The organism is Ruegeria sp. HKCCD8929 (assembly GCF_013031405.1).
In the GTDB taxonomy this organism is placed as follows: Bacteria; Pseudomonadota; Alphaproteobacteria; order Rhodobacterales; family Rhodobacteraceae; genus Ruegeria.
Genome location: NZ_WPZY01000007.1, coordinates 57132 through 113958 on the forward strand (window position 1 = coordinate 57132; position 56827 = coordinate 113958).

Annotated in this window: 56 protein-coding genes (2 of these 56 only partly in view); 22 read left to right on the forward strand and 34 right to left on the reverse strand. The window is 64.9% G+C overall.

Annotation, left to right across the window (positions count from 1 at the left end; translation table 11 throughout):
- From GOX53_RS12665 to GOX53_RS12680, 4 genes are all read right to left on the reverse strand, one after another.
- Positions 1-718 carry the start of an FAD-dependent oxidoreductase gene (locus GOX53_RS12665; RefSeq protein ID WP_171176858.1) on the reverse strand. Its footprint begins 1685 nt before the window's first position, so the window shows 718 of its 2403 coding nt (coding positions 1-718); its start codon is at positions 716-718; the stop codon falls past the left edge of the window.
- Between the two features lie 120 nt (positions 719-838).
- On the reverse strand, positions 839-1468 hold the full coding sequence (locus GOX53_RS12670; RefSeq protein WP_171176861.1) for a glutathione S-transferase family protein: 630 nt from the start codon (positions 1466-1468) through the stop codon (positions 839-841).
- 96 nt (positions 1469-1564) lie between these two features.
- Positions 1565-2710, reverse strand: coding sequence for an acetate/propionate family kinase (locus GOX53_RS12675; protein ID WP_171176863.1), 1146 nt, complete (start codon positions 2708-2710; stop codon positions 1565-1567).
- Between the two features lie 150 nt (positions 2711-2860).
- A complete protein-coding gene (locus GOX53_RS12680) occupies positions 2861-3358 on the reverse strand; it encodes a class I SAM-dependent methyltransferase (protein ID WP_171176865.1) in 498 nt (165 codons plus the stop codon).
- A 230-nt stretch (positions 3359-3588) separates the two neighbouring features.
- On the opposite strand from GOX53_RS12680, the gene GOX53_RS12685 reads away from it, so the two are divergent.
- Genes GOX53_RS12685 through GOX53_RS12705 form a run of 5 tightly spaced genes read left to right on the forward strand, consistent with a single transcriptional unit; the run spans position 3589 to position 10815 of the window.
- Entirely contained in the window at positions 3589-5361 is a 1773-nt protein-coding gene (locus tag GOX53_RS12685; protein WP_171176866.1) for an ABC transporter ATP-binding protein, read from the forward strand.
- Complete coding sequence (locus GOX53_RS12690) at positions 5354-7270, forward strand: ABC transporter substrate-binding protein (RefSeq protein ID WP_171176868.1); 1917 nt, start codon at positions 5354-5356, stop codon at positions 7268-7270. The genes GOX53_RS12685 and GOX53_RS12690 overlap by 8 nt, the downstream gene beginning before the upstream one ends.
- A gap of 13 nt (positions 7271-7283) precedes the next feature.
- On the forward strand, positions 7284-8312 hold the full coding sequence (locus GOX53_RS12695) for an ABC transporter permease (protein WP_171176870.1): 1029 nt from the start codon (positions 7284-7286) through the stop codon (positions 8310-8312).
- On the forward strand, positions 8309-9463 hold the full coding sequence (locus GOX53_RS12700; protein WP_171176872.1) for an ABC transporter permease: 1155 nt from the start codon (positions 8309-8311) through the stop codon (positions 9461-9463). The genes GOX53_RS12695 and GOX53_RS12700 overlap by 4 nt, the downstream gene beginning before the upstream one ends.
- Positions 9460-10815, forward strand: coding sequence for a CoA transferase (locus tag GOX53_RS12705; RefSeq protein WP_171176874.1), 1356 nt, complete (start codon positions 9460-9462; stop codon positions 10813-10815). The genes GOX53_RS12700 and GOX53_RS12705 overlap by 4 nt, the downstream gene beginning before the upstream one ends.
- Before the next feature lie 83 nt (positions 10816-10898).
- Here the strand turns inward: GOX53_RS12705 and GOX53_RS12710 are convergent, their stop codons facing one another.
- Positions 10899-13283, reverse strand: a complete 2385-nt coding sequence (locus GOX53_RS12710; protein WP_171176876.1) for a mechanosensitive ion channel family protein — start codon at positions 13281-13283, stop codon at positions 10899-10901.
- Between the two features lie 465 nt (positions 13284-13748).
- Here GOX53_RS12710 and GOX53_RS12715 point away from each other — a divergent pair, with 465 nt between their 5' ends.
- The 7 genes from GOX53_RS12715 to GOX53_RS12745 are packed head-to-tail and all read left to right on the forward strand — an operon-like array spanning position 13749 to position 20244.
- A complete protein-coding gene (locus GOX53_RS12715; protein WP_171176878.1) occupies positions 13749-14963 on the forward strand; it encodes a glycosyltransferase family protein in 1215 nt (404 codons plus the stop codon).
- Positions 14960-16210: a glycosyltransferase family 4 protein gene (locus GOX53_RS12720; RefSeq protein WP_171176879.1), complete on the forward strand. Its 1251-nt coding sequence runs from the start codon at positions 14960-14962 to the stop codon at positions 16208-16210. The genes GOX53_RS12715 and GOX53_RS12720 overlap by 4 nt, the downstream gene beginning before the upstream one ends.
- The gene (locus tag GOX53_RS12725) at positions 16207-17283 is read left to right on the forward strand and encodes a glycosyltransferase family 4 protein (protein WP_171176882.1); all 1077 of its coding nucleotides are present in this window, start codon (positions 16207-16209) and stop codon (positions 17281-17283) included. The genes GOX53_RS12720 and GOX53_RS12725 overlap by 4 nt, the downstream gene beginning before the upstream one ends.
- Entirely contained in the window at positions 17280-17861 is a 582-nt protein-coding gene (locus GOX53_RS12730; RefSeq protein ID WP_171176883.1) for a histidine phosphatase family protein, read from the forward strand. The genes GOX53_RS12725 and GOX53_RS12730 overlap by 4 nt, the downstream gene beginning before the upstream one ends.
- Positions 17858-19000, forward strand: coding sequence for a glycosyltransferase (locus tag GOX53_RS12735; protein ID WP_171176885.1), 1143 nt, complete (start codon positions 17858-17860; stop codon positions 18998-19000). The genes GOX53_RS12730 and GOX53_RS12735 overlap by 4 nt, the downstream gene beginning before the upstream one ends.
- Positions 18997-19749: a polysaccharide deacetylase family protein gene (locus GOX53_RS12740; RefSeq protein ID WP_171176887.1), complete on the forward strand. Its 753-nt coding sequence runs from the start codon at positions 18997-18999 to the stop codon at positions 19747-19749. The genes GOX53_RS12735 and GOX53_RS12740 overlap by 4 nt, the downstream gene beginning before the upstream one ends.
- 18 nt (positions 19750-19767) lie before the next feature.
- The gene (locus GOX53_RS12745) at positions 19768-20244 is read left to right on the forward strand and encodes a class I SAM-dependent methyltransferase (protein WP_171176889.1); all 477 of its coding nucleotides are present in this window, start codon (positions 19768-19770) and stop codon (positions 20242-20244) included.
- Between the two features lie 106 nt (positions 20245-20350).
- Here GOX53_RS12745 and GOX53_RS12750 read toward each other — a convergent pair whose 3' ends face one another.
- Positions 20351-21493: an alpha-D-ribose 1-methylphosphonate 5-triphosphate diphosphatase gene (locus GOX53_RS12750; protein ID WP_171176891.1), complete on the reverse strand. Its 1143-nt coding sequence runs from the start codon at positions 21491-21493 to the stop codon at positions 20351-20353.
- Positions 21494-21546: 53 nt separating this feature from the next.
- Here GOX53_RS12750 and GOX53_RS12755 point away from each other — a divergent pair, with 53 nt between their 5' ends.
- On the forward strand, positions 21547-22230 hold the full coding sequence (locus GOX53_RS12755) for a DUF1045 domain-containing protein (RefSeq protein WP_171176893.1): 684 nt from the start codon (positions 21547-21549) through the stop codon (positions 22228-22230).
- Here the strand turns inward: GOX53_RS12755 and phnN are convergent.
- The 8 genes from phnN to phnG form a co-directional block, all read right to left on the reverse strand.
- Positions 22212-22757, reverse strand: a complete 546-nt coding sequence (gene phnN / locus GOX53_RS12760; protein ID WP_171176894.1) for a phosphonate metabolism protein/1,5-bisphosphokinase (PRPP-forming) PhnN — start codon at positions 22755-22757, stop codon at positions 22212-22214. The genes GOX53_RS12755 and phnN overlap by 19 nt on opposite strands.
- Positions 22754-23437, reverse strand: a complete 684-nt coding sequence (gene phnL, locus GOX53_RS12765; protein WP_171176896.1) for a phosphonate C-P lyase system protein PhnL — start codon at positions 23435-23437, stop codon at positions 22754-22756. Before phnL ends, phnN begins: the two co-directional genes overlap by 4 nt.
- Before the next feature lie 24 nt (positions 23438-23461).
- A complete protein-coding gene (phnK, locus tag GOX53_RS12770; RefSeq protein WP_171176898.1) occupies positions 23462-24232 on the reverse strand; it encodes a phosphonate C-P lyase system protein PhnK in 771 nt (256 codons plus the stop codon).
- Positions 24233-25090 (reverse strand): alpha-D-ribose 1-methylphosphonate 5-phosphate C-P-lyase PhnJ, encoded by an 858-nt coding sequence (locus GOX53_RS12775; RefSeq protein WP_171176900.1) that lies wholly within the window; start codon positions 25088-25090, stop codon positions 24233-24235.
- Positions 25087-25428, reverse strand: coding sequence for an endonuclease domain-containing protein (locus tag GOX53_RS12780; RefSeq protein ID WP_217351768.1), 342 nt, complete (start codon positions 25426-25428; stop codon positions 25087-25089). The genes GOX53_RS12775 and GOX53_RS12780 overlap by 4 nt, the downstream gene beginning before the upstream one ends.
- Before the next feature lie 67 nt (positions 25429-25495).
- Entirely contained in the window at positions 25496-26599 is a 1104-nt protein-coding gene (locus GOX53_RS12785; protein ID WP_171176902.1) for a carbon-phosphorus lyase complex subunit PhnI, read from the reverse strand.
- Between the two features lie 3 nt (positions 26600-26602).
- Positions 26603-27178, reverse strand: coding sequence for a phosphonate C-P lyase system protein PhnH (gene phnH / locus GOX53_RS12790; protein ID WP_171176904.1), 576 nt, complete (start codon positions 27176-27178; stop codon positions 26603-26605).
- On the reverse strand, positions 27178-27636 hold the full coding sequence (phnG, locus tag GOX53_RS12795; RefSeq protein ID WP_171176905.1) for a phosphonate C-P lyase system protein PhnG: 459 nt from the start codon (positions 27634-27636) through the stop codon (positions 27178-27180). The genes phnH and phnG overlap by 1 nt, the downstream gene beginning before the upstream one ends.
- A gap of 103 nt (positions 27637-27739) precedes the next feature.
- Here phnG and phnF point away from each other — a divergent pair, with 103 nt between their 5' ends.
- The gene (gene phnF / locus GOX53_RS12800) at positions 27740-28450 is read left to right on the forward strand and encodes a phosphonate metabolism transcriptional regulator PhnF (protein ID WP_171176907.1); all 711 of its coding nucleotides are present in this window, start codon (positions 27740-27742) and stop codon (positions 28448-28450) included.
- Positions 28451-28657: 207 nt separating this feature from the next.
- Here phnF and GOX53_RS12805 read toward each other — a convergent pair whose 3' ends face one another.
- The 5 genes from GOX53_RS12805 to phnC all read right to left on the reverse strand — a co-directional run bounded on the left by GOX53_RS12805 (position 28658) and on the right by phnC (position 33365).
- Positions 28658-29272 carry a chloramphenicol acetyltransferase gene (locus GOX53_RS12805; RefSeq protein ID WP_171176909.1) on the reverse strand — a complete coding sequence of 205 codons (615 nt, stop codon included), beginning with the start codon at positions 29270-29272 and terminating at the stop codon, positions 28658-28660.
- 21 nt (positions 29273-29293) lie between these two features.
- A complete protein-coding gene (gene phnE, locus GOX53_RS12810) occupies positions 29294-30661 on the reverse strand; it encodes a phosphonate ABC transporter, permease protein PhnE (protein ID WP_171176911.1) in 1368 nt (455 codons plus the stop codon).
- On the reverse strand, positions 30658-31527 hold the full coding sequence (gene phnE / locus GOX53_RS12815) for a phosphonate ABC transporter, permease protein PhnE (protein WP_171176913.1): 870 nt from the start codon (positions 31525-31527) through the stop codon (positions 30658-30660). Before phnE (GOX53_RS12815) ends, phnE (GOX53_RS12810) begins: the two co-directional genes overlap by 4 nt.
- Before the next feature lie 65 nt (positions 31528-31592).
- The gene (gene phnD, locus GOX53_RS12820; protein WP_171176915.1) at positions 31593-32495 is read right to left on the reverse strand and encodes a phosphonate ABC transporter substrate-binding protein; all 903 of its coding nucleotides are present in this window, start codon (positions 32493-32495) and stop codon (positions 31593-31595) included.
- A 66-nt stretch (positions 32496-32561) separates the two neighbouring features.
- Entirely contained in the window at positions 32562-33365 is an 804-nt protein-coding gene (gene phnC / locus GOX53_RS12825) for a phosphonate ABC transporter ATP-binding protein (protein ID WP_171176916.1), read from the reverse strand.
- 174 nt (positions 33366-33539) lie between these two features.
- Here phnC and rpe point away from each other — a divergent pair, with 174 nt between their 5' ends.
- Together rpe and GOX53_RS12835 are read left to right on the forward strand one after the other, a co-directional pair.
- Positions 33540-34229 carry a ribulose-phosphate 3-epimerase gene (gene rpe, locus GOX53_RS12830; protein WP_171176918.1) on the forward strand — a complete coding sequence of 230 codons (690 nt, stop codon included), beginning with the start codon at positions 33540-33542 and terminating at the stop codon, positions 34227-34229.
- 504 nt (positions 34230-34733) lie between these two features.
- Entirely contained in the window at positions 34734-35009 is a 276-nt protein-coding gene (locus tag GOX53_RS12835) for a hypothetical protein (protein WP_171176920.1), read from the forward strand.
- A 145-nt stretch (positions 35010-35154) separates the two neighbouring features.
- On the opposite strand, the gene GOX53_RS12840 is transcribed toward GOX53_RS12835, so the two are convergent.
- The 7 genes from GOX53_RS12840 to GOX53_RS12870 form a co-directional block, all read right to left on the reverse strand.
- Positions 35155-36645 carry a class I adenylate-forming enzyme family protein gene (locus GOX53_RS12840; protein ID WP_171176922.1) on the reverse strand — a complete coding sequence of 497 codons (1491 nt, stop codon included), beginning with the start codon at positions 36643-36645 and terminating at the stop codon, positions 35155-35157.
- Positions 36646-36669: 24 nt separating this feature from the next.
- A complete protein-coding gene (locus tag GOX53_RS12845) occupies positions 36670-37440 on the reverse strand; it encodes an oxepin-CoA hydrolase, alternative type (RefSeq protein WP_171176924.1) in 771 nt (256 codons plus the stop codon).
- The gene (locus GOX53_RS12850) at positions 37437-37862 is read right to left on the reverse strand and encodes a PaaI family thioesterase (protein WP_171176926.1); all 426 of its coding nucleotides are present in this window, start codon (positions 37860-37862) and stop codon (positions 37437-37439) included. The genes GOX53_RS12845 and GOX53_RS12850 overlap by 4 nt, the downstream gene beginning before the upstream one ends.
- Positions 37843-38970, reverse strand: a complete 1128-nt coding sequence (locus GOX53_RS12855) for an acyl-CoA dehydrogenase family protein (protein ID WP_171176928.1) — start codon at positions 38968-38970, stop codon at positions 37843-37845. Before GOX53_RS12855 ends, GOX53_RS12850 begins: the two co-directional genes overlap by 20 nt.
- A gap of 4 nt (positions 38971-38974) precedes the next feature.
- Positions 38975-40165, reverse strand: coding sequence for an acyl-CoA dehydrogenase family protein (locus tag GOX53_RS12860; RefSeq protein WP_171176930.1), 1191 nt, complete (start codon positions 40163-40165; stop codon positions 38975-38977).
- Between the two features lie 105 nt (positions 40166-40270).
- Positions 40271-41446 carry an acetyl-CoA C-acyltransferase gene (locus tag GOX53_RS12865; RefSeq protein WP_171177225.1) on the reverse strand — a complete coding sequence of 392 codons (1176 nt, stop codon included), beginning with the start codon at positions 41444-41446 and terminating at the stop codon, positions 40271-40273.
- On the reverse strand, positions 41446-43542 hold the full coding sequence (locus tag GOX53_RS12870) for a 3-hydroxyacyl-CoA dehydrogenase NAD-binding domain-containing protein (protein ID WP_171176932.1): 2097 nt from the start codon (positions 43540-43542) through the stop codon (positions 41446-41448). Before GOX53_RS12870 ends, GOX53_RS12865 begins: the two co-directional genes overlap by 1 nt.
- Positions 43543-43671: 129 nt before the next feature.
- On the opposite strand from GOX53_RS12870, the gene GOX53_RS12875 reads away from it, so the two are divergent.
- From GOX53_RS12875 to GOX53_RS12890, 4 genes are all read left to right on the forward strand, one after another.
- Positions 43672-44565 carry a type 1 glutamine amidotransferase gene (locus GOX53_RS12875; RefSeq protein ID WP_371810294.1) on the forward strand — a complete coding sequence of 298 codons (894 nt, stop codon included), beginning with the start codon at positions 43672-43674 and terminating at the stop codon, positions 44563-44565.
- A gap of 180 nt (positions 44566-44745) precedes the next feature.
- Entirely contained in the window at positions 44746-45564 is an 819-nt protein-coding gene (locus tag GOX53_RS12880; protein ID WP_171176934.1) for a cyclase family protein, read from the forward strand.
- A gap of 2 nt (positions 45565-45566) precedes the next feature.
- Positions 45567-45962: a carboxymuconolactone decarboxylase family protein gene (locus GOX53_RS12885; protein ID WP_171176936.1), complete on the forward strand. Its 396-nt coding sequence runs from the start codon at positions 45567-45569 to the stop codon at positions 45960-45962.
- Positions 45963-46145: 183 nt separating this feature from the next.
- Positions 46146-46364, forward strand: coding sequence for a DUF1127 domain-containing protein (locus tag GOX53_RS12890; protein ID WP_171176938.1), 219 nt, complete (start codon positions 46146-46148; stop codon positions 46362-46364).
- A 19-nt stretch (positions 46365-46383) separates the two neighbouring features.
- On the opposite strand, the gene GOX53_RS12895 is transcribed toward GOX53_RS12890, so the two are convergent.
- The 8 genes from GOX53_RS12895 to GOX53_RS12930 form a co-directional block, all read right to left on the reverse strand.
- On the reverse strand, positions 46384-47664 hold the full coding sequence (locus GOX53_RS12895) for an aspartate aminotransferase family protein (RefSeq protein ID WP_171176940.1): 1281 nt from the start codon (positions 47662-47664) through the stop codon (positions 46384-46386).
- A gap of 9 nt (positions 47665-47673) precedes the next feature.
- Positions 47674-48777, reverse strand: coding sequence for a mandelate racemase/muconate lactonizing enzyme family protein (locus GOX53_RS12900; protein ID WP_171176942.1), 1104 nt, complete (start codon positions 48775-48777; stop codon positions 47674-47676).
- 118 nt (positions 48778-48895) lie between these two features.
- Complete coding sequence (locus GOX53_RS12905) at positions 48896-50011, reverse strand: mandelate racemase/muconate lactonizing enzyme family protein (RefSeq protein ID WP_171176944.1); 1116 nt, start codon at positions 50009-50011, stop codon at positions 48896-48898.
- The gene (locus GOX53_RS12910; RefSeq protein WP_254446553.1) at positions 50008-50292 is read right to left on the reverse strand and encodes a cupin domain-containing protein; all 285 of its coding nucleotides are present in this window, start codon (positions 50290-50292) and stop codon (positions 50008-50010) included. The genes GOX53_RS12905 and GOX53_RS12910 overlap by 4 nt, the downstream gene beginning before the upstream one ends.
- On the reverse strand, positions 50289-51395 hold the full coding sequence (locus tag GOX53_RS12915; RefSeq protein ID WP_171176946.1) for a mandelate racemase/muconate lactonizing enzyme family protein: 1107 nt from the start codon (positions 51393-51395) through the stop codon (positions 50289-50291). The genes GOX53_RS12910 and GOX53_RS12915 overlap by 4 nt, the downstream gene beginning before the upstream one ends.
- A complete protein-coding gene (locus GOX53_RS12920) occupies positions 51392-51970 on the reverse strand; it encodes a dimethylsulfonioproprionate lyase family protein (RefSeq protein ID WP_171176948.1) in 579 nt (192 codons plus the stop codon). The genes GOX53_RS12915 and GOX53_RS12920 overlap by 4 nt, the downstream gene beginning before the upstream one ends.
- Positions 51967-53049, reverse strand: coding sequence for an alcohol dehydrogenase family protein (locus tag GOX53_RS12925; protein ID WP_217351769.1), 1083 nt, complete (start codon positions 53047-53049; stop codon positions 51967-51969). The genes GOX53_RS12920 and GOX53_RS12925 overlap by 4 nt, the downstream gene beginning before the upstream one ends.
- Before the next feature lie 94 nt (positions 53050-53143).
- Positions 53144-55597 carry an FAD-dependent oxidoreductase gene (locus GOX53_RS12930; RefSeq protein ID WP_171176950.1) on the reverse strand — a complete coding sequence of 818 codons (2454 nt, stop codon included), beginning with the start codon at positions 55595-55597 and terminating at the stop codon, positions 53144-53146.
- A gap of 68 nt (positions 55598-55665) precedes the next feature.
- Here GOX53_RS12930 and GOX53_RS12935 point away from each other — a divergent pair, with 68 nt between their 5' ends.
- Together GOX53_RS12935 and GOX53_RS12940 are read left to right on the forward strand one after the other, a co-directional pair.
- Positions 55666-56553: a MurR/RpiR family transcriptional regulator gene (locus GOX53_RS12935; RefSeq protein ID WP_171176952.1), complete on the forward strand. Its 888-nt coding sequence runs from the start codon at positions 55666-55668 to the stop codon at positions 56551-56553.
- Positions 56550-56827, forward strand: partial view of an aromatic ring-hydroxylating dioxygenase subunit alpha gene (locus tag GOX53_RS12940; protein ID WP_171176954.1) — the start only. The gene runs 814 nt beyond the window's last position; only the first 278 of its 1092 coding nucleotides appear in the window; the start codon lies at positions 56550-56552; its stop codon lies off the right edge, out of view. Before GOX53_RS12935 ends, GOX53_RS12940 begins: the two co-directional genes overlap by 4 nt.

The following is a 56827-nucleotide window of genomic DNA, read 5'->3' on the forward strand; positions in this document are numbered from 1 at the left end:
CCAGCGCCGCCACCTCGGGGATCGAGTCGGTGATCAGATAGTGGTGGTTGAGCGGTGAGACCGGCAATTCGACCCCCGCCATGCGCCCCACCTGCTTGGCCCAGAGACCGGCGGCATTAACCACATGCTCGCAGGTCACCGTGCCCTTCTCGGTCACCACCTGCCAGCCATCGGCGGTCTGGTTCAGTTCCAGAACGCGGTTATTCTCGACCACCGTGGCGCCGTGTTTCTTCGCCGCCCCGGCATAGGCCTGCACGGTGCCGGTGGTGTCGATATAGCCCTCGCGGTCGGCCCAGAGCCCACCCAAAATGCCATCGCCCGACATCACGGGGTTCAGCGCCACCGCCTCTTCCGGCGTGACCAGCCGGCAATCCTCGATCCCGATGGTCTGGAACACGCGATAGGCCGATTGCAGCCATTCCCAGCGCTCGGGCGTGCCCGCCAGCGTCAGGCCGCCGGTCATGTGCATGCCCACCGACTGGCCGCTTTCACGCTCGATCTCGCTGAGCAGGTCGATTGTATAGGCCTGAAGGGCGGCAATGTTGGGATCCGCGTTCAGCGCATGAAACCCGCCCGCCGCGTGCCAGGAGGACCCGGCGGTCAGCACCTTGCGCTCGATCAGGCAGACATCGGACCAGCCGAACTTGGCCAGATGGTAAAGAACCGAGGCGCCGACCACGCCGCCCCCGATGACCACCACGCGATAATGAGATTTCATCCGCCCCTCCCAAAGCTGCCACGGTCAGGACGCTAGCCGCACTGTTCACTTCTGTCTAGACATTTCTGTACAGTCCTGCCCATCGCAATGCGACGGCCAAGCAAACGACTTGTGAAACCGTCAGAGCTGCGCGCTGGGGCGGGACTGAATCGCGTCGTACCAGGCTTGTGTCGCGGTGTTCCCCTCAGGGATGCGCATCCGGATCACCCGGGCGAAATCCACGAACACGAAACTGGTGATGTCGGCCAGAGTGAAACGATCGCAGGCCACGAACGGGCTGTCCTGCAGCCGCTCTTCCAGCAGATCGAAGAAGCGTTTCGCCCGGTCTTTGCCCCGCTCGGCCAGCGCCGGGAGTTGCTCATAATTCACCGGCCCCGGAACGGCGCGGTCCTTGAAGAACGGGCTGGTGTTGCGCAGCGCCTCACCAATCGGCAACCCGCCCTGCTGCTCGGCAATGGCGTTCCACATCATCACCAGCCCCCGCTCGTCCGGCGTCCGGCCCATCAGCGGCGGCTCGGGGAACTGCGCCTCAAGATAGGCCGCGATACCGAGGTTTTCGGTCAGCACCGTGCCCTCATCCGTCACCAGCACCGGGATCGTCGCGCGCGGGTTCACCGCCTTGAACGCATCCTGCAACTGCTCGCCATCTGCAATCGAGATATTTCGGGTTTCGATCTCCAACCCCTTCTCCGCAATGAACATCCGCGCGCGGCGGGGATTGGGGGCGGTGGAGCAGTCATAAAACAGCATGGCGGGACCTTTCCGATCAGTGGCGCACCGGCACACGATAGGCAATGGCCGCGCCATACCGCCAGCCCCTGCCCCGCGTGACCCTGCGGCAAAGGCTTAGACCAGCGCGGCGCTCACCGCGCGGGCAATCACGCGCTCTTCATCGGTGGGGATCACCAGAACCGGCGTGTCACCTTGGGAAATCACCGTCGAGTTGCTGTCATTGGCCTCGGAGTTCACACGCAGGCCCAGAAACTCCATGCCTTCCAGCACCCGTTCCCGGATTGGCGCCGCGTTCTCACCAATGCCGCCGCAGAACGCCACCGCATCCAGCCCGCCCAGAATGGCCGCCATCGCGCCCAGCTCCCGTCGGATGCGGAACACGTAATAGTCGATGGCCTCCCCCGCGCGCGGATCGTCGCTAGCCAGCAGGGTGCGCATGTCGTGGCTGATCTCGCTGAGCCCCAAAAGTCCGCTTTTCTTGTAGAGGATATGGGTGATCGCCTCGACCCCGTGCCCCTGCTCCATCAGATAGAGCAGCACGCCCGGGTCCAGCTGCCCGCACCGGGTGCCCATCGGCAAGCCATCGAGCGCCGAGAAGCCCATCGTCGAGCCGATGCTCTGCCCATCCCGCACCGCGCACATCGACGCGCCGTTGCCCAGATGCGCGATCACCACGCGGCCCCGGGCAAGCTCGGGATAATCCTGCCGCAACCTGCCGGTGATGTAATCATAAGACAACCCGTGAAATCCGTATCGGCGCACGCCCTTCTCATAGAACCGGCGCGGCAAAGCGAAGGCATCGTTCACGAACGGATGGCCGAGATGGAAAGAGGTATCGAAACAGCCGACCTGAACCGCACCCGGAAACGCCGCGTGCGCAGCACGCATGGCGGCCAGGTTGTGAGGCTGATGCAGCGGAGCAAGCGGGATGAATGCCTCAAGCTGCGCCATCACTTCTTCGGTCAACTCCACCGGCCCGGCGAACCGCTTGCCGCCATGCACGATCCGGTGGCCGACCCCATCGACCTGTTGCCCGTCCAGCACCGGCGCGACCGTGTCAAGGATCGCGCGTACGCCCGCCGCGTGATCGGCGGGCCCGATCTCGATCAGCCCTTTCTGGGGCCACTGCAGTTCCATCTGCGCCACGGGCCCGAGGTTTTCCACCTGCCCCAGTTGCAGCAATTCCGGCTCGGCCCCGGCCTGATAGACCCCGAACTTGATCGAAGAACTGCCCGCGTTCAGTGTCAGGATCGCACTCATCTCACCTCTCCCGCTGTCACGCGCACCCTATTGGCCGCGCCGTGACAACGGCAATGGATGAGATGCCGCAGCGGTCAGGGCGAAGCCGCTTGCAAGCGGCTTCAAGCGGTTTCGAAACCGCTTAAGGCGTTTCCAAACGCCTTTCTCACCTCAGCGCCGGTAGATGAAACACCGCCCCTCGACCGCGCCCTCGGGCAGCGGCAGCTCGGTCAGCGTCTCGAAATACATCCGGTCGCTCGACACCATCAGCCCGCCCGGCACCAGCAGCGGCTCGATCAGGGGCGAAACGAACCGGGCAAACGCGTCGTTCTTTTCCCGGTTGTGCCCGCCCAGATCCGCATGGATCAGGCTGGCAACGGGGCCGAACCGCTCCAGCGACGCCGGCAGCGTCTCGCGCACGTCGCCCAGGATCAGCATGTCGTCGGGCGGTGTCGAATCCGGGTGCGAGGCCACAGCGCGTTCGAACACGTGGATGTCCCGCCCCGCCACCCGGTTGCGCATGTGGTGATAGGTGCGCCCGTTGCCCAGGCCCAGCTCGAACACCGGGCCCGGCATCAAGGCGGTCTCGGCAATGGCGAAATCCAAACAGGCGCGCTGCGACACCATGCGGTCGATGAACAGATCCAGGCGGCTTTGATCCTGCGTCACGTGCGCGGTCTCCTTCTCGACATCAGGCGCCGGGATCGCGCGCCAACCCGGCCCTCATGCCAAATCCTCAAGAAATTGTGTAGTCACAGTTGACACGTTTTCCCGATTTCCGCGACGTTGGGCAAAAGACGGGTTTGACGAGTCATGCCTGCGCGGGTGAGGATGCACCCAAAAAACAGGGAGTTGAAGAAGTCGATGTCGTTTCACGGCCAAGCGGGTGGAAAACCCGGATGACGCCATTGTTATCCGTCCGAGATCTGAGCATCGGCTTTGGTACAGCGGAAGCGGTTGTACGGGATGTCAATTTCGACGTGATGCCGGGCCAGACACTGGCGCTGGTGGGTGAGTCTGGCTCGGGCAAGACCATCTCGTGCCGCGCAGTCCTGCGCATTCTGCCCCGCACCGCGCAGATCCGGACCGGAACCGTCACCCTGAACGGCGGCAAGGCCCCGTTGATCCTGTCGCAGCTGGGTGAGCGCCAGATGCGCGATGTGCGCGGCGATCGGATCTCGATGATCTTTCAGGAACCTATGCGCTCCCTCTCGCCCCTGCACAAGATCGGCAATCAGGTGAGCGAGGTGTTGTGGCTGCATCGCGGCGCCTCCGAGAAAGAGGCCAAGCGCACCGTTCTGGCGAAATTCGACCGCGTGGGATTCCCGGACCCGGAACGCGCCTACAACTCCTATCCGTTCGAGATGTCGGGCGGCATGCGCCAGCGGGCGATGATCGCCATGGCGATGGTGTCCAAGCCAGACCTGCTGATCGCGGATGAGCCGACCACCGCGCTGGACGTGACCACGCAGGCGCAGGTGCTGGGGCTGATCAAGGAGTTGCAGCAGGAAACCGGCATGGCGCTGATCCTCGTCACCCACGATCTGGGCGTGGTGGCGAACATGGCCGAGCAGGTGGTGGTGATGCACAAGGGCCGGGTGATGGAATCCGGGCCCGCCGCACTGATCCTGGAAAAACCGGCGCATCCCTACACGCAACAGCTCTTCAACGCCGCCCCCGCCATCCCCGATCAGGAAACGGTGGGACTGCCCATGCCGCAAGAGGATCTGATCCTCGAAATGAAGGCGGTGTCCAAGACCTACACCATGCGCTCGGGCCGGGGGTGGAAGGCGGACAAGCTGATCCATGCCTGCCGGGGTGTCGACCTGAGGCTTGCCCGCGGCAAGACGCTGGCCATCGTCGGCGAAAGCGGGTCGGGCAAGACTACCGCGGCGCGGATCGCGCTTGGGGCGGAACTGCCCGATCCCGGCGGTCAGGTTCTGTTCCGCGCAACGCCCGACGGCGAGCCCATCACCGTGCATGAAATGTCACGCGCCCAGCGCACCGCGTTCCAGCGGCAGGCGCAGATGGTGTTTCAGGACCCCTACAGCTCGCTCAGCCCCCGGATGCGCATCCAGGACGCGATGACCGAGCCGCTGGAAATCCACCGTATCGGCACCCGCGCCGAACAGCGCGACAAGGCGGCCGAGATGCTGCAGCGGGTGGGGCTGAACGCGGACATGCTCAAACGCTATCCGCATGCGTTTTCCGGCGGACAGCGCCAGCGCCTGTCGGTGGCCCGCGCGATGATGCTGGACCCGTCGCTTATCGTCTGTGACGAACCGACCTCGGCACTGGACGTGTCCGTGCAGGAGCAGATCCTGACCCTGCTGGAAGACCTGCAGGACAGCCTGAAACTCTCCTACCTCTTCATCTCGCACGATCTGGCCGTGGTGGCCCGGATCGCCGATGAGGTTGCCGTGATGCGGCAGGGGCTGGTGGTGGAACAGGCCCCGCCCGACACATTGTTCTACAACCCTCAACACCCATACACGAAGGCACTGATCGCCGCTCAACCGGAACCCGACATCAACCGCCCGATCGACCTGAAACTGGTTGCTCAAGGCGCGGGATCGCCAGAGAGTTGGGCCGAAGCCTTCCGTTTCTCCGACGCCATGATACCCTCACTCGTGGAGATGGAGCCCGGCCATAAGGTACGTTGTCATGTTTAAGATCCCCCGCACATCCCTTGTCCTCGCCGCGTCTCTCACGCTGGCCGGCCTGATACCGGCCCGCGCCGAACCCATCCCGCCATTACAGGAAAGCGCCTTCTGGAAATCCGAGGTCGAGATGGGTGATCTGCCACCGGTCGAGGAACGCATCCCCGACGATCCGGTCATCGTCGACCTGGCTGCCAAGGGCCGCGAATTCGGTCATCAGGGCGGCACCCTCAGAACCATGGTCACCCGCTCTAAGGACATCCGCCAGATGGTGGTCTACGGCTATTCGCGGCTGGTGGGCTACAACGAGAAATACGAGCTGGTGCCGGATATCCTCGCCTCCTACGAAAACGCGGACAACCGCACGTTCACGCTGCACCTGCGCGAAGGCCACAAATGGTCCGACGGCGCCCCGTTCACCTCGGCGGATTTTGCCTATTGGTGGAACGATGTGGCGAATAACGAGTTGCTCAGCCCCTCGGGTCCGCCCGATTTCCTGAGGGTCGAGGGTGAGTTGCCGCAGGTCTCGTTCCCCGATGAGACCACCGTGGTTTTCGAATGGGCCGATCCGAACCCGAACTTCCTGCAATCGCTGGCGCAGGCGCGCCCGCCCTTCATCTACCGGCCCTCGCACTTCCTCAAACAATACCACGCCGATTACGCCGAAGCGGACGCGCTCGCCGCCGAGGTGGACGATGCCCGCGTCAAAAGCTGGGCCGCGCTGCACAACAAGCTCGACAACATGTACAAATACGATAACCACATGCTGCCGACATTGCAGCCGTGGCTGAACGCTAGCTCGGGCAAGAAGATCCGCCACAACTTCGTGCGCAATCCCTACTATCACCGCATCGACAGCAACGGGGTGCAACTGCCCTATATCGACGTGATCGAGATGGAGATCGTGGCCCCCGGGCTGGTCGCCGCCAAGGCCAACGCGGGCGAGACCGATCTGCAGGCGCGGGGCCTGGATTTCCGCGACGTGTCGATCCTGAAAAAGGGCGAGGCCGGGGGAAACTACAAGACCTATCTGTGGCAGACCGGCGTCGCCTCGCAGATCGCCATCTTCCCGAACCTGAACTATGCCGACGAGGGCTGGCGTGAGGTTCTGCGCGACGTCCGCGTGCGCCGCGCCCTGTCGCTGGCCATCGACCGCAAGACGATCAATCAGGCGCTTTATTTCAAGCTGGGCAAGCCCGGCGCCATGTCGGTGCTGCCAGCCTCGCCTTTCTTCGATGAAAAGAACCTGAAGGCCTGGGCCGACTACGACCCGGATCAGGCCAACACCTTGCTGGACGAGGCCGGGCTGGACAAACGCGACAGCAGCGGCACCCGGCTGTTGCCCGATGGCCGCCCGATGGAGCTGGTGGTCGAGACAGCGGGCGAGCGGCAGGAGGTCGAGAACGCCTTGCAGATCGTCACCGACACTTGGCGCGAGATCGGGGTGAAACTGGTGATGCGCCCGCTGGACCGCGATATCCTGCGCAACCGGGTGTTCGCGGGCAACACCATGGCCGCGGTCTGGTTCGGCTGGGACAACGGCATCCCGCAGGTGTACACCTCGCCCGCCTTTCTGGCCCCGACCGATCAGGTGTTCCTTGCCTGGCCCAAATGGGGGCAATATTACCAGACCAGCGGCGATGTGGGCGAAGCGCCCGACATGCCCGCCGCCCAGCGCCTGATGGAGCTGGCCCATGACTGGGACGTCGCCACCACCGATGAACAACGCGCCGCCGCCTGGAAGGAGATGCTCGGTATCCACGCCGATCAGGTCTATGGCATCGGTATTCTGGCCGGTGCCCCGCAGCCTGTCGTGGTCTCGAACACCCTGCGCAACGTCCCGGAAAAGGCGATGTGGGCCTGGGACCCCGGCGCGCATTTCGGCATCCACCGCGTGGACGAGTTCTTTTTCGCCCAATGACAAGGATCGCTGAATGACCATTCTGCGCTACGCGATCTATCGCTTTGGCACCATGCTGCTGACGCTGCTGGTGGTCTCGGCGCTGATTTTCATCATCATCAACCTGCCGCCGGGGGACTACCTCAGCAACCAGATCGCCGAGCTCCAGGCCTCGGGCCAGTCCGCCGGTGTCGCCAAGGCCGAGTTCCTGCGCAAGGAATACGCGCTCGACCGGCCCCTGTGGGAACAATACATGATCTGGATGGGCTTCATGCCCGGCCCGCACGGGTTCTCGGGCCTGATCCAGGGCAATTTCGGCTGGTCTTTCGAGTTCGACCGCCCGGTCTCCGAGATCGTCGGCGAAAGCCTGTGGCTTACCGTGCTGGTAAACGTGGCCGCGGTGCTCTTCGTCTATCTGGTGGCACTGCCGCTGGGCGTGCTGGCCGCGGCCCGGTCGCGGACATGGGTGGACTATACCTCGGCCTTCATCGGCTATCTGGGTCTTGCGACGCCCAACTTTCTGCTGGCGCTGATCCTGTTCTACTACGGGCACCGCTATTTCAACCTGCCTATCGGCGGCCTGATGGACCCCAGTTTCGAGGGTCAGCCGATGAGCTATGAAAAGATGAAGTCGATCCTCGTGCACCTGATCGTGCCAACCTTCGTGATCGGCACATCCGGCGCCTCGGCGATGATGCAGCGGCTGCGGGCGAACATGCTGGACGAGCTGGGCAAGCCTTATGTCGAAACCGCCATCGCCAAGGGCATGGCCCCGTCGCGGATGCTGACCAAATACCCGCTGCGGGTGGCCTTCAACCCGTTCGTGGCCGATATCGGCAACCTGCTGCCCTCGATGGTGTCCGGCTCGGTGCTGGTTTCGGTGGTGTTGGGCCTGCAAACCATCGGCCCCACCCTGCTGACCGCGCTCAAGACACAGGATCAGTTCCTGTCGGCCTTCGTGCTGATGTTCGTGGCCCTGCTGACGCTGATGGGCACGATGATTTCCGACGTGCTGCTGGTCCTGCTCGACCCGCGCATCCGCTATGAGGGGCGCGAAACATGACCCAGCTACCCGACGGTCGCTATGTCGACGACGCCCCCTACGATCCGCAGGCCTCGATCCAGCAGCTCGAACGCCGCGATCTGGACGCCCCCAACTGGGTGCTGATCTGGCGCAAGTTCAAGACCCACAAGCTGGGCCTGATCTCGGGCATCTTCCTGCTGATCGCCTATTTCCTGATCCCCTTCGCCGGGTTCATCGCGCCCTACGGCCCAAACGAGCGGTTCTCGGAACATCTCTATTCCCCGCCGCAGTCCATCAAGCTGTTCCACGAGGGCAAGTTCCTCGGCCCCTTCGTCTATCCGATGACATCCGAGGCCAATCTGGAAACCTTCCAGTGGGAGTTCAAACCCGACACCTCGCGCCCGCTCAAGCTCAAATTCTTCTGCGAGGGCAGCACCTATAATCTGGCCGGGTTCATCAAGAGCAACCGGCACCTGTTCTGCGCCACCGAAGAGGCGACGATCTTCATCATGGGTTCCGACCGCCTGGGCCGCGACATCTTCAGCCGCGTCTCCTACGGCGCGCAACTGTCGCTGACGGTCGGTCTGATCGGCATCACGGTCTCATTTGTGCTGGGCATCTTCTTCGGCAGCGTCGCGGGCTATTTCGGCGGCCGGATCGACTGGCTCATCAACCGGGTGATCGAGATCCTGCGCTCCCTGCCGGAACTGCCCCTGTGGCTGGCGCTCTCGGCGGCGGTCCCCTCGAACTGGAGCCCGGTGGCGGTGTTCTTCATCATCTCGGTGATCCTGGGCATCCTCGACTGGCCGGGCCTCGCCCGCGCCGTGCGGGCCAAGTTCCTGTCCCTGCGCGAAGAGGAATACGTGCGCGCCGCCGAGATGATGGGCGCCAGTTCGGGCCGGGTGATCCGCAAGCATCTGCTGCCCAATTTCATGAGCCACCTGATCGCCAGCGCCACCTTATCGATCCCGGCCATGATCCTGGGCGAAACCGCGCTGTCCTTCCTCGGACTCGGGCTCAGGGCGCCTGCGGTCAGTTGGGGCGTGATGCTGAACGACGCGCAGAACCTCGCCTCGATCGAGATCTACCCGTGGACTGCGATCCCGATGGTGCCGATCATCATAGTGGTGCTGGCATTCAACTTCCTCGGTGACGGGCTGCGCGACAGCCTCGACCCCTATCAGCAATGACCCAGCTCAGCGCGCTTCCGGCCCCCGACACCTACCGGGTGACCGGGTCAGGCCATCGCCCCAGCGCCTTTGCCGTCAGCGAGCTTGCCACCGCTTCGTTCGCGGCGGTCGGTGTGCAACTGGCGCGGCTGGTGGCGGCACTGAACCTTGAACCCTCGGCGCCCGAAATCACCGTCGACCACCGGCTGGCCTCGCTCTGGTACGGCTGGTCCTTCCGCCCCGACGGGTGGGAGATGCCCGACGCCTGGGACCCGATTGCCGGAGACTACGAAGCGGCAGACGGCTGGATCAGACTGCACACCAACCTGCCCCATCACCGGGCTGCCGCGCTTCGGGTGCTGGACTGCGCATCCAAGCGTGACGCGGTGAAAAGGACCGTGGCGGGCTGGCAGGCGGATGCGCTCGAAACCGCCATCGTGGCCCAGGGCGGCGTGGCCGCGGCGATGCGCAGCCGGGCGGATTGGGCGGCGCATCCGCAGGGCCGGGCCGTCGTTTCCAGTCCGTTGATCGTATGGGCCGGACCGCGCCGGGTCACCCTGCGCGACCGCCCCGAGGCCACCGCCAAACGCCCGCTCGCCGGGCTGCGCGTGCTCGACCTGACCCGGGTGCTGGCCGGTCCCGTATCGACCCGCACGCTGGCCGGCTTTGGCGCCGAGGTGCTGCGGATCGACCCGCCCGGATGGGACGAGCCGGGGGTGATCCCCGACGTCTCGCTGGGCAAACGCTGCGCCTATCTGGAGCTCAAACAGGCCGTCGATCTCGACCGGCTCAAGACGCTCATGGCCGATGCCGACGTGCTGATCCACGGCTACCGCCCCGGCGCGCTCAAGCGGCTGGGGCTGGACCGCGCAACCCGCGACCAAATCGCCCCGAACCGGATCGAGGTCACGCTCAACGCCTATGGCTGGCAGGGCCCATGGTCCACCCGGCGCGGCTTTGACAGTCTGGTTCAGATGAGTTCCGGACTCGCCGCCGCCGGGCGCGACTGGGCTGGAAACAAGAAACCCACGCCCCTGCCGGTGCAGGCGCTGGACCATGCCACCGGCTACCTGATGGCCGCCGCCGCCCTCTCGGCACTTGCCACCGCTGCCTCGGAAGAGGCCGTAACCGACGCGAAACTCTCACTGGCCCGCACGGCGGAGCTGCTGGCTGCACTCGCGAAAACCGCCGATGGCGCCGAAATCACCGCCGCCAAGACCAAGGATTTCACTCCCAAGGCTGAAGCTTCAGACTGGGGCCCGGGCCACCGCCTGCGTCCGGCTTTGAAAGTCGGACAGGTGCGCATGCACTGGCCCTTGCCCGCCTGCCGCCTCGGAACACATCCTCCCGCCTGGCAAGAGCGACCGTACTGACACCCCGCGCGGAACGCGCGGGCCGGGCTCAACCCCGAGAAGCCTCTCGCCAGAGAGGCGCCGAGGGGCGGGAGCGCCACCGCCTACCGGTCGTCACCGCCCGGGCCGATGTCGTCCAGATAATCCTCGTCGATGGCCGCCTGCACCGCGCCGGTCACCGCCTCGCGCTGTTTCGGCGTGAGATCCTCGGAGCTCTTGTCATCGGCCAGCCGCACCGTCACCTCACGATGCGCGAACCTGATCCCCTCGCGCGCGAACAGTTCGCGGATTTCCTGATAAACTTTTTTACGCACCAGCCACTGATCGCCCGGCTTGGTCATGAACTTGACCCGGATGATCATCGCCGAATCCTGCATCTCGATCACGCCCTGCGACTTCAGCGGCTGGATGAAGTTCTCGCCAATCACCGGATCGTCAAGCAGCTGAACCCCCAGCTTCTTGATCAGCTTGCGCACCTTTTCGACATCGGTGTCATAAGTCACCCGCAGCGGCAGTTTCATGATCACCCAGTCGCGCGAATAGTTGGTCAGAACCTTGATCTCGCCAAAGGGAATGGTGTTGAGCGCGCCCAGATGGTGGCGCAGCTGGAACGACCGGACCGAGATCTTTTCAACCGTCCCCTTCACATCCCCGATGTCGATATACTCGCCCTTGCGGAACGCATCGTCGATTAGAAAAAACGCGCCCGAGAAGATATCGCGCACCAATGTCTGCGCGCCAAAACCAACGGCCAGACCAACCACACCGGCGCCGGCAAACAGCGGACTGACATTGATCCCCAGCTCCATCAGCGCAATCAGCGCGATCGAGACCACGACCACCGCCAGAATAGCGCCCCGGAACAGCGGCAACAGCGTCGCCAGACGGCTCTGCCCGCCTTCGCCGCCTTCATCGCCCAACTCGGCCTCGGCCGAACCGTCATCGGCCTCTTCGGCGATCTTGCTGTCGATCCAGATGCGGAAGAAGTGAAACAGGATATAGCCGATGAACAGGATCACCATCAGATCCAGCGCCCGCTCGACCGGCAGGTCCTGGGTCCAGTCCGCGTCCGGGTACCAGATCACCACCAGTGCATAGGCGCCCACCACAAAGGCCAGAATACCCGCCACGCGCCGGGCTAGATCCTCATAGGTGGCAATCGGATGACGCTGCGGCTCGGACACCTCCATATCATCGGCATCCACATCGGCCTCGCTCCCGTCTTCGGCATCGGCGGCCTCGGCGTTCAGCTCGTCGATCTGGCGTGAGCGGTCGAAATACCGCTCAAGCAGATAGTTCATCGCCCCATAGGCAATAACCACCGACATGAAGATCGCATAGGTCCCCGCCACCAGCGGGATCGAGGCCGGGTTTTCCAGCACCAGATCCAGCGCCAGCTTGAACCAGCTGAAGGCGATATAGATTACCAGCACCGGCGCCCAGGCAAACGCCACAAGCTGCAAGATCCACGACACGTCCTCGGGTTTTCTGCCGCCGCGGATCGCATGAGAAATCGCCCGCGCGTTGAACAGAACCATCAGCACATTGCCAAGCGCGCCCACCAGCGTCAGGCAGCCATAGACCATGGCATAGACGTTGTAGTTCAGCCCGAAATCAGCGACCCAGGTCGCAAACATCACCACCGAGATATCGAACGTCGCCAGCGCCGAGGCCCAGATATACAGCCGCTTGGCATCGCGGTCGGAAAACGGCGGCAGCCGGTACTGGCTGAGGAATGGCGACAGCACCATGCGCCACAGGTCCGACACCGTGCGGGCCAGAAAGAACGTGACAAAGATGGTTGTCACCGTGAACTGAATCGAGATGTCCTTCTCCGTCCCGATGAAAAACAACTCGCCAACGATATAGGCCAGCAGCATTGCAAAAAGCGTCGCGCCGATCCCCATGAGAAAGCGAAAAACCAGAAACGGCATCTTTTCGCGAAAGCCGACCGGGTTTTTCTTGATCCGCGACACGACCAGATGCTTTGCAATCCGCTTGGCGTAGATCTCGATCGACAGCCAGCGTCCGATCATCAGGAACAGTACGGCCCATAACAGCACCTCGACATAGGTCATCATCCGCCCGTCGGGGCTGGTCTGGCGCAGGACGTACTGGACCTCGAATATCGAATAGGGCAGCGCCTCAAGCCGGGATTCCAGCGAGCTGCGGAATTCCGAGAACCGCTCCTGCGCCTTCATCAGCTGCGACCCTTCGGCCATGTGATCGCCGGCGTTCTCGGACGTGCCCGAGGCATCGCCCGCCTGCCCCGACGACACCAGCTTGCCGGTGCTGTCGATCACGATCACGCTGGCACCCGCCTCCGACGCCTCGCGGATCGCGGCGGCAAGATCGCCGTCGGTGGCGGCCGCATCGTCACCCGTTGGATACCCGGGAATCAGCGAGGTCTGCGCTTGCACCGCAGGAACGACCGTCAGAAAAGCGACCCAAAGCGTCAGGATCAGGCGGAGAAGAAACACTTGCGTCATCAGGTCTTGCGTCCAGTTTCTATTGCTCGCGCCAACTTACAGGAGCGGTTGCAGCTCTTCAAACAGCAACCTTGCCCATTCACCGGATCTCGCAGGGCCGTGCCCATCCGGCACCGCCGCGCCAGAAGGGTGTTTTCAAGTCCGCCGGATTTGAATATGACGATTCAGGTCACCTGTCGGGTTCCGCCCGGCATCAGGGGTGGAAAGCTAGACGGCGGCACTTGCGAAGGGCCGCGCATCAAAACGACAGGGGCGCAATAACTCCATGACGGGCTCAGCATCTGCCACTGCACGCGACGGCTGGCCCGGACGCCATGGCAGCAGGCGCGCGGCTGTTGCCCATTCGCAATGTTCCGGGCTCATCGGTGGGGGCCTGAGGGCGTTTGATAAGCCAAGCCCGCAAAACTGCGCTAACAGGTTCTTACGCGCGGGCCCAGCATCGCAACCGAAACCACGGGCACAGGCATGAGCCGACACAGTACCGCAACCCCCTCCGGCCGCACGCCGCGTATCATGTTCTACAGCCACGACACATTTGGGCTGGGGCATCTGCGGCGCTCACGCGCGCTGGCGGCGGCGATTACCGAAGCCGATCCAACCGCTTCGGCCCTGATCCTGACCGGATCGCCGGTTGCGGGCCGGTTCACCTTTCCGCGCCGCGTCGACCACGTGCGCCTTCCCGGCGTCACGAAACGGGCCGACGGGTCTTATGCCGCGCGCACAATCGGCATGGGGATCGAAGAAGTGACCGAGCTGCGCTCGAGCCTGATCCGCACGGCGGTCGAGCAGTATCACCCTGATGTGCTGATCGTCGACAAGGAACCCACCGGATTTCGTGGTGAGTTGCTGCCCTCGCTCGAAATGCTGGAACAGCAGGGCCAGGCCAAACTGGTTCTGGGCCTGCGCGACGTGCTGGACGAACCCGAAGTGCTGGCCGCCGAATGGGCCCGCAAAGAGGCAATCGCGGCGACCGAACGGTTCTATCATGAGATCTGGGTTTACGGCCTGCGCTCGATCTACGATCCCACCTCGGGCCTGCCACTGAACGCGCAGACCCAGGCCCGGATGCACTGGACCGGTTATCTACGCCGCGACCTCGGCCCGATCGGCGAGCCACCGGAACAGCCCTATATCCTGATCACACCCGGGGGTGGCGGCGACGGCAAGGCGATGGTCAATCAGGTTCTCTCGGCCTACGAAAAGGACCCCGATCTGCAACCCCGCGCCGTGCTGGTCTATGGCCCGTTCCTGTCGGGCGATCTGCGCGCCGAGTTCGAAACCCGCGTCGCTGCTCTGGGCGGGCGCGTCACCGCAGTAGGCTTTGAATCGCAGATCGAAACGCTCTTTGCCGGTGCGGCGGGCGTCGTCTGCATGGGCGGCTACAACACCTTTTGCGAGGTTCTCTCCTTCGACAAACGCGCGGTCATCGTGCCGCGCATGGTGCCTCGCCTCGAACAATGGATCCGCGCCTCGCGCGCCGAGGATCTGGGGCTGGTCCGGATGCTGGACGAAACCCGCGACGGGCTGTCGGCGGATGCGATGATCCAGGCGATCCGCGCCCTGCCACACCAGCCGATGCCGTCGCAGGCGATGACCAGCGGCCTGCTGAACGGGCTGGACTATGTCACCGCGCGGATCAGCGCGCTTTTGGGCGGGGCACAGGAACGGGCGGTGGGATGACACAAGGCACGGCCAATCTGGCGGTGCTGGTCAAGGGATGGCCACGCCTGTCCGAGACGTTCATCGCGCAAGAGCTTATGGCGCTGGAAGAGGCCGGGCACCGCTTCGACATCTGGTCCCTGCGCCACCCCACCGACACCAAACGCCACCCCCTGCATGACCGGCTGCACGCGCAGGTGCATTACCTGCCGGAATATCTCTATCAGGAGCCACAGCGCATCTGGCACGCCCGCGCCATCGCCCAGCGGCTGCCTGGCTATGCCGAAGCCTACACCGTCTGGCGCGCCGATCTGGCCCGCGACCGCACCCATAACCGCATCCGCCGCTTCGGGCAGGCCTGCGTGCTGGCCGCCGAACTCCCCGAAGGGGCCGAGGGGCTCTACGCCCATTTCATGCACACCCCATCCTCGGTCGCCCGCTACGCCGCGATCATGCGCGACCTGCCATGGAGCTTTTCGGCCCATGCCAAGGACATCTGGACCTCGCCGGAGTGGGAAAAACGCGAGAAGCTGCAAGCCGAAACCCACGGCGCCACCTTCGGCGCCACCTGCACCGCCTTTGGCGCGCAGCACCTCCGCGAACTGGCCGACGACCCGGACCGGATCGACCTTATCTATCACGGCCTTGACCTGTCCCGCTTTCCCGCTCCGCCTGAGCGGGCGCAACGGGCGGCAGACGATCCGCTGCACATGCTCTCGGTCGGACGTCTAGTCGAAAAGAAGGGCTTCGACCGGCTGATCGCTGCCTTCGCGCTGCTGCCGCCGGAGCTCGACTGGCACTGGACCCATATCGGCGGCGGCGGCTCGCGCGACCGGTTGCAGGCACAGGCCGAGGCCGCCGGAATCGCCCATCGCATCACCTGGCGCGGAGCCTGCGATCAGCCGGAGGTGGTCGAGGCGATGCGACAATCGGACCTGTTCGTGCTGCCCAGCCGAGTGGCGGCGGATGGCGACCGGGACGGGCTGCCGAACGTGCTGATGGAAGCGGCCTCACAGCTCCTGCCGATCCTCTCCACGCCGGTCTCGGCCATCCCCGAATTCATCGAAAACGGCACCCACGGCACCCTGTCCGAGGACGCGCCGGAAGCGCTGGCACAAGCCATCCGAGATATCGCAAGCGCCCCCGACGCCATCGCCAAAATGGCACAGGCCGCACGGAACCGATTAGTGTCGGATTTCGGCATGGCCCCGGGCATCGCGCAACTGTCCCAACGGCTCCACGCGCTCTGCGCGGACGGATCGTCATGACCCGCGTCGCCTTTTACGCGCCGATGAAATCCCCGCACAGCCCGGTGCCCTCGGGCGACCGCGAAATGGCCCGCAACCTGATGACCGCCATCGGTGCCGACGGCGAGCAGGTCGATCTGGTCTCGGAGCTCAGGATTTACGACAAGACCGGGGATCCCGATCTACAGGCCCGCCTGCGCGCCGCCGCCGAGGCCGAGGCTCAACGGCTCATCGAAACCCTGCCCGCCGATACGGGGCTCTGGGTGACCTATCACAACTACTACAAAGCCCCCGACCTGCTGGGCCCGCAGGTCTGCCGCGCACGAAAAATTCCCTATGTTCAACTGGAAAGCACCCGCGCCACCAGCCGCCTGACCGGGCCTTGGGCCGGATTTGCCGAGGCCGCACATCAGGCCTGCGACGCGGCGCAGGTGATCTTCTACTTCACCGCCAACGACCTGATCACGCTCAAGCGGGAACGGTTCGGATCGCAGGCATTGGTGCACATGCCGCCCTTCCTGCCCGCCTCCACCCTGCCCCCGGCCTCGAACTGCGCAGGCCCCATGCTGACAGCCGGGATGATGCGGGCGGGAGACAAGTTGCAGTCCTACCGGATCATCGCCGAAGCGCTGGCCGCTCTCGATTGCGACTGGACACTGGAGATCGTCGGGGACGGCCCGGCCCGCGATCAGGTCGAGACGCTGATGGCCCCCTATGGCTACAAGATCCGGTTCCTCGGCCAGTTGGGCCGTGACGCATTGCAGGCGGCCTATCAACGCGCCTCTCTGTTTCTCTGGCCGGGCGTGAACGAAGCCTTCGGCATGGTCTATCTGGAAGCTCAGGCCACAGGCCTGCCGGTGATCGCACAGGATCGCCCCGGCGTGCGCGACGTGCTGCTGCCCGGAGATTACCCCGCCCCAGAGGATGGCCCCGCCGCGCTGGCCCGCAGCATCGAGACTCTGCGCAGCGATCCAGAGCAGCGCCGCGCCCAAGGTACTGCAGCGCGCGCGCATATCGAAGCGCATCACCTGATCCCATCGGCCACCCGCACCTTCTGGTCGGCGGTTTCGCCGCTGCTGGAGGACACCGCATGAGCCACCTCGCCCTCCTGCGCCACGGCCACACTGAATGGAACCGCGCCGGGCGGATACAGGGCCGCAGCGACATCCCGCTGGACAACGAGGCCCGCGCCGACCTGGCCGGGTATCGCCTGCCCTCCCCATGGGACGGCGCCGATCTCTGGTCCAGCCCGCTGGCCCGCGCACGCGAAACCGCCGCTCTGGTGGCGGGCCGAGAGCCGCAACTGGCACCGGAACTGACCGAGATGAACTGGGGCGACTGGGAGGGTCAGCGCGGCGTCGACCTCATCGCCGACCCGCAGAGCGGCTATCGCCATATCGAGGACTGGAGCTGGGAGTTCCGGCCGCCGAACGGCGAGAGCCCGGCAGAGCTATGGCAGCGCGTGGCGGCATGGCTGAACCGAATCGAGCGGGATAGCGTCGCCGTCTGCCATATCGGCATCATGCGGGTCATTCTGGCCAAGGCCTGGGGATGGGATTTCGACGGCCCGGCCCCGTTCAAGATCAAGCGGAACCGGCTCTACATCGTCGACCCTGACAGGATGCGCCCCGAGCCCGAACCTGTCCGCCTGCTGACAGGAGACGCGCCGTGAAAGTCATGATCGCCGTCACCCATCTGCTGGGCACCGGCCATCTGAGCCGGGCACTGACGCTGGGCCGCGCGTTCCGGGATGCGGGCCACACGGTGCTGCTGGTCTCGGGCGGTACGCCCGCACCGCAGCTGAACCATGACGGTCTCGATCTGTTTGGGCTGCCGCCGCTGCGCTCGGACGGCACCGATTTCTCGCGCCTGCTGACCGAAAGCGGTGAGGCGGCGGACGAAACCCACCTGCAGGCCCGGATCACGGCGCTGCAGACCGCGGTCACACAATTCGCGCCGGATGTTCTGATCACCGAACTCTATCCCTTTGGCCGCAGGGTTCTGGCCCGCGAATTCCAGGCTCTCTTGCAAGCGGCGCACGCGCTTGCGCCGCGCCCGCTTGTTCTCAGCTCGATCCGCGACATCCTGGCTCCGCCCTCGAAGCCATCCCGGGTTGAGCAAACCCAAGCAATGGTCACGGATTTCTATGACGGCGTTCTGGTCCATTCCGACCCGCTTAGCACAAAACTGGAGACCAGCTGGCCCGTATCCGAGGCTCTGGCACAAAAGCTGCACTACACTGGCTACGTCGCCCCACCTCCCGCCGGGTCGCACCCGTCGCAGGCCGGAGACGGCGAGGTTCTGGTCAGTGCGGGCGGCGGATCGGTTGGCGCGCCCATCTTCCGCGCGGCCATCGAGGCCGCCCGTAAGATCACCAACATGCGCTGGCGCCTGCTGGTGGGCGGTCGGGACGCGAATGCGCGCATTGCCGAACTGCGCGCCCATGTCAGCGATGCGCCGGTCGAGATCGAACCGGCCCGCCCCGATTTTCGGCAGATGTTGAACCACGCCGCCGCTTCAGTCAGCATGTGCGGCTACAACACCGCGCTGGATCTGTTGCAGAGCGGTGTCCCGACGGTGCTGATCCCCTTTGACGACGGCAAGGAAGTGGAACAGGGTCTGCGCGCCCGAAGTCTCGCAAGCCTGCCTGCCATTGAGGTGCTTGAGAGCGGTGATTTGACGCCGGACGCATTGGCGCACTTAGTCGAACGCGCCATTGCCGCAGGCCCTCGCGCGGGATCGGATCTGAATTTCGACGGCGCGGCACAGTCGGTCACCATCGCCGAGAAACTGCTGGAGGCCCGCCGATGACACCGGACTGGAGCCCACTGGACCGGGAACTTGCGATCTGGGGCGACGAAGGTCTGACCTTGCCCCTGTGGTGGCGGGATGACGACGCAACCGCTCCGACCTCGAAATTGACCCGGCTGTCCGAACTATCGGAACGGCTGGGCCTGCCGGTGCACCTGGCCGTGGTTCCCAAACCGGCGGAAGCGGCGCTGGCGGATTACATCACGTCTCGCCCGCATCTGATCGCGGTCGTGCATGGCTGGGCACACAAAAACCACGCGCCTAAGGAAGAGAAAAAGGCCGAGTTCCGGCTGCACCGCCCGCTGGATCAGGTTCTGGCCGATGCCGAGGCCGGGCTGGCCCGGCTGCGCGGCCTTTTCGGCACTGCGCTCCGCCCAATGTTCGTGCCGCCCTGGAACCGGATCGCGCCCGAGACAGTCTCCGGCCTGCCCACCCTCGGCTTCCGGGTTCTGTCGACCGCCACGCCGCGCAAGACCGCGCTGGCCGCGCCGGACATGGAGCAGGTGAACACGCATCTCGATCCGATCGACTGGCGCGGAACCCGGGGGCTGGTGGACCCGAACGTCCTGATCGGCCAGATGGTTACCCTGCTGCAGGACCGGCGCGCGGGCCGGACTGACAATGATGAGCCGCTCGGCCTGTTGACCCATCATCTTGTCCATGATCAAGACATCTGGACCTTTACCGAGGCGCTGGCCACCCGGCTGATGGCCGGCCCTGTCCGCGTCTGGACCGCGCCCGCAAACTGAACCGCAAAGGATGTTTCGATGAGCCGACTGGATTCCATGCTGCGCCGCCTGACCGCCCAACGGGACGGGTTGAACTGGGCGGCGGGGCTGATCTCCGGCCTTGAGGGCGACGTGCTGGACATGGGGCTGGGCAACGGGCGCACCTATGACCACCTGCGCGAGGTCCTGCCCGACCGCCGCATCTGGGTGATGGACCGGGTGCTGCAATGCCACCCGTCCTGCGTGCCGCCCGATGAGGACTTCCTGCAGGGAGAGGCCGAACCGATGCTGGAGAGGCTGGCTGACGGCAACCACCAGATCGCGATGGCGCATTACGATTTCGGCATGGGGATCAAGGCGGATGACGTGGCCGAGGCGGCCCGGCTCAGCCCGCTGATCGCGCGCGTGATGGTACCCGGTGGCCTGCTGATCTCGGGCCAGCCGCTGGTGGGGTTCAAGCAGATCGCCGGACCCGACACCATCGCGCCCGACCGCTACCTGTTCTACCGGGCCTGACTGCGCGCAGCCTTCGCCGCGCGCGGTGACAAGGCGTTTGCAAACGCCTTGAAGCGGTTTTCAAACCGCTTAAGCCGCTTGTAAGCGGCTTGGCCTGCCACATGGCTCATGAAACGCGCTGCCCCCGCGACCAGACGGCCCGCAGAGCCGGAACACCCGCCCGCATCCGGAACCGGATCAGATCGGCGCGCGCTCCGATTCGAATCTCCCCCCGATCCTCAAGCCCCACCGCCTGCGCCGGGGCCTGCGTGACGGTCCTCATCCCGCGTGCCACATCGCCCCAGATCTCGCCCAGCCGCGCCGCCGACAGCAACAGCGCCGAGGGCACGTAATCCGACGACACGATGTCAAGCAGGTCCACCTCGGCCAGTTCCTGCGCGGCCACATTGCCGGAATGCGACCCGCCCCGGATCAGGTTGGGCGCGCCCATCATCACCTGAATGCCATGCGCGTGACAGGCCTGCGCCGCCTCGACCGTCGTCGGGAATTCAGCCAACCGAATGCCGTGACCCGCCGACACCTGCACCTGATCGCACGTCGTATCGTCGTGGCTCGCCAGCACCGCGCCGAACCGGCGCGCGGCCCTGACCGCCTCGACCTCATGCACCTCGCCATATTCATCGCGCAGCGCCTTGAGATGGGCGACATGCTGCAGGAACTGATCATCGCTCATCCCGTGCTTGCCCCGCACATAGGCCTCAAGCTTGGCCATGTCGCGGAACTGGCGCTGGCCCGGTGTATGATCCATCAGCGAGACCAGACCCACGCGATCCTCGGCCCCGAACTCATCCAGTTCCTCGACCAGGGTATCCGAGCAGACCTCGGCGCGCAGATGCAGGAAATGCGAGATCTTCAGCGCATCCGCGTCCCGCAATTCCAGCAATTCGCTGGCCAGCCGGCGGGCGTATTTGCCATAGCTGCTTTCCTTGCGGGTCACCGATCCCACCCGCATCGCGTCGAACACGGTGGTGATGCCGGTGCTGGCCAGCTCTGCATCATGGGCGATGATGGCGGCGGCGTGGGGCCAATCCACACGCGGGCGCGGCATGATATGGCGCTCCAGATTGTCGGTGTGCAGCTCGATCAGGCCCGGGGCAACATAATCCCCGCCGCAATCCACCGCCCCCGCCGGAACCGCGCTGCCCTGATCCATTTCGGTGATGGCCTCACCCACGATCCGGACACTGCCCGTGACGGTTTCGCCGGGCAGAACAAGCGTGGCATTGGCAAGGATCAACTCTTCTGTCATCTGAACTTCACGTGGTTTGAGCTATGGGATGGGCCGCGACACAGGAGGCCGATGTGACATTCACGCGATACGCGATCTACTACGCCCCGCCCGCCGACGCGGAGTGGACCCGGTTCGGAACCGCCTGGCTGGGCTGGGACATGGAAACTGGAACCGAGATCGCGCAGCCGCAAGTGGACGGCCTCGACGTCCCGTCCATCACCGCCACGCCGCGCAAATACGGGCTGCATGGGACATTGAAGCCGCCCTTCCGTCTGGCCGAGGGGCAAAGCTTGCTCGCGCTTCAGGAAGCCTGCGCGGCGCTCGCTGCCACGCGCGTGCCGGTCACACTTGCGGGGCTGAAAATCGCTCGTCTGGGCCGGTTCCTCGCGGCGCGCCCACTGGGTGACACCAGCGGGCTGAACGCTCTCGCCGCCGCCAGCGTGCGCGAACTCGACGGCTTTCGCGCGCCCGCCTCCGACACCGAACTCGCCCGCCGCCGCGCCTCGGGGCTCACCCCGGCGCAGGAGCAGAACCTCTCGCAATGGGGTTACCCTTACGTGATGGATGACTTCCGTTTTCACATCACCCTCACCGGACGGCTGGACAAGCCCACGCTGGCGCAGGTACAAACGGCGCTGGAGACCCGGATTGCACTGATGCTGCCGCAGCCATTCACCATCACCGATCTGGCGTTGATGGGCGAGGCCGAAGACGGGCGGTTTCACCTGATCCATCGCTACGCCCTTTCCAGTTGAAGCCGGTTCAGGATCGCCTCGACCGTCGCGTCCAACGGGCCGGAATTGTCGGCCTTGATGACACAGGCCAGCCCTTCGGGCAGAGGTGCGGCCCGGGCCAGACGCCGGGCGCGCCCCGCCGCATCCTCCCGCCCGCGCGCCGCCAGCCGCTGCGCCAGAACCTCAGGCGCGGCGGTCAGGGATATGACGATCAGTGACCCAAACACATCCTGCGCCAGCAACAGAACCCTGCGCGACAGGTTGACCACAACCGCTTGCGCCTCCTGACGCCGCATCTCGATCTCAACCGGCACGCCGTAACGCAACCCATGTGCCGACCAGCTCAGTACGAACGCTCCGGCACCCTCCATCCGGTCGAACTCGGCCTCAGAGACGCGGGCAAAATCCTCGCCCCCTGCGTCTTCGGGCCGGGTGATCACCCGGCGCATCCGGTGGATGCCCGGCACCCGCGCCACCAGCGCATCAATGACGCTGTCCTTGCCGACACCCGAGGGGCCGACCACCGCGATGACCGGTGCGCGCGTCATGCCGCCACTCCCGGCGCAAAACGGGACACATCCACCTCACGGTCACAGACCCGGGCCCGCGCCTGAACGTCGTGAAAGATCCCAACAATAGCCGCCCCGCGCGCCTTGGCCTCTTCGATCAGCGACAGCACGGTTTCCCGGTTCTGCGCATCCAGGCTCGCCGTCGGCTCATCCAGCAGCATCGCCGGATAGTCATGTGCAAACCCGCGCGCGATGTTCACTCGTTGCTGCTCACCCCCGGAAAACGTCGTCGGGCTCAGCGACCACAGCCGCTCGGGAATGTTCAGCCGCACCAGCAACCCGGCGGCCTTGTCCCGCGCCGCCTGTTTGCCGACCCCGACCGCCAACAGCGGCTCGGCCACCACATCCAGTGTTGGCACCCGAGGCATCACCCGCAGGAACTGACTAACATAACCTAGAACCTCCCGCCGCAGCGCCAGAATCTCGCGCGGCTCGGCATACGCCAGATCCAGCCCGCCCACAAACACCCGCCCCGAAGCGGCCAGATAATTGCCGTAGATCACCCGCATCAGCGTGGATTTCCCCGCGCCCGAGGCCCCGGTCAACGCCACGCACTCCCCCGGGCTTACCGTCAGCGCAGCCCCCTCCATCACCGGGATCACGGCACCACCCTGATTGTGCAGGGTAAAGCTCTTGCTCACATCGGTCAGCTCAATCATCGCATTTCATCTTTTCACAAATACTCAAACCTGCAGAACGCTCGACACAAGCAGCTGTGTATAGGCATGCTGCGGATCGTCCAGCACCTGATCGGTCAGCCCGGCCTCGACCACGCGGCCATCCTTCATCACCATCAGCCGGTCGGCCAGCAGCCGCACCACCGCCAGATCATGGGTCACGATGATGGCGCTCAACCCCATCTCGCGCACCAGCCCGCGCAACAGGTCCAGCAGCCGCGCCTGAACCGAGACATCCAGGCCCCCCGTCGGCTCATCCATGAACACCAGCCGCGGCCCGGTCACCAGATTACGCGCGATCTGCAACCGCTGCTGCATACCGCCGGAAAAAGCTGTGGGGCGGTCATCGACGCGGGTTTCGTCGATCTCGACCCGGCCCAGCCAGTCCAGCGCCCTCTCCCGGATATGCCCATAGTGGCGATCGCCGACGGCCATCAGCCGCTCACCGATATTGCCGCCCGCACTGACCGACAAACGCAACCCGTCGCGCGCGTGCTGATGCACAAAGGCCCAGTCGGTGCGCCCCAGCATCCGGCGTTCGGGCTCGGACATGGTGACGGTATCCACCGGCCCGTCAGCACGGGTGTCAAAGATCACCTGCCCCGCATCGGGCTCCAGATGCCCCGCCAGACAGTTGAGCAGCGTCGACTTGCCCGAGCCACTTTCGCCCACGATTCCCATCACCTCGCCGGGATAGAGGTCAAAGCTCACCTCCGCGCAGCCGATCCGCGCGCCATAACGCTTTTCGATGCCCTTCACTTGCAACAACGGCGTCATCTATGCGTCCTCCCGACCCATGCGTCCCACATGCCCCGCCTCGCGGCGCGCACGGCAATAATCGGTGTCCGAGCAGACAAACATCCGGCTGCCCGCATCATCCATGATCACCTCGTCCAGATAGCTGTCCTCGGCGGCACACAGGTCACAGGGATGATCGGCCTTGGTCGGTTCAAAGGGGTGATCCTCAAAATCCAGACTGACCACCTTGGTGTAAGGTGGTAGGGCATAGATCCGCTGCTCGCGCCCAGCACCGAACAACTGAATGGCCGCCATCTCCATCTTCGGGTTGTCGAATTTCGGGATCGGCGACGGGTCCATCACATACCGGTCCGCCACCCGCACCGGATAGGCATACGCGGTCGAGATGGCGCCGTGCTGGCTGATATCCTCATAGAGCTTCACATGCATCAGCCCGTATTCCTCAAGCGCGTGCATCTTGCGGGTCTCGGTCTCGCGCGGCTCCAGAAAACGCAGCGGTTCGGGGATCGGCACTTGATAGACGAGGATCTGCTCCTCGGTCAGCGGCGCCTCGGGAATGCGGTGGCGGGTTTGTATCACCGTGGCCTTCTCGGTCTCTTCGGTCGTGGCCACCCCGGCGGTGTTCTCAAAGAACTTGCGGATCGACACCGCGTTGGTGGTATCGTCAGCCCCCTGATCGATCACCTTGAACGTATCATCCGGCGTCAGAGTTGCCGCCGAAACCTGCACCCCGCCGGTCCCCCAACCATAAGGCATCGGCATCTCACGGCTGGCAAACGGCACCTGATAACCTGGCACGGCAAGCCCCTTGAGAATGGCCCTCCGGATCATCCGTTTGGTCTGCTCGTCCAAATAGGCGAAGTTGTACTCGCTCATCTCTCGATCTCATCTGAGAGCCGGGCCAGCACACCCGGCAGGTTGGTCAGGATATCGGAATTCCAAAATCGCAGGACGCGAAACCCTTGTCCCTCAAGCCACTGATCGCGGCGCTGGTCGGTCAGGGCGTCTGCATGCTGCCCGCCATCCGCCTCGACCACGAGCATTCTCTCGGCGCAGAGGAAATCCACGATGTAAGGGCCGATCGGAACCTGACGGCGGAATTTCAGGCCCCGAAACCGCCGCGCCCGCAACGCAAACCACAACCGTTTCTCCGCTTCGGTCTGATCCCGCCGCAATTGCCGTGCCCTGGCCGTCTGCAACATGTTCTGACGCATACTTCCCCTCACCCTAACCCTCTCCCCCAAGGGGAGAGGGTTAGGGTGAGGGGCTGCAACATCGCGGTCATTCCGCCGCCTCCGGAACATCGGCACCACTCGCCACCCGCGCCTCGGCTTCACGCCGCAACTTGCGCACCAGTTCCAGCTCGGACTGGAAATCCACGTAATGCGGCAGCTTGATATGTTCGAGAAACCCGGTCGCCTGAATGTTGTCTGCGTGGCTCAGGACAAACTCCTCATCCTGCGCCGGTGCACCCAGATCGTCCTCGCCCAGTTCCTCCCAACGCAGCGCCCGGTCCACCAGCGCCATGGCGATGGATTTCCGCTCGGACTGGCCAAAAACCAGACCATAGCCCCGGGTGAACTGAGGCGGCTCGGTCTTTGACCCCTTGAACTGGTTTACCGTCTCGCATTCGGTCAGTTCGATCTCACCGATCTCGATGGCAAAGCCCAGTTCCGGGACCTCCATCTCGACCGCGACCTTGCCGATCCGCAACTCGCCCACGAAGGCATGGTTGCGCGCATAGCCGCGCTGGGTCGAGTAGGCCATGCCAAGGACAAACCCCTCATCCCCCCGTGTCAGCGACTGCAGCCGAAGCGGCCGGTTTGACGGAAACTCCATCGGTTCGCGCGTGAGGTCACCGGGGACTGCATCGCTTTCGGGTTCACTCTGAATGATATCCTCGCCCTGCAGGAACTCGCTGATATGCGGTGTCCGCTCTTCGCGCGGTTCAGCGGCGGCGGCAGGCGGCACCTCACCTTCGGCGGCCAGTTTGAAATCCAGCAGCCGATGCGTGTAGTCGAAGGTCGGCCCCAGAACCTGCCCGCCCGGCGCGTCCTTGAAGGTGGCCGAGATGCGGCGGTCGCAGGCCATCTCGCCGGTCTCGACGGGCTGCGTGTAGCCAAATCGCGGCAGCGTGGTGCGGTAGGCGCGGATCAGGAAAATGGCCTCGATCAGATCGCCCCGCGCCTGCTTGATCGCCAGCGCGGCAAGATCCGGGTCGTAAAGCGAGCCCTCGGCCATCACCCGGTTGACGGCAAGGCCCAACTGCTCTCGGATCTGGGCCAAACTGAGTTCGGCGACATCGGTATCCCCACGCCGCTCCTCGGCCAACCAGGCATGAGCGTTCTCAATGGCGGTCTCACCGCCTTTGACAGCAACATACATCGCTCAGCCCTCCGCAATGATCTGAGTGCTGCGTGGCAGGGCCGCGACCTGAGTGCCACCGGTCAGGAAGAAATCGCAGCCCAGCGGGTAGAGCGCCGCGTTGGCCTGCATCACCGGGATATCCGGCAGCGACAGGCGGGCGCTGTCTCTTATACCGGGGCCACGCAGCACCGCGCCGGATTGCGCCAGCGCATCGCATTCCACGATCAGCGTCGCGGACCGATCGGGGTATTCCGGTGTGCCGATGCGGTAGGCATCAAGCGGCACCAGCGCTCCCCAGCGGCCAACCGCGAAATCGGCCTCGGCAGCGGTCACGAACGGAGCCCCGGTATGAAAGGCCAGCCATTGTCGCACCTCTGCCGTGTCGATCTCACAAGCCAGATAAATGCCGGTCTCCGGATCGCAGAGGGTCAGCAGCAGCGTTCCCGCCGCCACGGACAGGGGCTCCGGGGGTACGGCTCCGGTCAATTCACGGATCTCGCCGGGCCGCGACATCACCGTCATCGCAGCGCGAAAGGCATGGGCCGCATCCAATGGCGCATTGCGGAAACCGCCAGAGAATTGGGTTTGCGCGCTCATCAGTCCTCTCCCCGCACCATGGTAAAGAATTCGACCTTGGTGGCAGCCGCCTTGGCCGCCCGCGCTGCCTTGGCCGCACGCATCTGTCCGGCCAGCGGGTCAAGCACGACGGCCCGTACCGAGGCCGCCGCCCCGGTCTGCATCAGCGCATCGATCAGCGCCGCAGCCTCGGCCTTGGGTTTGGAGCGGCCCTGCACGTAGCCATGCCCGACGGTCCCATCCGCCAGCACCAGCGAACAGCGCGTCACCGTCATCTCGCCCAGATTGAAGGCCGCGCCGGTGCCGCCCATGCGGCCCCGCACCATCACGCCACCCACCTCGGGCGCGCGCAGCCATTCGAAGGCGGGGCGTTCCGACACTTCCCCCCACAACGCCATCAGCGCGCTTTCGGGGGCCTTGGCCAGCAGGCTCATCCAACCTCTGCGCACTTCAGCGTCGATTTCCGTCTCGTTTGCCATGAAAGCCTCTTGGCCCGGTTGTCTACATAAACTATACAACTAGACAAATCATACGCCTCCCGAGGCAATCGCGCAATCCACCTGCCCGTGAAGTTTTGATGACATGAGCCGCACACCCGTCTGGAAAAGCATCGCGCTCAGCTTGACCTCGGACATCGCCGAGGGGCGCTATGGCACCGGAGACCGCCTGCCGACCGAAGCGCAATTGTCCGCAACCCACGGCGTGAACCGCCACACTGTACGGCGGGCGCTGGCGGAGATGGCGGAACAGGGCCTGGTCCATGCCCGGCGCGGTGCGGGTGTGTTCGTGGCGGCGCGACCGACGGAATATCCGATCGGCAAGCGGGTGCGCTATCACCAGAACATCTCGGCCAGCGGCAAGATCCCGGGCAAGAAGATCCTATCGCTGACCACCCACGCGGCGGATGAGGCCGAGGCCGAAGCGCTGGAGCTGAGCCCCGGCGATCCAGTCCATGTCTATGACGGCCTGTCCCTGGCCGACGGCCAACCCATTGCCGTGTTCCAAAGCGTCTTCCCCGCCGCCCGCTTTCCCGACCTGCTCAGCGCGCTGACCGAGACCCAATCGGTGACGAAAGCGCTGCAGATGAACGGCATCGCCGATTACACCCGCATCTCGACCCGCCTGACCGCCCGTCAGGCCAGCGCCACCCAGGCCCTGCATCTGCGCCTCACCGAAGGGGCACCGGTGCTGCATTCGGTTGGTATCAATGCGGATCCCAACGGCGTGCCGGTGGAGTATGGCCGCACCTGGTTTGCGGGCGAGCGGGTAACCCTGACCCTGACCGACAGCTGATCCAAACGATCCGTTCACGGGATCGGAAGTGCTCCCGCCTGCCTTCGGCCTCCTTGCGGAGACCTCAGCCAGTTGGGCCCGGCACCGCGCAATGCGCGGTGCCGGGCCCAAGGCTGCCAAGGATCATCGGCGCAGCCGATGATCCTGCGGGCGCGGGAGCCCCATCGGATTGATCACTGTAACCCTCCGCGCGGTATGAGGGCTTGATCACTCGTATTTTTCGAGGAACTCTTCGGCGCGCATGCTTCGAAAATCCGACAGAGCCACATGCAAGCGAGCATTGTCCCAATTCCACCAGGCCAGCGCCATCATGCGCTCGGCTGTGCCTTCAGAAAACCGGCGGCGGATCGGCTTGGCCGGCACGCCCGCCACAATCGTGTATGGCGGCACGTCCCGGGCCACGATGGCGCCCGACGCCACCACTGCGCCATGGCCGATGGTGACCTCAGGCTTGATGATCGCTGCATGGCCGATCCAAGTGTCGTGGCCCACATATGCCGTCCGCCCGGACCGATGCGCGAACCAGTCCGCATCATGCTCCGCGTCGTCCCAATAATCCGCGGACCGATAGTGGAAATGGTGCAGAGAGGCTTTCTCCATCGGGTGATCCGTCGCCCCGATCCGGGTGAAGCTGGCGATATTGGCGAACTTGCCGATACGTGCATTGGCGATGTCGCAGGTCCGGTCACAATAGGAATAGTCTCCGAACACGGTGTTGGCGATCCGGCTGCCCGCACCGATCTCGACATATTCGCCAAAGGAACTGTCGGTGATCTGACAATCAGGGTGGATGAACGGCTGGTCGGATCGCAAACGCGCCATCGGCTCTGCCCTCAAACTCGATTACGGCAACAGGAAGCGCCTGGCCTTCGGATCGCGCGGCCTGCGACGTGCCCGACCCTCACCCCGGATCAACCGCCTGCGCAGCCACCCCGAGAACCAGTCCATCAGCATCACCATCAGGATGATGAGCACGATGTAATAGGCCACCTCTTCCCAGTCCTTCTGGGTGATGATCGCCTGCGTCAGCAGCAACCCTATCCCGCCCCCGGTGATCGCCCCGATGATAGTGGCGCTGCGGGTGTTGGATTCGAGGAAATAGAGCAACTGGCTGAGCAACACCGGCGTGATCTGCGGGATCACGCCAAAGCGGTAGCGCTGCGGCGCGTTGGCGCCGGTGGACTGCACCCCCTCGATCTGCTTCCGGTCCACATTCTCCAACGCTTCCGAGAAGATCTTGCCGAACGTGCCTGTATCGGTGATCAGGATCGCCAGAGCCCCGGTCAGCGGGCCGGGGCCAAAGGCGCGGGCTAGCACCACGGTCCAGATCAGCGCATCGACCCCGCGCACGAAGTCGAACACTCGGCGCATGGCAAACCGCACCGACCGAAACGGGTTGAAGTTGCGGGTGGCGAGGAACGCCAGCGGCAAAGCCACGATCCCCGCACCCAGCGTGCCGAGAAAGGCCATCAGGATGGTCTCGAAAATCGCCCAGGCCACGTCCTTGTGCCGCCACATGGCGTTGTTCCAAAAGTCGCGCCAGATCGCCCCGCCCTCGCCGCTTGCCGCAAGCCGCATAACCTCGAGCAGGGATTTGCCGTGATAGGGGCTGTCGAGGGTGAACCAGAACAGCTCCCACCCGGCGAAATAGCGGAACACCTCCGCCCGGTTGCGGGTGACGGTCAGGCGGCCCGCATCAGTGGTGATCGCCAGCCGGTTTTTCGAGACATTGATCCACGCAGGCACCGCGCCTGGCGGCAACTCGGCCTGCACGCCCGCCGACCGGTTGGGCGTGGCTCGCACGGTGCCATAGCCGGGAATGTCATACTCCACCGTCCCAGCGCCAAACCGCACCACATGACCGCCTTCCAGATCGACAACGGCAGTGTCCCCAAGCGCCACCCAATCCGGCGTCATACCCTCGGGATACGCGCCCATGCGCTCGCCTTCGATGGCAACCGAGACCACGCCCGAACGATTGTCGCGGGTCACATGGGTCTTGTAGCTGTAGCTGTCGGACACCAGCGTCCTGCCGTTCTTCCAGCTTGCGCCGTCATACAGCCCGGGAACATCGAAGGCGAAGAAGATATAGATCAGATAGATCAGCACCAGCGCAGGCAGGCCGAAATTCAGCAGCCGCTTGCGGGCGAACAAACGCCCGGCCTCCAGCTTCAGCGCATCGGTGGACAGGTCGGTTGCGAAACTGCTCATGCCTTCACCCCATGGGCCAGGCGGTCGCGCAGATGGCCCGAGATCTGGTCCACCACGACGATGGTGACGAAAAGCAGGAGGAAGATGGCGGCGGCCTCATCGTAACGCCCCTGCCCCCAGGACATGGCATTGCGCAGCTCATACCCGATGCCGCCCGCACCGACGAAGCCGAGGATGGCCGAGGCGCGGATATTGATCTCGAACCGCAGCAGCGCATAGCTGACATAGTTCGGACCCACCTGCGGGATCACCCCCAGATACATGCGCTGGGACCAGTTGGCGCCGACGGATTGCAGCCCCTCGACCGGCTTCAATGATGCGTTCTCGTTCACCTCGGAAAACAGCTTGCCCAGCGCGCCCGCCGTATGGATGGCGATGGCGATCATGGCCGGGACCGGGCCGCCGCCCAGCACGAAGATCAGCACCAGTGCAATGACGATCTCGGGGATGGCGCGGCAGATATCCGAGATGCGGCGAAACAGCGGGATCAGCGCGGGCCAGAGCGCCATGCCCCGCGTGGACATCAGCGCCAGGAAGGTGCCGGCGATCAAACCGATCAGGGTCGAGGCGGCGGCGATGTTCAGCGTCTCGATCAGCGCCGGAAGGAAATGCGCCAGATGCGCGGGCAACTGTCCTATCTCGGCCCAGGCCTCGGCCAGCACCTCGGAAGGGTAATCGAGGATACGCCGCCAACCATCGGCAAAACTGCCCGCATTGCGCGCGTCCGCCGTGCGGAACCCGGCCGCCATCAGGGCAACGAACAGGATCAGGAGGATACTGCCATAGACCCGCTTGCGCCGTGTGAGCGCGGTATAGTCCTCGCGGATTCGGGCGAGGCGCGCGGCACCCGCGGTCAGGTCTGTCATGGAATACTCCCGAGAAGGGCAGGGCCCGGCGCTCAGGCCGGACCCTGCAAATTGAGGCGCAGGCCTCAGTTCGACTTCAGCTTGCGGGCTTCGATGATGATCTCATAGGCCTCATGCGTGATCGGCTCGAACGCCTTGGCCTCACCCGCCGCGACACCGTAGAAACACTCGCGGTCCTTGTCGGCCAGCCCGGCCATCAACGCGGTCATCTTCTCCTTGACGTCCTCGGGCAGCGCGGTGCGCAGCACCACCGGACCTTCGGGGATTGGCTTGGACTGCCAGATCATCACCAGATCGTTCATGTCGACCAGACCGGCATCCACCGCGCGGCGCAGGGCGCCCGAGTTGAACCCGTCTTCCCACTCACCCAGGCCATCGGCCCAAGTCACGCCGCCATCCACATCGCCGTTGTTCACCGCAACGATGGTCTGCTCGTGCCCGCCGGTGAATTTCACGTCTCCGAAATACTTGCCCGGCTCCATGCTCGCACCAGTGGCCTGCGGGATCTCGATGGAGGGGATCAGATAGCCGCTGGTCGAGTTCGGATCGCCAAAGCCAAAGGCCTTGCCCTTCATGTCCGCCAGCGAGGCGATGCCGCTGTCCTTGCGCGCAAAACCCACCGAGTAATACCCGTAACCGCCATCGGTGTTGACCTTGACCAGAACCGGCTCAACCGCTTCGGGATCGCTCAGATAGGTCTTGGCATAGCCCGAGGCGCCCAGCCACGCCATGTCGATGGTGCCGCCCAGCAGACCCTGAATCACACCGTTATAGTCGGCGGGCGCGAACAGCTTGGTCTCGACCCCCAGTTCTTCCTCGGTGTACTGGCGCAAGCATTCATTGTTGTTAAGACGGTCCTGAGCGTTTTCACCGCCCAGAATACCGATGCGGAACTCCGTGATTTCTTCGGCCACGGCAGGGCCTGCCAAGGCGGTGGTCGCCACAAGGGCTGCAATCAGTTTCTTCATCTGTCTCTCTCCGGTTTGGTTGCCCCGGCCTCTCACCGGGCCGGGCGATGAAAGGCGGGGGTAGGCTCAGACGGTTTCCGGAACCGGCGCGTCGGGCCTGTCGATCTCGGTCGACGTCGCGGCCTCGGAAAAGCTGGCGTCGGCGCCATAGATCTCGCGCGCGACGCCGGTGGTCAACTGCTCGGGCAGACCATCGAACACGATGCGCCCGTCACGCATACCCACCACCCGGTCGCAATAGCGCCGCGCGGTGTCCAGCGTGTGCAAGTTGGCAATGACGGTGCGGCCATCCTCCTCGTGGATGCGGCGCAGGGCCTGCATCACCACCTGCGCGTTCATCGGATCGAGCGAAGCGATGGGCTCATCCGCCAGAATGATCCTGGGGTCCTGCATCAGGGCGCGAGCAATAGCGACGCGCTGCTGCTGGCCACCCGACAGCGCCTCGGCCCGTTTGGGCGCGTGTTCGGCGATGCCCAGACGGTCGAGGATGTCGATCGCGCGGTGGATATCCGCCATCGGAAACAGGTTGAACACGGTCGCCAACTTCGAGCGCCGGTTGAGCGTGCCATGCAGAACGTTGGACACCACATCCATGCGCGGCACCAAATTGAACTGCTGAAAGATCATCGCGCAATCGGCCTGCCAAGCACGCTTGTCGCGGCCTTTCAACAGCGTAACATCGCGGTCCTCAAAGAGGATGCGCCCCTCCGAGGCATCGGTCAGCCGGTTGATCATCCGCAAGAGCGTCGATTTGCCCGCCCCCGACCGGCCGATGATCCCGATCATGCAGGGCTTGTCCACGTCAAGCGTCGCGGCATCCACTGCCACGTTCTCGCCGAACCGCTTCGTCAGTCTGTCGATGCGCAGCACGTGCCACCCCCCCGGTCTTGTTGGGCGGTGGCCTAAGACACGGACTCAAACCTCATGTGTCAGCGCGGTGAAAGTTTTGTAACGCCCCTCAGCGATCTCCGCCGCCGGGCCTACCCTTCGGCCCAGATCGCGGGTATACGCGCACCCGACTCTCTCTCATGCATGAGGCTGTCCATGAGCTTTGACCACAAGATCAAGATCGCCCCGTCGATCCTGTCCGCCGATTTCGCCAATTTCGGCCAGGAGATCCAGGCCATCGAGGCGCAGGGCGCCGATTGGGTCCATGTGGACGTGATGGACGGGCATTTCGTGCCGAACCTGACCTTCGGCCCGATGGCGGTCAAGGCGTTCCGCCCGCATGTGAAAACGGTGATGGACGTGCATCTGATGATCGCGCCGGTCGATCCTTACATCGACGCCTACGCCGATGCGGGTGCGGACGTGCTGACAGCGCATGTCGAAGCTGGTCCGCATATCCACCGCACGCTGCAGGCGATCCGCGCGGCGGGGATGAAGGCCGGCATGGCGCTGAACCCCGGCACCCCGGCCGAGGCGGTGGCACATCTGCTGGACCTGACCGATCTAATCTGCGTGATGACAGTGAACCCGGGCTTCGGCGGGCAGAAATTCATCGACATGACCGCCAAGATCCGCCGGTTGCGCGAGATGATCGGCGACCGCCCGGTGCATATCGAGATCGACGGCGGCGTTGATCCCAACACCGCGCCGCAGGTGGCACAGGCCGGGGCGGACGTGCTGGTGGCGGGATCTGCCGTGTTCAAGGGCGGCTCGGTCTCCGACCCCAGCGTCTACGGCGAGAACATCCGCTCGATCCGAGCCGCCGCCGAGGGCGTCTGGGCCTGATCCAGAGGTTTCCGAGACCCGGAGCGCTCTCGCCCGTCGTCGATCTCCCTTACGGGACATCTCCTCCCGTTGGGCCCGGCACCGCGCCACAGGCGCGGTGAGTCAGCCAATTGTGACCCAAGCGTCAAGAAGTTCTGACCTGACGTCGGCTAAGCGGGCTTTGCCGTCATTCGTTTAATGTCTTCGCTGTCGCAGAATCCGTTCGCAGGCGCGGCACACAATTTGGTGCAACGCAGAGCATGTCACCGAACTGGTCGTTCGCAAGCGTCGATTTATAGCCTCACCGCGACTGTAACTTCTCCGCAGTCAGGTCATACAACAGAGCTGCGAGCCTTTGCTGGCAATGCGTGGGTTTCACCCACCCTACAATTCCCACAAAACCTGAGACACAACCAGTGCAGGTATGGTTTCCCTGACTGGTCGCGCCGACCCCTCTGCCCTTACACTCTGCTCGCCCAACTATATTTTAAGGGCTGCGACTTTTCAGCGAAAGGAAATTACACGATGCCACAGGAATATTTTGTTCCGATGAAAATGAGTAAGATCAAAGGCGATACCAAGCTGCATGGCCAGTTCATCATCGACGGCGATGTCACCTTCAGTGCGTCGTCATCGGATGATGACGATGATGTACCGGTTCTGAATTTCGATCCGGACAAGCTCTTCTACGACGTGAAATGGATTGCCTGGCCGGGTTCGGCATCGGCTGCGTTTGGGGCGTCGATGGGGTACGATGTCGTCTCGCCGGATGATCTGAGCTATCCACCGCCCCGCAGGTAATCGCGGGTGCTTTGGCACAGCAAATCGGAAACGCTCCTTCGGGGGCGTTTCTTTTAATCTGCCGCGTCCATCATTGCCGACGCACAGCGCAGCAATTTCTGTACTGCGTGCGCGCACAGCACAAAATCAAATTAACAGTTCGGGCTCACTCCAGCCGATCCGCGAAGACATCCAGGAGCCTGTGCTTGAGGATCTTGCCGGTGGGCGCGGCGGGCAGGTCCGTGGCAACGACGATCCGGCTCGGGCGCTTGTAGCCTGCCAACCGTTCGGCGGCAAAGGCGCGCAGTTCTTCCGCAGACGGCGCGTCCCCTTCCTCGACCTGCACGAAAGCCACCACCTTTTCGTCCCCGGCCACCATCTGCCCCACGACCGCCGACTGGATGACCTGCGGGTGGTCGTTCAGCGCCGCCTCCACTTCGGGCGGGTAGACGTTGAACCCGCCATGGATGATCAGTTCCTTGCAGCGCCCGGCGATGTGCAGATGCTCCCTGCCGTCGAAATACCCCAGATCGCCCGTCCGCAGCCAGCCATCCTGCAACGACGCCGCCGTGGCCTCGGGGTTGCGGTAATAGCCCTTCATCACGTGAGCCCCCCGGGTCAGCACCTCGCCAACACCCTTGCCACCCCCGGCCACCGTCTCGTCCAGCTTCACCTCCACGCCGGGCAGCGGCGGGCCGACCGAGATGTCGGGATCGCCGATCCCGTTGCGCGACGCGCAGACCCCGGCGGTGCTTTCGGTCAGGCCATAGCCGTTCTGCAGGGCAACCCCATAAAACGCCTCGGCCTTGCGCTTCCACGCCGGATCCAGCGGAGCCGCCCCCGAGGAGGTATAGCGCAGCGTGCCGCCGGGCAGGCGGTCGTACCCCTGCTCTTTCGTGTACTGCATCAGCAGCGCATGCATCTGCGGCACCGCCGAGAACAGGGTCACGCCCGAGGTCAGCGCGCGATAGGTCCGGGCCACCGTGAACCGGGCCTCAAGCCGCACCGGCGCGCCCACACAGGTCGCCGCCGTCACCACCGAGGCCAGACCGAAGACATGGGTGATCGGCAGCACGCCGTAGATCACATCCTCCATCGTCATCCCCCGCAACTCTGCCGACGCGCTCCCTCCAAACAACAGGTTGCCGTGCGTTAGCATCACCCCCTTGGGTGTGCCAGTGGTTCCGGTGGTGAACAGCATCACCGCCACGTCCTGCAATTCCGGATCGGGATCACTGGGGAAAGGCGTGGCCAGATGCATCCTGCCGAAGGCACCGGACGCCTCCCGGGCCGTAAACCGCCCGGCATGGGCCAGCGCATCGGGCGAGGCGGCGGAGGTGAACAGGGCCGCAACAGGGCGCGCATGATCCACGATCCGCTGCAGCTCCGTGTCAGTCTGGCGTGCGTTGACGGGCAAGGCGCAAGCCCCGATCCGGGAACAGGCGAACAGAGCGGCAATGGCCGCGCAGCAATTCTCGGTCAGGATCATGACGCGGTCGCCGGGGCGGGCCCCGGCCGCGCGCAGCTCTGCCTCAAGCGCCGCGATGGCCGCCCCAAGCTGCGCATAGGTCCAGTCCGCGCCTCCATCGTCGGAAAAGGCCAGCGCATCGGGGCGCGCGGCGATCTGCGCATCCGGGTAGTCGTGCCATTTCTCCATCGTCGGACCCCTTCCCTCGGCGCTTCAGAACTCCGGTGGTCGCTTCTCCAGAAACGCCGCAATCCCCTCGGCAGCCTCCTCGCCGCCCGCCGCGCGGGCCATGGCGTCGCGTTCGGCATCGAGCTGCCGGGCCTCGGGTACCTCATAGGCCTGCGCCACCAGCCCCCGGATCACGCCCTGCGCCGCGCGCGGCCCCCAGGCCAGTTCATCGGCCAGCGCGTGTGCCGCCGCATCCACCTCACCCGCCGGAACCACGGCATTGACCACACCCAGCTCCGCCATCCGCTCGGCAGAGACGGGACGTGCCAGCAAACACATCTCCATCGCCAGTTGACGCGGCACCATCCGAGCCAGAGCCGAGGTCAGCCCTGCATCGGGCACCAGCCCCGCCCTGACATAGGCCGCCGTGAACCGCGCTCCTTCAGCGGCCACCAGCAGATCGCAGGCCAGCGCCAGCGAGACCCCGGCCCCCGCCGCACCGCCTTCGACCGCCGCAATCACCGACACGGGGCACGCGCGGATCAGACGCACCAGATCATGCAGATCATCCACCTTGTCCCGCCGCTCGGCCTCGGTCAGCTTGCGGCGTTCGATCAGCACATTCAGATCGCCCCCAGCGCAGAAGAACCCGCCCTCGGCGGTCAGGATAACCGCCCGAATACGCGGCTCGACGGCCTTCTCCATCGCATGGCGAATGGCCGCGTATAGATCCGCAGACAGCGCCCCGCGCCGGGCGGCGTTCCTGTTGACGACCACCAGCCGGTCGCCCAGATCTTCAACCCGCGCCAGCGTCACGGCGCCAGTGCCCGGCGCTTGAACACACCGGTCGCGGTCGCGACCAGAGTGCCGTCGTCCTGACGCAACTCACCGTTCACATGCACCAGCTTGCGCCCGCCCCCCGCCGGACGCCCCGTAGCCGTCACCACTCCCTCGCACACCGCCGCAACGTAGCTGGTGTTGAGCGACACGGTCAGCACCATCGGATGCTCCGCCCGGTCGAACCAGGCCGAGGCCGCGTTACCGCAGGCCACGTCCAGCAACATCGCGATGATGCCGCCATGCAGGACCTGCTGACTGTTTAGGTGCTGCGGCCCGATCTGCAAGTGGCACCGCGCGTGGCCCTCCGGGTCCGACAGGTCGATCTCGAACCCTACCGCGTTCTGACAGCCCGAGCGCCTGACGTTCGGGCGCCCCCCTTCATGCTGCGCTGAGTGCAATGAACCGCTCCAGATGATAATCCGCGTCCCCGAACCGGTGCTCGGCCATCACGATGCGCTTGGCGATATGCGCCAGCTCGTACTCCTGTGTCATCGCAATGCCGCCATGCATCTGGATCGCCTCCTCGGCCACCAGCCTGCCCGCCCGCGCGATCAGGTTGCGGGCGGCGGCGATCTGGCGATCCCGGTCCGGCGCCTCCAGATGCCCCGCCGCATTGATTACGGCTGAGCGCGCCTGCTCCAGCTCGATCAGCAGATCCGCAAACCGGTGCTGCAGCGCCTGAAACGTCCCGATAGGCCGCCCGAACTGCTTGCGGGTCATCAGGTACGCGCGGGTCAGCTCCACCGCGCTTTCCATCGCCCCCACCGTCTCGGCCGCCAGTGCTACATTGGCGGCGGCCACCGCGTCCATGAGCGGCGCAAAGCCCTTGCCCGCTTCGCCCAGCCGCGCCGTCCCCGGCAACCGCACCTCGTCCAGCACCAGCTCCGCCGCGCGGCCGCCAGCCAGCATCGGATAGCCGCGCAGGGTCACACCCTTGCTCCCTGCGGGCACAAGGAACAGCGAAATTCCGTCCAGATCGAAAAACCCGCCGCTTTCGCGCGCCGATACGATCAGGTACCCGGCGGCCTCGGCATTGATCACCACCGCCTTGCGGCCACTCAGAACCACATCGTCGCCGTCCCCGCGCACCGAGGTCTCCACCCGGCTCAGATCATAGCGGCTGGCCGGTTCGCCATGCGCCAGCGCCAGATGCAGACCACCGGCAATCACATCACCCAGCAGAGCCTTCTGCCCGTCATCGCCCAGCGCCGCAACCAGCCCGCCACCCAGCACGGCGGTGTCCAGAAACGGCTCGACCACCCCAGCGCGGCCCAGCTCTCCGAACACCGTGGCGATATCGAAGCCTGCGCCGCCAAAGCCGCCATCACTTTCCGCAAACAACGCCCCGATCACGCCCAGCTCGGCCAGCTCCGCCCAAATCTCGGCGCTCAGCCCCGCTTCACTGGAGATGATCCCATTGCGCACCTCGGTTGTGTAACGGTCGGTCAAGTAGCGCCGCAGCGTCTCCTGCAGCATCCGCCGCTCTTCGGTCAGGTTGAAATCCATCCCTCTACCCTCCCATCTTCATCTTGGCGATGATCCCACGCTGGATCTCGTTCGACCCGCCAAAGATCGACAGCTTGCGATTGTTGAAATACTGCACCGCCACCGGAGCAGCATAGTCCGGCCCGACGGGATCGTTGTCGCCCTCGATCATCTCCGACGCAAACGGCATCGCATAAGGCCCCACCGCGCGACGGGTCAGATCGTTGATTTCCTGCCGGATGGTCGTGCCCTTCACCTTCAGCATCGAGCTTTCCACCCCTGGCGCCTGCCCGGCAGCGGCTTGGCTGATGATCCGCATATTGGTCGTCGCCATCCCCATCAGGTCGATCTCGATCCGCGCCAGCCGGGCGGCGAAATGCGGGTTCTCGATCAGCGGGCGGCCACCCGCGCTTTCGATCCGCGCGATGCGTTTGACCGCATCCAGCCCCGCCTGACTGAACCCGACCCCGGCAATATTCGTCCGCTCATGGGTCAGCAGGTATTTGGCATAGGTCCAGCCCTTGTTTTCCTCCCCCACAAGGTTTTCGACCGGCACCCGCACATTGTCGAAAAACACCTCGTTCACTTCCGGCGTGCCATCGAGCAGCACGATGGGCCGCACCTCGATCCCCGGCGTATCCATGTCGATCAGCAGGAACGAGATCCCCTCCTGCTGCTTGGCCTCCGGATCGGTGCGCACCAGACAGAAGATCCAGTTCGCGTACTGGCCCAGCGTGGTCCAGGTCTTCTGCCCGTTGACCACGTAATGGTCCCCGTCCCGCACCGCCCGCGTCTTCAGCGAGGCCAGATCCGACCCCGCCCCGGGCTCGGAATAGCCCTGGCACCACCAATGCGCGCCATTCAGGATCCGGGGCAGGAAATAGTCCTGCTGCGCTTTCGACCCGAATTTCTGCAGCACCGGCCCCAGCATCGACAGACCAAAGGGCACGATGCGTGGCGCATAGGCCAGCGCGCATTCCTCCTCGAATATATGCCGCTGCACCGCATTCCACTCGGCGCCACCAAATTCGCGCGGCCAGTTGAAGGCCAGCCAGCCTTTTTCGTTCAGCGTCGCGTGCCAATCGTCATGGCCTTCCTTGCCCAGGCTGATCCCGGCCCGCACCTTGTCCGAGACCGCCTTGGGCAATTTCTCGGCCAGAAACGCGCGCACTTCCTCGCGAAACGCCTTTTCCTCATCCGTGTAACTCAGATCCATCCCTGCTGTCCTCCCCAAAACGCCCGTTGGGATATGCCCAGCCCGGCGCCCCGCGCCGGGCCGCGCCTGACCGGCCCTCGATGGGGCGTTCAGGCGCAGTTCCGGTCAGTAAATCTCGAACAATCCGGCCGCGCCCATGCCGCCGCCGATGCACATGGTAACGACACCCAGCTTCGCACCACGCCGCCGCCCTTCGCGCAGCAGATGGCCGGTCATCCGGGCGCCGGTCATGCCAAACGGATGACCGATGGCAATCGAGCCGCCATTGACGTTGCAAATCTCGTCGTCGATCCCCAGCCGGTTGCGGCAGTACAAGGCCTGGCTGGCAAAGGCCTCGTTCAGCTCCCACAGGTCGATGTCGTCCACCTTCAGCCCGTGCCGCTCCAGCAGGCGCGGCACCGCAAAGACCGGGCCGATGCCCATCTCATCGGGCTCACATCCCGCCACGCAGAACCCCTTGAAGGCGCCCATCGGCTCAAGGCCCCGCTTTTCGGCCTCATCGCTGTCCATCAGAACCAGCGCCGCCGCGCCATCCGAAAGCTGGCTGGCATTGCCCGCCGTGATGAAATTGCCCTCGCCCCGCACCGGCTCCAGCCCGGCAAGTCCCTCGGGCGTGGTATTCGGGCGGTTACACTCATCGCGGTCGACCGTGACATCGCGCCCAGAGACCTCGCCGGTCTCCTTGTCCTTCACCGCCATGACGGTCTGCATTGGCACGATCTCGTCATCGAACGTGCCCGCCGCCTGCGCCGCCGCGATCCGCTGCTGTGAGCGCAGCCCGTATTCGTCCTGCTCCTCGCGGCTGATGCCATAGCGCTTGGCGACGATATCGGCCGTCTCGATCATCGCCATGTAGATCGCGGGCTTGTGCTCCAGTATCCAATCCTCGGGCGCGGGCCGCGTCTTGGGCTGCACCAAAGAGATACTCTCAACCCCGCCCGCCACGATCGGCCCCGCGCCGCCCCCGGTGATCGCCTGCGCCGCCAGCGCCACGGTCTGCAACCCCGACGAGCAGAACCGGTTCACCGTCATGCCTGAGGCTGTCACCGGCAGGCCCGCGCGAATGGCGATCTGCCGGGCGATATTGCTGCCGGTCTCGCCTTCGGGAAAGCCACAGCCAATGATGCAATCCTCGACCTCGGCCCCGTCCAGCCCGGCTCGTCCGACCGCCGCCTGCACCGCATGGCCGCCCATGGTCGCGCCATGGGTGATGTTGAACGAGCCGCGAAAGGATTTGGCAAGGCCCGTCCGGGCAGCGGATACGATTACGGCCTGTTTCATCATGCGGCGTCCTTGTTCAGATCATCGAAAGTGCGGCCCTCGGCCACGAGTTGTTTCAGCAAAGGCGCGGGCTGCCAGAAATAGGCATCCTCTTCGGCCCAGGTCTCAATATCGACCAGCAGCCCGGGCAGCCCCTGCATATCCGCCCATTTCAGCGGCCCGCCGCGATAGCGCGGAAATCCGTAGCCGTAGAGCAGCGTCATATCCACATCGAGCGGACGCCGCGCGACCCCCTCGCCCACCACCTTGGCGGCCTCATTGACCATCGCCGCCATGTAGCGGCGGACAATCTCGGCATCGGTGAAGTCGCGCGGTGTGATCTCCTGCTCGGCCCGCTCCGCCTCGATCAGCGCCATCACCTCCGGGTTCGGCACACCCACCCGGCTGCCCGCCTCGTAGATGTAATAGCCCTTGCCTGTCTTCTGCCCGTAATGCCCCTGCTCGCACAGCTTGTCGGCATAGCTCGCATCGCGGGCACGCGGGTCCAGCCCCTCGGCCCGCCTGCGCTTGCGCACCGCCCAGCCGATATCCAGCCCGGCCAGATCCGCCACCGCAAACGGCCCCATGGCAAAGCCGAAATCGGTCAGCGCCGTGTCGATCTGATAGGGGCTGGCGCCATCCAGGATCATGTGATCGGCACAGGTGCGGTAGGTGCTCAGGATCCGGTTGCCGATGAACCCGTCGCAGACACCCGCCCGCACCGTGACCTTGCGCATCCGCTTGCCCAGCGACAGCCCGGTCGCCACCACGTCGGCCGCGGTGCTGTCCGGCACCACCACCTCCAGCAGCCGCATCACATGGGCCGGAGAGAAGAAGTGCAACCCGATCACATCCGCCGGTCGGCTGGTGACCAAGGCAATCTCGTTGATGTCCAGATACGAGGTGTTCGAGGCCAGCACCGCCCCCGGCTTGCAGGCCGCATCAAGCTGGGCAAAGACCTTCTTCTTGACCTCCATATCCTCGTAAACGGCCTCGATCACCATATCGACGCCCGACAGCTCGTAATACTCGGTGGCAAGCGTCAGCGCGGTCCCGACCATCTCGTCATACTGCGCCTGGGTCAGCTTGCCCCGTTTCACCGCGCCGCTCAGATTGTTCCCGATCCGGGCCTTGGCCGCCTGCGTCGCCTCCTGCGACATCTCCAGCAGAACCACCGGCAGGCCCGCCAGCAGCGCGGCGGTGGCAATCCCCGCCCCCATCGTGCCGCCCCCGATCACACCGACAGTGTGCAGAACCCGTGGCTCAACGCCCTTGAGTTCCGGCAGCTTGCCCACCGCGCGCTCGGCAAAGAAGGCATGGATCAGCCCCTCGCGCTGGTCCGAGGCCATAAGCTCCATGAACAGCTCACGCTCCCGCCGCATCCCGGCGTCAAAGCTCTCGGCCTCACACGCCGCCTGCACGGCCCGCACAGCAGTCGCGGGCGAGATCTGACCCCGCCCCTTTTTCAGCACCTGCTCATAGACCGCATCGAAATCCACGGGCGCGGGGGCAGCCATCTCACTGACCGGTCGGCGCGCCGCACCGCTGTCCAGCAGCTCGGCCACGTAGGCCAGCCCGACTTCACGCGGATCGCCTTCCTCGACCTTGTCGATGATCCCCAGCTTCAGCGCCTCGTCCGCCCGCACATGCCGCCCGCTGGTGATCAGGTCCAGCGCGGCCTCAACCCCCGTCACGCGCGGCAATCGCTGGGTACCACCAGCGCCGGGCAGGATGCCCAGATGCACCTCGGGCAGACCGACCTGCGCCGACGGCAGCGCGATCCGGTAATGGGTGGACAGCGCCACCTCCAACCCGCCGCCCAAAGCGGTGCCGTGAATGGCCGAGACCACCAGCAGCGGCGAGGCCTCGATCCGCGCGCAAAGCTCGGGCAGCCACGGATCCTGCGGCGGCTTGCCGAACTCGCGAATATCGGCCCCGGCAAAATAGGTCCGGCCCTGACCGTAGATCAGCACCGCCTTCGCGCCCTCTTCCTCTGCCCGCTCGATCCCGGCCAGCAGCCCCCGGCGCACATCGACGCCCAGCGCGTTGACCGGCGGGTTGTTGGCCGCCAGCACGGCAATATCCCCGACCCGTTCGTATTCTACAGCCTCGGACATGCGGCCTCTCCTCCCCTGTCTGCCGGGCGGCGTTGCGACTCGCCCGCTCTCCCATGTTGCAGAGACTAGCCTCCGACCGGGCGGCGGCGCGGAAAACCTTGCGTCACACCCCGATCGCCGGCGGGTGTCATGCCTGCAGCGGATTTCTGTTTCCCCGCAAGGGTGGTTTGGCTGGCAGATGAGATCAAGCGGAATCGGGGCACGCAGACCCGGTCGGCAACACTTGCACCCACCTTTCCGGGGCCGCCATATGCCGATAGGTTCAGACGTCCCGACACCAAGGCACGCCACATGCATCTTGCGATCCTGATGACCAATACCGACGAAAGCGCGTTTGCGCAGGCGCACCCACAGGATGGTGAGACCTTCACCGAGCTGATCCGCCTTGCCCGCCCGGATTGGAGCGCGGAGGTGTTTTCGGTCAAGGACGGGATCTTTCCCGACGACATGGCGCGGTTCGACGGGGCGATGATCACCGGCAGCCCGGCCTCGGTGCGCAGCGGCGAGGGCTGGGTGGAACGACTGTTCGGCCTGATCCGCGACATGGAACAGGCACGGCAGCCGCTCTTCGGCGCCTGTTTCGGGCATCAGGCAATCGCGGTCGCGCTGGGGGGCAAGGTGGACTGGAACCCAGGCGGCTGGGTACACGGGCTGACCCGCAACCACTTGCTGGCCCGCCCCGGCTGGGCCCGCGACCTGCCAGATGTGATCCGGCTTCATGGCTGCCACAGCGAGCAGGTGACGGTCTTGCCCGAGAATGCACTGAACCTGACCCGCTCCACCGCCTGCGCCACCACCGGTTTCGCCATCGGCCATCACATCTACACCACGCAGCACCACCCCGAGATGGAGCCGGGCTTTGTCAGGGCTCTGACCGAAGAAATGGCCGACACGCTGGGCCCCGAGGCCTGCCGGGCTGCCCTGGCATCGCTCAAGGACCCCGCCGATCAAAAGGCATATGCCGAAAGCATCGCACGTTTTTTTGAACAGGCCCGGCACCACCACCGGGACCAAGGCGTTTGAAAACGCCTTGAAGCGGTTTGCAAACCGCTTAAGCCGCTTGCAAGCGGCTTGGCCCGCCGGTGGAGAGGCGCTCACCTCACTCTTAGGTGATTGACTTTGTTGCAATTGTGCTAGGCTCCTTCCGAGGCACGGCGGACCCGAGCCCGCCGCAGCCGTCGATCAGCAACAGGGAGCGATGCAATGTGCGATATCTGCGTTATGAATGCCGTCAAGGACCGGATGCTGTCCCGCAGGTCTTTCTTCAAGGCCGGTGCAGCCGTGGCGGCCGGTGCGGCGTTGGGGTCGGCCACCACGACGCCGGCCATGGCCATGGGCCACGGCAATGTCACCGATATGACGCATGTCTATGACGCCGATTTCCCCACCTATTTCGGCGCGCCCGGAATCGAGATGACCCAGGGCTTCAACTTCAGGGACAACGGCTTCAACCTGTTCAATCTCGCCGTCAACGAACATACCGGCACCCATATCGACGCACCGCTGCATTTCTCTGCCGACGGCCAGTCAGTGGACGAGATCCCGGTGTCGAACCTGGTCTGCCCGCTCTGCGTGGTGCATATCCACGAAAAGGCCGCGGCGGATGCCGACGCGCAGGTCACGCCGGACGACCTCAAGGCCTGGATCGACACCAACGGCCCGATCCCCGACGGCGCCTGCGTCGCCATGCATTCGGGCTGGGGCAGCAAGACCGGCGGCGACGGTTATCGCAATGTCGATGGCGAGGGGAAGATGCACTTCCCCGGCTTCCACGTCGAGGCCGCGCAGATGCTGATCGAAGAGACCGGCGCGGTGGCGATTGCGGTGGACACCCTGTCGCTGGATCACGGCCCGTCGGCGGATTTCGCCACCCACTATGCCTGGCTGCCCACCAACCGTTACGGGATCGAGAACCTGGCCAATCTCGATCAGGTGCCCGCCAGCGGCGCCACGCTGGTCGTCGGCGCGCCGGTTCATCGCGGCGGCTCGGGCGGGCCGGCCCGCATCTTCGCGATGGTGTAGGCATGGCAACGGTTTCCCTGTTGTCCGACAACGAGGTCAGCGCCGAGGCGCTGGCCGTTTTCGACGACATCCGGGCGGTGCGCGGCACAGATTACGTGAACAACTTCTGGCGCGCGCTGGCCCACGATCCCGCCCTGCTGCGCGCCACGTGGGAGCGGCTCAAGGTGGTCATGGCCCCCGGCGCGCTGGACCCGCTGGTCAAGGAGATGCTCTATATCGCCGTCTCCAGCGCCAATGGCTGCGACTATTGCGTTCACTCCCATTCGGCGGCAGCGCGTGCCAAAGGCATGACGGACGAGATGTATGGCGAGTTGCTGGCCGTGATTGGCATGGCCTCACAGACCAATGCGCTGGCAAACTCACTGCAGGTGCCGGTGGACGAGGCGTTCACGGCCTGACCTCTGCCGAAACAAGTCCCGGCCGTGCCTCCGCTCCGGCACGGCCGAACCAATCCAAACACACATTTCCGTCGCAGATTTGCACTCAGCGCACAGCGGCTATTCCGTCTGTTGTCTGGCTCCCGCAGTCCGCGCGGCATAGATCACGCGGGAACGAAAACCCGCAGACGGGACGGCATTGCCATGGCACATTCAACCGCACAGCACTCCTCATTCCACGGCCTCTTCGCCGCCGTGGCCGATATCTTCAGCGGCATCTTCGATGCGCTGGTCCGCATCGGCGAGGCCAACTCCAAAGTCCGCCAGATCGAGGCGCTGGCGGCGCTCAGCGATGAAGACCTCGCCGCACGCGGCATCGCGCGCGAGGATATCATCCGCCACGTCCTGTCCGACGTCGCGTGACCGGCACAGCGGGGAGGCTCTACATCCCCGCCACCGCCTCAGCCGCCTTGGCATAGGCCCGCTCGCACAGTTCGAAATCCGCCTCGGTCAACGCGAGCGACGGATAGGTCTTGGCCGGCGACTTGAACATCCCGTTCTGCATCAGCATCGCGTTGAACCGGCCCGTGCGCTCCCCGTCCGAGCGGAACACATCGCGATAGTCGCGAATATCTGTGTCGGCAAAGACGATCTCGAACAGGGTCGGATCGCCAACGATGCGATGCGCGATGCCGTGCGCGTCCAGCGCCGCCCCTGCCATCTCCATCAGCCGCCGCCCGTTGGCGCGCAACTTGTCATACTGCCCCTCGCGGCGCAGCACCTCCATGGTCTTGAGCCCCGCCACCGCGGCCACCGGATTGCCCGACAGCGTGCCAAGCTGCATCAGCCATCTCTCGGATCCCACGGCACCCTTGTCGAAATGCGCCATAATATCGGCCTTGCCCGCAATCGCGGCCAGCGGGAAGCCGCCGCCGATGATCTTGCCCAGCGTGGCGATGTCGGGCGTCACACCATAGAGCTCCTGCGCGCCGCCATAGGCAAAGCGGAACCCGGTCACCACCTCGTCAAAAATCAGCACGATGCCGTATTTGTCAGCCTCCTCGCGCAGCAATTGCAGGAAACCGGGCGCGGGCGGAATGATCCGTTGCAACGGCTCGACGATGATCGCGGCCACCTGCTCGCCATGCTCGGCCAGCAGCGAGCGGATGTAGTCCGGATCGTTGAACGGCGCGATCAGCATCTCGGCACGGACGCTTTCGGGGATACCCGCACTGTCCGGCACCGCCTGCGGGAAGTTGACCATCCTGGCGGGCGCAAGGCTCATCTGCGCCTCGGCGCTCATGCCGTGATAACCGCCTTCGAACTTCACGATCCGGTCGCGGCCCGTATAGGCGCGGGCCAGCCGGATCGCGTACATGTCCGCCTCACCGCCGGAGGAGACATAACGGATCTGATCGGCACAGGGGACGGCGGAACAGATCTCTTCGGCCAGTTCGACCGCACGCGCATTGTTGGTGAAGAACGTCATGCCCTTGGGCAGTTGCTCGGCAACCGCTTCCATCACCTCGGGATGACCATGACCCAGCAGCATTGGGCCGGACCCAATCAGGAAGTCGACATACTCCTTGCCGTCCTCGTCCCAGACCCGGCTGCCCTTGCCCTCGCGGATGAATTTCGACGGATCGAAATTGCCCAGGCCGCCGCCGGGCAGCACGGATTTGGCCCGTTCGATCCAGTCGGCCTGACTGAGTGTGGTGAGCATGATGGCCTCCTATTCCAAAACCAGATCGGGTTCGCCGAGCGAAGCGCGGTCGGGCGCCACGCCCAGACCGGCCCCTTCGGGCGGCGCGATACGTCCAGCCTTGCGCACCGGTCCTTCCGGCGCAAGCCGGGGCGCAACATAGCCGGACAGGTCACAGACATTCATCAGCCGGGCGGGATCGGTGCTGGCACCCAGATGCAGCAACGCGGCCGTGGTGATGTCCGAGCCCCAGGTGTCCTCGACACACATCTTTGCGCCCAGATGCAGGCACAGATCGCGGGCCCGCCGCGCCGGAGAAAGCCCGCCGAATTTCGACAACTTCACCGCCACCGCATCCATGCAGCCCTGCGCATGACCCGCCAACAGGCTTGCCGTGTCATGGGCGCTTTCATCCAGCTTCATCGGCAGGCCCGTCGCGGCCCGCACGCGGGCGCAATCCTCGATCGTGGCGCAAGGCTGTTCCAGCATCACGTCCAGATCCGCTACCGCGCGGCCCACGCGGGTGGCATCGAGTGAGGTCGTGCCGCAGTTCCAGTCGCCGTAGACCAGCGGGCCGTCGCCCACCGCCTCGCGCACCAGCCGCAGCCGCGCCGCATCGACCTGCCAGTCACTATCCGCGCCCAGCTTGACCTGGAACTGGGTGATCCCCTGTGCTTGTGCCTCGCGTGCGATGCGCGCCATATCGTCCGGCGCGATGCAGGTGATCGAGTGATAGAGCGGCATGTCCCGCGCCTGCCGTCCGCCGAGCAGAGCATAAAGCGGCAGACCCGCCACCTGCCCTGTCAGATCCCAGAGCGCGATATCGACCGCCGATTTAGCATAGACATGCCCGTGCAAATGACGGTCCAGCCGGGCCATCAGCGCCTCGGGCCCCACCGGCTCGGCGCCCAGCAGCACCGGCGCCATCTCGGTCACTGCCGGGGCCACGCCGCGGGCGTAGGCGGGCAGGTAATGCGGGATCGGGCAAACTTCGCCCCAGCCGGTCAGGCCAGTGTTGGTCTCGAGCGCCAGCACCACCGTTTCGACCGTGTCGCAGGTCTTACCATCGGCCATGTAGTAAGCCTGATGGCTGGTCAACGGCACGTGCCAGATCGAGATGCGGGTGAGCTTCATGTTCGCCCCCCGCAGGTTCTGCGCCGCGCATTGCGCGTCGCTGGGGGGAAGGGGGACTTCGCCCCCCTCTTGGCCTGCGGCCAATTCACCCCCCACCGTATTTGGAACGAGAAGAAGATCATTGTCCGGCCTCGTATATGGCCACGGGGGCGCCCAGCGCGCCCTCGTCAGGGTGGACGCCCAGACCGGGGCTTTCGGGCAGGTACAGATGCCCCTCCTTGTTGCGGGGGCCGCGCCCCCCCGCGATGTCCAGTGTCAGCATGTCCTGACAGGCCCAGATGCCCAGCAGGTTGTGATCGGGGATGGTGGCGGCCAGGTGCAGCGCCTCGGTATCGGCCAGAACCGAGCCGCCAGTGGCCATCACGAACATGTCGATGCCGTGGGCCAGCGCGATGTCGCGGATGCGGGCGGCCTTGGTCAGCCCGCCGACGCGGTTGAGCTTGATGCCGAAGACCTCGGCCAGCCCCTCGCGGGCGATGCGGGCCGCATCCTGCAGGGTGACGAGACTCTCATCGACGCTGACCGGGGCCGCATGTTTGCTGCGGATGGCGGCGATATCGTCCAGCGTCTCGCCAGGCTGTTCGAACATCACACCCAGATCCTCGGTCGCCTTCATCACCCGCAGCGCCCGCTGCCGGGTCCAGGCGCGGTTGACGTCATAGAGGATACGCTCTCCCCGCGGCCGGTGCGCCTCGACATCGCGGATGCGCTCGATATCGCGCTCGGCATCGCCGCCCACCTTGACCGAATGCACGTGGTAGCCGCGCTGGCGGTAGCGGTCCATGACCTCGCGGGTTTCCTGAACCGTCTTGGCGCCCACAGAGGAGGCGATGGGGGCAGGCGTACGCGCGCCGCCGCCCATCAGGTCGGCAATCGGCAGCCCCGCCGCCTGCCCGGCAATGTCCCAGCAGGCCATGTCGATGGGGGACTTTGTGTAGAGATGCCCGGGCAGCGCCAGATCCATCGCCCGCTCGACCTCGAGCACCTTGCGCGGGTCGAGGCCGAGGATGAAGGGCGCCATGGTCTCGATCCCGGCGCGGATACCGGGACCATGGGCGGGCACATAAGTGTGGCCCCAGGGCGTGCCCTCGCCCCAGCCGGTCAGGCCCGCATCCGTCTCGATCTTCACGAAAGTGGCGTCCAGCACCTCGAATTTCAGCCGGCCGCCGGAGAGCCAGTAGGGATGTTCCAGCGGCAGGTCGACGTGATAGACCGAGATGCGGGTGATCTTCATTTCAGTTCCACTTCGACAAAGGACATGGGCGTGTCCCCGGCATTGATCACATTGTGTTCGACCCCCTCGTCGCGGCGATAGGCGGTTCCTGCGGGGACCGTCACCTGGTTGACCGTGCCGTCCGGCAATTCCAAGCGCATGTGGCAATCGGTGATGGCGGTGATGACGTAATCCATCTCGTGGCGGTGCCATCCGGTTTCCGCATCGGGGGCAAAGTCGAAACGCGTGACCCGGACGCGCACATCGTCGATCATCTTGGTTGCAACAGCCTGCGGTCTCATTGGGCGAACTCCTCAATCGGCGCGCCAAGACTGTTGAAATCGGGCTGGACGCCCAGACCCGGCGTGTCGGGCGCATAGAGCTTGCCGTCCCGCGCCACCGGCCCGCCGATCCCGGTCGAGCGGGTGTTGTAATTCATCAGATCGGTGGTGTTGTGCAGGTAGTCTTCCGGCGTCGTGGCGGCGAAATGGGCCAGCGCAGCGCTGGCGATCTCACCGCCCCAAGTATCCTCGGCCACCACCGGAATGCGGTTTTCGATCAGGTAGTCGCGCACGCGGCGCGCCTTGGAGAGCCCCCCGAGGTTGGAGATCTTGAGGCAGACCAGTTCCGCCGCGCGGTCCGCCACGATCTGCTGCGCGACGGCCATGCCGGTGACGCATTCGTCCAGCTTCATCGGCAGGTCGATGCGGGCGCGGACCTGCAGGCATTCGGCATAGGTGCGGCAGGGCTGTTCGAAGATGTAATCCAGATCCCGCGTCGCCCGTGCCACCCGCAGCGCATCGTCCACCCGCCAGCCCTGATTGGCGTCCGCCATCGCCTTCTCTCCGGGCTTGAGCAGCGGCACGGTACCCCGGATACGCTCGACATCCGCAGCCCAATCGCTGCCGACCTTGATCTGGAACTGGCGGTAGCCCTGCGCGCGATAGCGCTCCATCTCGGCGATTGTGCCCTCGGTGTCCTTCTGCGGCGCAACCCGATACATCGGCGCGCCGTCGGTCAGCTTGCCACCCCAGATCGCCCACAGAGGCGCGTCCAGCGACTGGGCAAGGATGTCCCAGCAGGCCGCATCAAACGGCGATTTGGCATAGCCGTGACCCTGCACCAGATGATCCAGGATCTGCTCGATCCGCGCCACGTTGCGCGGGTCTTCGCCCAGCAGACGCGGCGCCACCAGACGCGCCAGCGCCGGAACGCCTTCGGAATGCGCGATCATGTAGTTCTCGCCGCAGGGCGTGAACTCTCCGCAGCCCTGCAGCCCCGCATCCGTGTCGATCACCACCACCGAGGCAATGGCGGTTTCAATCGCATTGCCGCCCCCCCAGACATAGGCCCCGCCCACGTAGGGCAACCCGGTCTGGAAGATGCGGATGCCGGTGATCTTCATGCGGCGTCCATCCGGGGCAGGTCCGCCATCCCCTCGCCGCGCCAGAGCACGAAGGTCAGGATCGGCCGGTCGGTGGTGACCATCGCGTGGCTCTGCCAGCTGACATGGGCCCGGGTCTGGCCGGGACCGACATGAGCCTCATCGCCCGCGACCCGGAAATCCGCACCACCGGCAAGGGTCAGGTAGATCTCTTCGGCCTGATGGCTGTGCCAGTCATAGCTCAACCCCGCGCCCCAATAGCCGATATAGCCGCGCAGCCGGGTCGAATGAAAATGCCCGGTGGGACCGAACAGCTCGTAATAGCCGTAGCGGTTGCGAAAATCGGCCCCCACTTCGGCTTCGGTATAGGTGCGCTTCCAATGCGCCAGATGCGCCGTGGCCCGCACCGCCTCGACCAGAGCCTGCGTCTGCCCCGTGCCGTCCAGCGCAAATCCGGCGACCAGATCCGTGGCCGGGATGGCGCGCGGCTGCAGACCGGTTTGGGCCAGCACGTCCGGCCAGGCGCCAAAACCCCGCAGGTCGTCATGCGCCCGGTGCAGCTGGCGGGCGGCTTCAAGAACGTCGTCGAGTGTCACGGGATCACCACGATATTGCCGGTATGCGTCTTTTCGATAAAGGCCTGCTGGGCCTCACGCAGATCAGCTAACGGATATGTAGCGGCCAAAGCTGGCTTGATTTTGCCATCCTCTATGTATTTCACGACATCGGTGAAATTTTCCGGCCTGTTCACGGTCGAGCCGGTAAAGGTCAGGTCGCGCAAGTAAAAGGTGCGCAGATCGAGCTCGACCAGAGGCCCTGCAATCGCACCGGAACAGGTATAGCGGCCGCCCCGCTCCAGACTGTCGATCAGGTCGGGCCAGATCGGACCGCCCACCACATCGGCCACAACGGTGATCTTTTCACCCTTCAGCGCAGCTTTCAGGTTCTCGGGGCCGCGCGGCAGAATGCGGTCCGGTCCCAACTTTGCAACATCTTCGTGCTTGGCTTCGGACGCCATGGCGATCACCCGCGCGCCGCGCAGTTTCGACAGCTGGATCAGCGCACCGCCCACGCCGCCCGAGGCACCGGTCACCAGCACGGTGTCGCCCGCGCCCACATTTGCGCGATCCACCATCCCCTCGGCGGTGACGTAAGAGCAGATGAAGGTCGCCAGTTCCGCGTCGCTCAGCTCGCTCTCGATGGGCGCAATGCCCCGCACATCAGCCTTGGTGTATTCGGCAAAACCGCCGTCACATTCCGAGCCGAAATACCCCGCCTTGTCGCGGTTCATCGGATCGTCCCAGTCACGGAGCCACCCGGCCACCATGACCCGCTTGCCGATCAGCCCGGGATCCGCGCCCTCGCCCACCGCCACCACGGTGCCGACCGCATCGGCCCCCTGAATGCGCGGAAAAGTCAGCGGGGCCCCGCCCCAGGTGCTGTCGGTGTCATCCACCTCCGAGTAGGCGCCGCCGGTCGTCGCCTCGTCCACCGTCTTCGAGTACCAGCCCGACCGTGTGTTCACGTCGGTATTGTTCAGCCCGCAGGCTCCGACCCTGATCAGCACCTCCATCGGCCCCGGCTGCGGCGTGGGCCAGTCCTCGTGCCATTCGTATTTGTCCAGATCGCCATGGCCGGTCAGAACCATGGCCTTCATCGTCGCAGGGATGGTCATCGGTGTGTTCCTGACTCGGGCATATGGGGGCTCTGCCCCCGCCGCGCGTTGCGCGTCTCCCCCGGAGTATTTTCGAAAAGATGAAGCCGGGGTCTCATTCGGCGGGCTCCAGGGCGACATCGGTGCGCGGCAGCAGGCTTTGCGGATCATAGGCGGATTCACCCAGAACACGGCCCCGGCGCGGTTGCCCGGCGATCACGACCTCGAGCTGGGTTCCCGGCACGTTGGCGTGCGGTTTGACATAGGCAAAGGCGAGGATCTTGCCGACCGTGTGGCCATAAGCAACTGAGGCGGTCGAGCCCACGACCGTGCCATCCAGCAACACCGCCTCGCCGCCATGGCCGTCCTCGACCCCATCGGGTTCGATCTCCAGATAGGCGCAGACCCACGGCAGGTCGGTGTTCAGGGTCTTGTCCTTGCCCAGATAGTCCTTGTCGGTGCGGGCAAAGCGCAGCACATCGGCCTCGGCCAGCGTGACCTCATTGGTCAGTTCACCTGCCCCTTTGAAGCCCTTCTCCATCCGCAGCGTATTCATCGCGAATGAGCCGTAATCGGCGATCCCGTGCGGCTCACCCGCCGCCCAAAGCGCGTCATAAACCGCCAGCGTGTTGTCGCGCGGGACATGCAGCTCCCAGCCCAGTTCGCCGGCATAGGACATGCGAAAGGCCCAGAGCTTGTGCCCGTCCACCTCGATCTGTTGCGCGGTCAGCCATCTGAACCCGGCATTGCTCAGGTCCGCGTCCGTACAGGCCGTCAGAACCTCGCGCGCCTTGGGGCCGTTCAGGCTCAGTGCCGCCCAGTCGGTCGAGCGCAGGATGATATCGACGTTTTCCTCAGCGCGCTGGTGATTCAGATGATCCAGCAAGCGTTGCTCGAAGAAGGCCGCGCAGACGAGGTAGTACCGCCCTTCGCCCAGCTTCACGACCGTGGTTTCCAGCTCGATCCGGCCCCGGCGGTTCAGCATGTGGGTCAGCGCGATGCCGCCCGTCTTTTGCGGCAGGCGGTTGGCCACCAAACGATCCAGCAGCGCCTCGGCATCCGGCCCGGTCACTTCGACCTTGGTAAAGGCCGAGATATCCATGATCCCCACCGCCTCGCGCACGGCCTTGCACTCGGCCCCGACCATGTCGTGCAGCACGTTGCGGCGGAAGGAATAGTGATCACGCTGTTCCACCCCGTCACGCGCAAACCAGCGCGGGCGTTCGTGGCCATAGACCTCTTCGTAAACCGCGCCCTTGTCCTTCAGCCGCTCATACAGAGGCGAGGGTTTGATCGGACGCCCCTCCAGCCGGTTGAAATGCGGGAACGGGATCTCGTGGCGCAGCTTGTAATCCTCATGCGCCTTGGTGACCTGCCAGTCCTTGGTCGCATAAGACCCAAAGCGGCGCGGATCGTATTCGCGCATCGAGATATCCGCCGCCCCATGCACCATCCACCGTGCCAGTTCGCGGGTCAGGCCCGGCCCCCAGCCGATCCCGATCTGGGTGCCACAGCAGCACCAGTAATTCCGGACCCCCGGCGCGGGCCCGATCAGCGGATTGCCGTCCGGCGGGTGCGAAATCGCGCCGTGCACCTCGCGCTGAATGCCCAGCTCGGCGAAGATCGGCATCCGGTTCAGGCTTTCCTCGAGCCACGGCATGATCCGGTCGTAATCGGCATCGAACAGCCAGTTCTCGTAGTCCCACGGGCAATGATCGTGCCAGACGGAATTCGAGTTCTCTTTCTCGTAGATTCCGATCAGCCCGCGCTTTTGTTCCATGCGGATATAGCCCGAGACCTTCTTGTCGTCGCGGATGACCGGCAGTTCGGTGTCGAGGTTTTCAAACTCCGGCACCGGCTCGGTCACGAAGTAATGGTGGGTCATCGAAGTCATCGGCAGTTGCAGCCCCGACCACTCGCCCATCTGCCGGGCGTAGGTGCCGCCCGCATTCACCACATGCTCGCAACGGATGGTGCCCTTCTCGGTCTCGACCACCCACTCGCCATTTTCGGCCTGCGCGATGTTCGTCGCCCGGCACTGACGGATGATCCTGGCCCCAAGCTGACGCGCGCCCGCCGCCATCGCCATGGTTACATTGGTCGGGTCCACGTGACCGTCATCCGGCGTGTGTAGCGCGCCCAGAACACCGTCGAGATTGTAGAACGGGTGCAGCTCGGCCACCTTTTCCGGCCCCACCAGTTCGATGTTGAACCCCAACGACCGGCCCACCGACAGCGTGTGGCGTAGCCAGTCCATCTCGTCCTCGGTATAGGCCAGCCGGAAGGACCCGCAGCCGTGCCATGTCACTGCCTGACCTGTCTCGGCCTCCAATGCGCCGGAATACAGGCCGATGTTGTAATCCACACATTTGCCCAGCCCGAAAGAACTGGTCGAATGAGTGATCTGTCCCGCCGCATGCCAGGTGCTGCCGCTGGTCAGCTCCGCCTTTTCCAGCAAAACCACATCGGTCCAGCCCTCATGCGCCAAATGATAGGCCAGACCGACGCCCATGACCCCGCCTCCGACGATGACCACGCGCGTGTGTGTGGGCAGTTTGCTCTGGGACATGATTTTTCCTCTTCCCGAGTCGCGTTTCTGCTCGACAGGCTAATTCCACATTTGTACCATCGTCAATCATGAATGACACAAATGTATCATCATCCGTTCTCGACCGCCTCACTGAAGAGTGGGACGCCCTCACGCCCGAGGCGCAGAAGGCCGCGCGTTACGTGCTGGAAAACCCAACGGATGTTGGGGTTTCAACCGTGCGCGAGATTGCCGAGGCCGCCAAGGTCAAGCCCAACACCTTCGTGCGCATGGCCCGGCAGGTGGGCTTTGACGGCTACGAGGATTTCCGCGCCCCCTTCCGCGATGCGATTCGCCGCGGCACCGTGTCGTTTCCCGACCGCGCCCGCTGGCTGCAGAACATCGGGAAATCCGGCGAACTGGGCGGGCTCTACGCCGACATGGTCGGCGCCGCGATCCGCAACATCGAGGATACCTTCGCCGGGATCGACGCCACGCGCCTGAAGGCCGCCGCTGAGGACATCTGGAATTCAAGGCAGGTCTACACGCTGGGCGTCGGCGTCAACAATTCGAACGCCCGCAACTTCACCTACCTCGCCTCGACCGGCATGAAGCAATTCCACGCCATCCCCCGCCCCGGCTCGACCCCGGTGGACGACCTGGCCTGGGCCGACGGGCAGGACGTACTGATCGCCATGACCTGCAAACCCTACCGCACCGAAGTGATCGAGGCGGTCAAGCTGGCCCGCGAGCAGGGGCTGACGGTGGTCGGCATCTCCGACAGCCCGGCCAGCCCGATCATCCTGACCGCCCATCACGGCTTTGTCGTCGCCGCCGACACACCGCAATTCTTCCCCTCCTCCGTCTCGACCATCGCCCTGCTGGAAACGCTGCTGTCCTTCGTGATCGCCGTCTCCAGCGACGAGATCGTCGAACGGGTCGAGCGTTTCCACCGCCGCCGCCACCAGCTTGGCCTCTATGCCGAGGAACCCCAATGAACGCGCCCCTGACCCACTCACTGGACGCCCGCTACTACACCGACCCCACAATCTTCGCACAGGAGATGCGGGGACTTCTGGCCCGCACATGGCAGTTCGCAGGCCACATCGCGCAGGTCCGGGAAACCGGCGACTATTTCGCCTTTGAGATCGCTGGCCAGAACCTCTTTTGCATCCGCGGCCGCGATGGCGAGATTCGCACCTTCTACAATGTCTGCCAGCACCGCGCCCACGAAATGGTCACCGGCGCCGGCAACACCCGCGTCGTCGTCTG

Bases quoted from the DNA above. Each gene is read 5' to 3' on its own strand.
- GOX53_RS12670 (WP_171176861.1), bottom strand. From the start codon at position 1,468: ATGCTGTTTTATGACTGCTCCACCGCCCCCAATCCCCGCCGCGCGCGG.
- GOX53_RS12675 (WP_171176863.1), bottom strand. From the start codon at position 2,710: ATGAGTGCGATCCTGACACTGAACGCGGGCAGTTCTTCGATCAAGTTC.
- GOX53_RS12685 (WP_171176866.1), top strand. From the start codon at position 3,589: ATGACGCCATTGTTATCCGTCCGAGATCTGAGCATCGGCTTTGGTACA.
- GOX53_RS12690 (WP_171176868.1), top strand. From the start codon at position 5,354: ATGTTTAAGATCCCCCGCACATCCCTTGTCCTCGCCGCGTCTCTCACG.
- GOX53_RS12695 (WP_171176870.1), top strand. From the start codon at position 7,284: ATGACCATTCTGCGCTACGCGATCTATCGCTTTGGCACCATGCTGCTG.
- GOX53_RS12700 (WP_171176872.1), top strand. From the start codon at position 8,309: ATGACCCAGCTACCCGACGGTCGCTATGTCGACGACGCCCCCTACGAT.
- GOX53_RS12705 (WP_171176874.1), top strand. From the start codon at position 9,460: ATGACCCAGCTCAGCGCGCTTCCGGCCCCCGACACCTACCGGGTGACC.
- GOX53_RS12710 (WP_171176876.1), bottom strand. From the start codon at position 13,283: ATGACGCAAGTGTTTCTTCTCCGCCTGATCCTGACGCTTTGGGTCGCT.
- GOX53_RS12715 (WP_171176878.1), top strand. From the start codon at position 13,749: ATGAGCCGACACAGTACCGCAACCCCCTCCGGCCGCACGCCGCGTATC.
- GOX53_RS12720 (WP_171176879.1), top strand. From the start codon at position 14,960: ATGACACAAGGCACGGCCAATCTGGCGGTGCTGGTCAAGGGATGGCCA.
- GOX53_RS12725 (WP_171176882.1), top strand. From the start codon at position 16,207: ATGACCCGCGTCGCCTTTTACGCGCCGATGAAATCCCCGCACAGCCCG.
- GOX53_RS12730 (WP_171176883.1), top strand. From the start codon at position 17,280: ATGAGCCACCTCGCCCTCCTGCGCCACGGCCACACTGAATGGAACCGC.
- GOX53_RS12740 (WP_171176887.1), top strand. From the start codon at position 18,997: ATGACACCGGACTGGAGCCCACTGGACCGGGAACTTGCGATCTGGGGC.
- GOX53_RS12745 (WP_171176889.1), top strand. From the start codon at position 19,768: ATGAGCCGACTGGATTCCATGCTGCGCCGCCTGACCGCCCAACGGGAC.
- GOX53_RS12750 (WP_171176891.1), bottom strand. From the start codon at position 21,493: ATGACAGAAGAGTTGATCCTTGCCAATGCCACGCTTGTTCTGCCCGGC.
- phnN (WP_171176894.1), bottom strand. From the start codon at position 22,757: ATGACGCGCGCACCGGTCATCGCGGTGGTCGGCCCCTCGGGTGTCGGC.
- phnL (WP_171176896.1), bottom strand. From the start codon at position 23,437: ATGATTGAGCTGACCGATGTGAGCAAGAGCTTTACCCTGCACAATCAG.
- phnK (WP_171176898.1), bottom strand. From the start codon at position 24,232: ATGACGCCGTTGTTGCAAGTGAAGGGCATCGAAAAGCGTTATGGCGCG.
- GOX53_RS12775 (WP_171176900.1), bottom strand. From the start codon at position 25,090: ATGAGCGAGTACAACTTCGCCTATTTGGACGAGCAGACCAAACGGATG.
- GOX53_RS12780 (WP_217351768.1), bottom strand. From the start codon at position 25,428: ATGCGTCAGAACATGTTGCAGACGGCCAGGGCACGGCAATTGCGGCGG.
- GOX53_RS12785 (WP_171176902.1), bottom strand. From the start codon at position 26,599: ATGTATGTTGCTGTCAAAGGCGGTGAGACCGCCATTGAGAACGCTCAT.
- phnH (WP_171176904.1), bottom strand. From the start codon at position 27,178: ATGAGCGCGCAAACCCAATTCTCTGGCGGTTTCCGCAATGCGCCATTG.
- phnG (WP_171176905.1), bottom strand. From the start codon at position 27,636: ATGGCAAACGAGACGGAAATCGACGCTGAAGTGCGCAGAGGTTGGATG.
- phnF (WP_171176907.1), top strand. From the start codon at position 27,740: ATGAGCCGCACACCCGTCTGGAAAAGCATCGCGCTCAGCTTGACCTCG.
- GOX53_RS12805 (WP_171176909.1), bottom strand. From the start codon at position 29,272: ATGGCGCGTTTGCGATCCGACCAGCCGTTCATCCACCCTGATTGTCAG.
- phnE (WP_171176911.1), bottom strand. From the start codon at position 30,661: ATGAGCAGTTTCGCAACCGACCTGTCCACCGATGCGCTGAAGCTGGAG.
- phnE (WP_171176913.1), bottom strand. From the start codon at position 31,527: ATGACAGACCTGACCGCGGGTGCCGCGCGCCTCGCCCGAATCCGCGAG.
- phnD (WP_171176915.1), bottom strand. From the start codon at position 32,495: ATGAAGAAACTGATTGCAGCCCTTGTGGCGACCACCGCCTTGGCAGGC.
- rpe (WP_171176918.1), top strand. From the start codon at position 33,540: ATGAGCTTTGACCACAAGATCAAGATCGCCCCGTCGATCCTGTCCGCC.
- GOX53_RS12835 (WP_171176920.1), top strand. From the start codon at position 34,734: ATGCCACAGGAATATTTTGTTCCGATGAAAATGAGTAAGATCAAAGGC.
- GOX53_RS12840 (WP_171176922.1), bottom strand. From the start codon at position 36,645: ATGGAGAAATGGCACGACTACCCGGATGCGCAGATCGCCGCGCGCCCC.
- GOX53_RS12855 (WP_171176928.1), bottom strand. From the start codon at position 38,970: ATGGATTTCAACCTGACCGAAGAGCGGCGGATGCTGCAGGAGACGCTG.
- GOX53_RS12860 (WP_171176930.1), bottom strand. From the start codon at position 40,165: ATGGATCTGAGTTACACGGATGAGGAAAAGGCGTTTCGCGAGGAAGTG.
- GOX53_RS12865 (WP_171177225.1), bottom strand. From the start codon at position 41,446: ATGAAACAGGCCGTAATCGTATCCGCTGCCCGGACGGGCCTTGCCAAA.
- GOX53_RS12870 (WP_171176932.1), bottom strand. From the start codon at position 43,542: ATGTCCGAGGCTGTAGAATACGAACGGGTCGGGGATATTGCCGTGCTG.
- GOX53_RS12875 (WP_371810294.1), top strand. From the start codon at position 43,672: ATGCCTGCAGCGGATTTCTGTTTCCCCGCAAGGGTGGTTTGGCTGGCA.
- GOX53_RS12880 (WP_171176934.1), top strand. From the start codon at position 44,746: ATGTGCGATATCTGCGTTATGAATGCCGTCAAGGACCGGATGCTGTCC.
- GOX53_RS12885 (WP_171176936.1), top strand. From the start codon at position 45,567: ATGGCAACGGTTTCCCTGTTGTCCGACAACGAGGTCAGCGCCGAGGCG.
- GOX53_RS12890 (WP_171176938.1), top strand. From the start codon at position 46,146: ATGGCACATTCAACCGCACAGCACTCCTCATTCCACGGCCTCTTCGCC.
- GOX53_RS12895 (WP_171176940.1), bottom strand. From the start codon at position 47,664: ATGCTCACCACACTCAGTCAGGCCGACTGGATCGAACGGGCCAAATCC.
- GOX53_RS12900 (WP_171176942.1), bottom strand. From the start codon at position 48,777: ATGAAGCTCACCCGCATCTCGATCTGGCACGTGCCGTTGACCAGCCAT.
- GOX53_RS12905 (WP_171176944.1), bottom strand. From the start codon at position 50,011: ATGAAGATCACCCGCATCTCGGTCTATCACGTCGACCTGCCGCTGGAA.
- GOX53_RS12910 (WP_254446553.1), bottom strand. From the start codon at position 50,292: ATGAGACCGCAGGCTGTTGCAACCAAGATGATCGACGATGTGCGCGTC.
- GOX53_RS12915 (WP_171176946.1), bottom strand. From the start codon at position 51,395: ATGAAGATCACCGGCATCCGCATCTTCCAGACCGGGTTGCCCTACGTG.
- GOX53_RS12925 (WP_217351769.1), bottom strand. From the start codon at position 53,049: ATGACCATCCCTGCGACGATGAAGGCCATGGTTCTGACCGGCCATGGC.
- GOX53_RS12930 (WP_171176950.1), bottom strand. From the start codon at position 55,597: ATGTCCCAGAGCAAACTGCCCACACACACGCGCGTGGTCATCGTCGGA.
- GOX53_RS12935 (WP_171176952.1), top strand. From the start codon at position 55,666: ATGAATGACACAAATGTATCATCATCCGTTCTCGACCGCCTCACTGAA.